Origin of the sequence: Acetobacter pasteurianus (genome assembly GCF_009914215.2) — a bacterium.
Lineage (GTDB): Bacteria > Pseudomonadota > Alphaproteobacteria > Acetobacterales > Acetobacteraceae > Acetobacter > Acetobacter pasteurianus.
Window position 1 is genome coordinate 230,108 of sequence record NZ_CP039846.2, and the last position, 57,671, is coordinate 287,778.

Below are 57,671 nucleotides of genomic sequence, written 5' to 3' on the forward strand. Positions count from 1 at the left end.
ATCCAACTGCAACCCGGTTGGGTCTGTTGATGCATTTGTGCCGACTGCAAGCTGTGCGCCTGCCAGCAATTCATGCCCCAACCCGGCGTTTGGGCCGCTCAGAGGCAACAGAACCCCAATTTTATGGCTGCCAACAGGCTTGGAAACCCCACCGCCAGCAGAGGGAGATTGGTCTGCACAGCCAGCCAAAGCCATGCCCGTTATACCCAACGCAGCCAGACCGGCCTTGCGCCATGTCTGTTTTCCCGCCAGACCTTGGCTGGCAAGTCCAGACAGGAGCGAACATGCACGCGTCATCATCAAGATCGTCCTCCACAAACAACCGGCCTGATGAACACCGCGACCGGACTTCTCCCCTCCATAGCGAAGGAAAGCCGCCAAGTCATGCGCCTTCTTCCCCCGGCCTTACGCTGGTTGCCACACCTATTGGCAATTTGGGGGACTTCAGCCCACGTGGTGCCGAAGCCCTTGCCAGTGCGGATCTGATTCTGTGCGAAGATACGCGCACTACGGCCCGGCTGCTGGCAGAACGCAGTATTTCTGCCCGCACGGAAGCCTTGCATGAGCACAATGAGCGCCAGCGTATTCCCGGCCTGATTGCCCGCCTGCAGGATGGTGCCAATATTGCACTGGTTTCTGATGCAGGTATGCCCCTGTTATCAGACCCCGGCTTTCGCCTTGTACGGGCAGCCATAGAAGCCAACGTGCCGGTTACGGTCGTGCCCGGCCCTAACGCGGCACTTACAGCGCTTGTGCTTTCTGGCCTGCCACCGCATCCGTTCATGTTTATTGGCTTTCCGCCTCCGCGCTCATCAGCCCGTAAGGAAAGCTTTGCCAAGCTGCATGCAGCTGAGCGTGCTGGCCTGAGCGCCACCCTGATCTGGCACGAAGCCCCACACAGGCTGGCTGAAACGCTGGCCGACATGGCGGAAATTTTTGGCCCCACCCGTCCCTGTGCCGTAGCGCGGGAACTGACCAAGAAGTTTGAGGAAGTGCGGCGCGATACCGTAGGTGAACTGGCCGCTTTTTACGCCACCACCCCGCCGCGCGGAGAAATAACCGTATTGCTTGGCCCAGCCGAGCCGGAGCAGACATCTGAAGATGATCTGGATACCACCCTGCGCAGCCTACTGGAAACACATTCCGTTAAAGATGCCGCTGCACTGGCAGCAACGGCAGCGGGCTTGCCAAAGCGCACCGTTTATACGCGCGCTCTGGAGCTGGCCGCCGAAATTAAGGCTGCAAAAAGCTAAAACCTATACAGCGCGAAACTGCGCTGCGGCTTCCCCCGCAGCGTGGCCGCTGGCCCATGCCCAGTGGAAGTTATAGCCACCAAGCCAGCCCGTAACATCCACAGCCTCACCCACCATAAACAGGCCGGGCACAGCTTCTACCTGCATGGTGCGGGAAGAAAGCGCACGTGTATCCACCCCACCACGCGTTACCTCTGCCTTGGCAAAGCCTTCTGTGCCTGTGGGGTAAAGCTGCATGTTCTGCGCACGCTGCGCCAAGGCCTGAATATCTTTATCTGCCCATTCTGCCATAGGGCGATCAGATGCCTTTTGCGCCGCCAAGGCCGCAGCCAAACGCTGGGGCAACCATCGGGCCAAAGCTGCTGGAGCCTTGGCTTTTGAACCAGCTTTTTTCAGCCCCATCAACAATGCTGCCAAATCCTGCCCCGGCAGCATATCCACCTTTACGGCCTGCCCCGACTGCCAATAGGAGGAAATTTGCAACAAGGCCGGGCCAGAAAGCCCCCGATGCGTGAACAGCAAGGCCTCATCAAACGCTGTTTTGCCACAGCTTACACGCACGGGCAGAGAAACACCTGCCAGTGTTTTCAACCAGCCATCCTGAGGCTGATCAAACACCAGCGGAACAAGCGCGGGTTCTGGTTTGATAACGGGCACATCAAACTGCCGGGCCACATCATACGCGAAGCTGCTGGCCCCCAATTTGGGAATAGAAAGCCCACCTGAGGCCAAAATAACGGCCTTTGGCTGAAACTCACCAGCAGAGCTATCTACCCGGAAAGCATCACCAGAGCGGCTGACATGGCGAATGCGTGTGTCTGTAAGAATACGCACACCCGCTGCTGCACATTCCGCCAGCAGCATGGACACAATATCCCGCGCTGAATGATCGCAAAAAAGCTGGCCCAGCTTTTTCTCGTGCCACGCAATGGAATGTTTGGCCAACAGCGCCAGAAAATCTTCTGGCTTATAGCGGCTGAGTGCTGATTTTACGAAATGCCGGTTGGCAGACAAAAACCGATCTGCCCGCATTTCCGTATTGGTGAAATTACAGCGCCCACCACCGGAAATAAGGATTTTGCGCCCCACCTCTGGCCCATGTTCCACCACAACAACGCTGCACCCGCGTTGGCCTGCCGTTATGGCGGCCATAAGCCCTGCGGCACCGCCGCCAATAACCAGCACATCTGGCGCGTGCCACGCCGTTTGGTGTTTCAAAAGATCAGAAATCCAGGTTGGTGTAATATTCAGGCGGCGTTATGCCAGAAACCCGATCGGCCAGAAGCGGACGGAAACAGGGGCGAGACTTCATGCGTGCGTACCAATCGCGCACAGCAGGCACCTTGCTCCAGTCAATATCGCCAATAAAATCCAGGCAGGACAGATGCCCGGCTGCCGTAAAATCTGCCAGAGACAGAAAATTACCAGCAAGCCAGTTCCGGTTTTCTGCCAGATCGTTCACGTATTTCATAAGCGGGCGCATGGCGGCATAGGCCTCACGCAGCGCGGTGCCATCGGGGTTACCGCGGCCGCTCAGGCGCTTCATCACCCGTTCATCAATAAACCGGCCAGAAACTTCGCGCGCAAACAGCGTATCAAACCACGCCATCACACGGCGCACTTCCACACGTTCTGCCAGCGTACGCCCCAGCAACGGCGTATCGGAATATGCTTCTTCCAGATATTCGCAGATCACATACGAATCCGGCACAATCAGCCCGTTATCTTCCACCAGAACCGGCACATCACCTGCTGGGTTCATGGCCAGAAATTCGGGCCGGTGTTCCCATGCCCGTTCAATAATGGCCTCAAACGGCAGGCGCTTTTCCGCCAGTACAAGCCGAACAGTACGGCTGGCAGGAGAGAGGGGAAAATGAAAGAGGGTACGCATACCCGATGATTTATGCCATTGCCTGCCCCAACGCCAGAGGGAAAACAGCATGAAAGCACATCAAATTCCCACCATCCCCTTGCCTTCATGCATCCAATGCGTAACAGACACTTCCCAACTGCACTGTAACGCCATTATCCTGTGCATCTGTTATTCCTGATCTTTATTTCGAGAGCGGCTGTTCTTGTCCGGCACACATCCCCCACTCCCCCGTATCCGTATGTCCGGGCGCTCTTTTCTGGCGCTCACCCTCACGCCGGAAGCCCCGCTGGAAGATTGGCTGGTGGCGCTGGATCATCAGATCACGCGGTCTGTTGGCTTTTTTGCTGGCAAGCCCGTCATTCTTGATCTGAGCATGATGCAGGCCGATACACCTAACCTTGCCTTTCTGCTGCCAGCGCTTAAAGAACGCGGCATACGCGTGCTGGGCATAGAAAACGGTGATCGCTCATGGCCAGCCGTGGCTGATTGGGAATGGCCAGAAAGCCCGGTAGGTGGCCGTTCCTCCGGCCCCATTACCGCGCCGGAAGAAGAACCCGAAGGCCCGCCAGACCCCACAACCCTGCTGATAGAAGACCCCGTGCGCTCCGGCCAGCACATTGTCTGGCCAGATGGCGATGTGGTTATTCTGGGGGCTGTGGCCTCTGGAGCAGAAGTTTCTGCCGGCGGGTCCATTCATGTTTATGGTGCCCTGCGGGGGCGAGCCATTGCAGGCATTGGCGGGCACGGCAATGCCCGGATTTATACCCGCAATCTGGCAGCCGAGCTTGTTGCCATAGATGGATTCTATGCCACGGCGGAAGAAATGGACCCCGCCTGCACAGAAAAGCCCGCGCAGGTTCTGCTTTCGGGGGAAGCCCTTTTGTTCCGTCCGCTGCCCTAAAAAACGTAAAGAAAAAGAAAACTAACGCCAAATGGATATTGGCAGTTTTCTTTTTAGATGCAGCTTGTCATGTTATCGCCATACAAGGTCATCATGGCTTCAATCCTGATGATCCCGCAGAGATATAAAAAGGAATACTGATGGCAAAGGTTCTGGTCGTCACGTCAGGCAAAGGTGGTGTGGGTAAAACCACAACGTCCGCAGCCTTGGGAGCCGCACTGGCCAAAACCGGCCAGAAAGTTGTGCTGGTAGATTTTGACGTCGGGCTGCGTAACCTTGATCTGGTTATGGGGGCGGAACGCCGCGTGGTGTTTGACCTGATTAACGTTATTCAGGGCGACGCCAATCTGGCACAGGCGCTTATCAAGGATAAGCGGATTGATACCCTCTCTCTTCTGCCAGCCTCCCAGACGCGTGACAAAGATGCCCTGACAACAGAGGGCGTTGCCAAGGTTATTGAAGAACTCCGCAAAAAGTTTGACTGGGTGATCTGTGATAGCCCCGCTGGTATTGAACGCGGCGCACAAATGGCCATGCACCATGCAGATATGGCTGTTATTGTCACCAACCCGGAAGTCTCCTCTGTACGAGACAGTGACCGCATGATTGGCATGCTGGACAGCACAACGGAAAAAGCCAAAAGCGGCAAGAAAATTGAGAAACACCTGCTGCTGACACGTTATGACCCCCAGCGCGCCGCACGCGGTGACATGCTGGCAACGGATGACGTGCTTGAAATTCTTTCCATTCCACTGCTTGGCATTATTCCAGAAAGCCCGGATGTTCTGAAAGCATCTAACGTGGGTGCCCCTGTTACCATTGCTGAACCGGAAAGCGCCCCGGCCCGCGCCTATGCAGAAGCAGCGCGCCGCCTGTTGGGTGAAAAAGTGGAAGTTACCATTCCAACTGAACGCAAAGGCCTGTTTGACTGGCTGTTCAAACGGAGAGTCTCATGACCTTCCTCTCCAACCTCTTTAAGCGCCGCTCCTCCGCTCCCGTTGCGCGGGACCGGTTGCAGATTTTGCTGGCGCATGAACGCATCAGTATGGGTGACGGCAAGGATGACTTGCTGGCTCAGCTGCACCGCGAGATCATGGAAGTTATCAAGCGGCACGTTGCTGTTGATCAGGACAAGGTTCAGATCAAGCTAGACCGTGGGGCGCATTGTTCCATGCTGGAAATTGATGTGGAAGTACCGGGTCTGTCTGACAAAGCAGACAAGGCCAAAAATGCTGCATCAGACAAACCTTCGGCTGGCAGCAAAACCAAACCGGCCTGATGGCCTGATCTTCGTGTTAGGGCTGCTTGCCCACACATAAATATACAAGCCTGCCCCATCTTAACGGCGTGGCAGGCTTGTATATTTTTATTTCAATTTCAAATTGTTACGGGCTGTTCTTCTGGCAGTAGAGGTTCCAGCCACTCTCTGGCTTGCAGAAAATCACGCTGCAAGGCATCTGTTGCGGCGTCTACATCGCGCTTTTCAAACGCGGCAAGAATTTGCAAATGCGGGTGGTTGGGATCTGCTGGACTAAGTGTAGGCAAGCTATTAGCTGCCGCATAAATTGGCCCCATACGCGCCCATAGCCCACGGATAATCCCTACCGTAAACAACAGGCGGGAAAAACCAGCCGCCGTACTGTGAAAAATGGCATTGGCCACAGCCGTGGCGTGTGGATCTGCATTTTCATAGGCTACAATGAAATCCAGATGCTTTTCTCGCAGCACTGCAATTTGTTCGGGAGTAATATGCGCAGCCAGATCTCGGGTGATGCGGCCTTCCAGATCTCCCCGCACGCCATGAATTTCCAAAAACAGCGTACGCGTGGTGGTGGGTACACGGGCCGTATTGCGTTCATCCAGTTCCAGCGCCTGTTCTGAAACCAGGCGCAACAACGCCTCACGCACCGGGGTTGGGCTCAACCCCAAGGAAGCTGCAAGCGGGCGTAAAACCAGGCGCTCACCACCTTGATAATGGCAGTAAATCAGCCTGTCACGTATCTGCTGGTAAGCGTAGGCAGCAAGGGCTCCCCGCGCCTCGCCCCGCCCTTCGGGTCGCAGGTTGGTCCACGCCTGTGGTGTTTGTGTGGTTATCATTATGCGTGTGTCATCTGCCTGTTAAGAAACTGTCTGTAAGGGCCATCCTGCTGTTCAAGCTGTGCAGGAGAACCATCCTCGATAATCCTGCCTTCCTGCATCACAACGATTCTGTCAAAATTTTGTAAGGTGGAAAGACGGTGCGCTACAGCAATAACCGTGCGTCCAACCATCAACCTATCCAGTGCCTGCTGTACGTGTTGTTCACTTTCCGTGTCCAACGCACTGGTGGCTTCATCCAAAATAAGAATGGGGGCATTGCGTAAAAAGGCACGTGCAATAGCAATACGTTGGCGCTGCCCACCAGACAGCTTTACGCCCCTGTCCCCCACAATGGTATCAAACCCTTCAGACAGTTCCTCAATAAATGCAGCACATCCGGCTGCCGCTGCGGCGGCACGCACCTCTGCATCCGTAACATCTGGCCTACCGTAGCGGATGTTTTCCATCACAGAGCGATGCAATAGGGAAACATCCTGCGGGACAATGGAAAGGCAGGCCTGCAGCGCATCTTCTGTAAGATCACGGATATCCTGCCCGTCTATCAGCACACTGCCAGACTGCACAAAACGCATGCGCTGCAACAGGGCCAGCACCGTGCTTTTGCCAGATCCCGAACGCCCCACCAGCCCCACACGGGTGCCTGCCTGAATATGCAGGTTGAAATGGTCCAGCACCGCAGCACCACCCGGATACGCAAACACCACGTCCCGAAACTGCACATCGCCCAGCACAGGGCCTTTCATCGGCACGGCGTTTTCGGCATCTGGCATATCATGTGGCACCAGCAGCGAGGAAAGAACTTCGGAAAGCCGGGCATTATGCTGGATGGTTTCCACCATAGACAAAGCCAGATCCCGCGTGCCGTGCAGAATGGCAAAGCCCAGCGTGATAATCATAACCACCTGCCCCACGGTTGCCTGCTGCCATTGCCACAGCAACACAGCCCAGATGAGCAAACCCGTGGTGAGCACAGCTGTTAACAACGCATGGATCATGCGCAGCTTTTCCATATAGCGCAGAGATTTCAGGCGTTCGCCCATTTCCCGTTGAGTCAGGGCATTAAACCGTTCACGCTCACGGTTGCGCATACCAAAGGCCCGCACCAGCGCGATGTTGCCCATTACATCCAGTGTTTCACCTTCCAGCCCGGCGGCTGCGGCTGCGTAATCTCCATGCAGCTTGCGGCCCCTTACAGCCAGACGGAACATGAGAAAACACAGACCAATGGCCAAAACCACCGTCACGCTGCCCATAATGGTGCTGACAGACAACATCAGCGCAACAGAAAGCAGAACATTCAAGCTAGGGGGCAGCACGCTCCATGCCAGCAGGTTTTCTATGGTGAAGCTGACATTGCCAGCAGTGGCGATACGCGCAGCAAGAGATGTGGGCATGCGGTCTGCAAAATAAGCCGGAGAATGGCCTGTTAGAAAACGGAACAGATCCTGCCGGATATCCCCCGTAACCGCCACAAAAGTGCGGGCAGCAAACCACCCGGCAATACGCCAGGAGATATTGTCTGCCACAATCAGGCCGATCAACACCCCAACAGCAGACCATACGGCCATAACATCTCCCGTAGGGGATGTGCCTGTCATAAGGTCCACCAAGCGGCGGATCCCGTTGGACGAAAGCACAATGCAGCCAATGGCCAGCCCTACGGAGCCAAACACCAACGCATGCCCTACAGGCCGGTGCCGCATGTAACGCAGCAGAAAGGCTACGGGCCGCCCGGCATAGTGCGGCAACTCCTCATCCGGCACAGTTATGACGGGCTGAGCAGAAACAGCTTGCTGCTGAGTGCCTTGAGGCAAAGCCTGACTGTGTTTTTCTTTTTCCGCCGACACCGTGTTTGCTTTCGTTACTGATTTGGCAGAACAACACGCCCTGCCCGGCTAAGTTTGAATTCAGGACACCAAAATGTGCTGTGCAGCGCGAACACGGCGGCATAATGGCAAAGCATGATGCAAGGTACTGCAATTACGGAAGAATTCCTGCACCCTTTTGCGCCACCACTCGAAAACAGAGACAGGAGGTGATGTAAATTATTGTTATAACAATAAAAATTCCGTGATGATGGGAACTTTTGTAAGTGCACTTTTCTTCACTTTTTGTGCTGTGTGTATAGCATTTTATAGCCAAAACTGCTTACGTCATTTTTAATTCATACTGTTTCCCGCTCTGCTTCCAACGCAGAGAATCAACTTATAATTCCTTGATATTAAAAATTATTATTTATTCCATTCCGTTATGAACCCAATACGTTTTCCCGTTCACGCAGCAGCGCATGGTCGGGAAATTTCTACCAATGCATTCTGTTTTGCTGCATCCTTTCCCCTTAGCTCACACATCTGCTGCCTTTTTACGCCGTATTGACGGCAGGAAGTCTGATCCACAGTAAGAGAGAGCAGGTTTTTAGGGGAGCAAGTTTTATGGCATCGGGAAAAAAGGCGCTGGTTGCCACGGTTATGGCCGCATCGGTTGCTGGTTCGCCTGCCATGCTGCCAAAAGCTGCTCTGGCCGATGATTACAGCGATCTGCTGGACGTGCTGCGCGCCAAAGGCAGCCTGACCAAGCATGAATACGATACACTCCTTGCCAAGCACGTGCGCCACTCCGCCCCGGCACAAACCGAGCGAGCATCTTCCGGCGGGAGAGGTGGTTCAGGCTCTGGCCGCACGGCAGCGGCAGGCACACGGCACCGTATGGTAGCCCATGCCGGACACGGTGCGGGCGGTGATGAATACGAACCCGGCATTAAGTTTGACCCCGGCGCAGAAGATTCCGGCATGCGGGCCGAAAGTGCTGCAGAACGCGCAGAAGCCAGTGCACGCTCCGCTGAAGAAGCTGCCAAATCCCTTAAAGGCAATGATGTGGTGCGCGTGGCAAAATACGTGCCCGGCAAAGGCCTTACCTTTATGGCAGGCCCCATCAACATCAACCTTTCCGGCTTTGTGAACGGGTTTTACACCTATAACAGTCCCGCTGGCGGGCAAGCCGTGGCGGGTGGTGTTTCTACCGGTTCCAGCGGGTTTGATTCTTCCGCCGTGCGTAACGGCCTGCTGCCTGCCGGCTTTGTGCTCAAGCTGAGCACCGTGCAGCGCGGCATGGATATTTCTGCTGTTCTGGGCATGTATCCGGGCATTGATAACGCCAAGAACGGGGCCTTTAACGCCAACACAGGCGGCAGCCCCGTTGGGCTTGGCACTGCTGGTATCGACCTTCGTCAGGTTTACGTCACATTTGGCAACAAGAATATCGGCACGTTCAAAGTCGGGCGTGATCTGGCACTGTTTGGCTCCGACGCCATCCTGAATGATGCAACACTGCTGAGCGTAGGTGCCTCTGGCAACAACGCTGCTCCGGGCAACACATCTCTGGGCCGTATTGGTGTCGGCTATGTGTATGCAGACTGGATTCCGCAGATTTCCTATGCCTCACCTACAATCCACGGCTTTCAGGGCACCGTTGGTATTTTCCAGCCGCTGGATGAGTTCAATTTTGCCGGGGGCGATCTGTCTGCCTCATCCGAGCATCACTCCTCCCCCATGGTGCAGGGCAAGGTTACGTATGATTTCAAGGTTGGCGAGGTGCAGACACGCATCTGGGCCAGCTTCCTGATCCAGCATCAGCAGGGCCTGCAAAGCACGTTGCTGAATACAGACAGCCGCAAAGGCGCCATGGCCGAAGCGGGCGATATCGGCACCAAGGTTACCTATGGGCCGCTTGAAGGTGTGGCCTACTACTATCGCGGCAGCGGGCTGGGCACCACCGGGCTGTTCTTTGATGGCGTTGGGCAAAATGGCCGCAAACGCGCATCCGAAGGGTATTACGTGCAGGGCGCCTACCACGTGACCAAAAGGCTTAAGCTAGTGGGCAGTTACGGCGTGAGTAACCTGTACCAGGCGCCGGGCGAAAACAGCCCTACCCTTGTGCGGCGCAACCAATCTGAAGTTGGCGCTGTCTTTTACAAGCTGACAGACTGGCTGAATCTGGTGGGCGAATACACGCATACATCGTCTGCCGCCCACGGCCCTTACAAGGAAAGCGACAACACGGCTGCTGGTGGTGTGATTCTTCTATTCTAGAAATTCTGCGGAAACCGAAAAAAGAAAACGCAGAATTTTGAGAGTTTGCGCCAATAAAACTGTCACTTTTCAAGAAAAACCGCGCCGGAGCAACATGCCTCCACCTGCTTTATGCATGATAAGGCTGTTGCCTCCCGCACAGGTGAAGTAGATAACAGACGTATGACCGTCCGTTCACTTCAGTCTTGGCTGAAATCGCGTTTCCTCACGCTGGACAGGTATGTGTTCCACCAGCTTCTGGTGGCACTGCTGGCAACCACCGGGGGGTTGGCCGCGCTCATCTGGCTCATGCAGTCTTTGCGCTTTGTCTCTCTGGTTGTGGACAGAGGGCTTTCGCTGCGCGTGTTCATTGAACTCACCAGCCTGCTCATCCCCTCCTTTGTAGCAGTGGTGCTGCCTATTACCACTTTTGTGGTGAGCCTGTTTGTCTATCAGCGGCTGGCGGGAGACCGTGAACTTACGGTTATGCAGGCAGCGGGCCTTTCACAGTTCGCACTGGCAAGGGCGGGGCTTGGCTGCGCGCTTATGGCCACCATTATGGGCTTTTTGCTGAATTTGTGGATTGTGCCCACATCCTACCATGCCTTCCGGCAATACGAATTTGATATCCGCAACAAGATGGCTGCCTTCATGCTGCAAGAAGGTGTGTTCACCAAGGTTTCGGATGCCATGACGGTCTATATCCGTTCCCGCAGCCACGATGGCACGCTGCACGGCATTATGGTGGAAGATGATCGGCAACCGGGTAATCAGGCCACAATTCTGGCCAATCATGGGTCCATGATGATCGTGAATGATACCCCACGCGTGATCCTGTACGATGGTTCCAGACAGGTGATCGACCATAAGACAGGCCGCCTGAACATGCTGGTTTTCAAGCAGGATTCCATGGATTTGTCTTCCGCACATCAGGAAGACGCCCGCTTTCGGGATGCTGCTGAAATGTCTTTGGGGGAACTGCTGCACCCAGATCCGCAGCAGGTTTCTGAACGCGATACCGGCAAGTTCAAGGTAGAAGGCTGGCGCCGCCTGACATCCCCCCTTACCTGCTTTTCCTTTGCCATGGTGGGGCTGGTTGCCGTGCTGCGCGGGGCTTTTTCCCGCTACGGCAATATCAAGCGGCCTCTTGCCGCGGTGCTGACAGTTGTGGGGCTATTGGCCATCAACCTGTTGCTGCAAAATCTGGCCAGCCGAAACATGGCCCTTATCCCGCTTATTCCGCTTGTGGCATTACTGCCGGGGCTGATATGCGCAGGCATACTGTTCATTCCGGAAATGCTGGCAGACCGCGCCTCTGCCCGCCTGACACAAAACTGAAGGGGCTTCCGGCCTGATGATTGTTGCCGTTACCCTCTCCCGCTATATCGCGCGGCAGTTTGTGTTTTCCGTTGTGGCAATGATTGCCTCCCTTACCGGTATTGTCTGCCTGTTTGACTTTATTGACCTGTTGCGCCGCGTGGCCACCAAGCCTGATGTTTCCACCAATGTGGTGACAGAAATTGCAGCGCTGCATGTGCCTTATTTTGCCACGGAAATTCTACCTTTTGGCATGCTGCTGGGCGGGATTGTGTGCTTCTGGCGCCTGACCCGTTCTTCCGAACTGATTGTGGCACGTGCGGCTGGTATTTCTGCATGGCAGTTTCTGACCGCCCCGGTGGCCTGCGCCATGCTGATTGGCGCTGTTTTCACCACCCTGATTTCCCCAGTATCTTCATCCATGTACCGCCGGGCAGAAGAACTGGATCAGCAATATCTGCGTACCGGCGGTGGGCCGCTTAGCCTCTCCAGCGGCTCCTTATGGCTGCGGCAATCAGATAGCCAGTATGATCCGCACGGCGTGGCCATGCTGCATGCGCGTGGCGTGCAGCTTAAGGATGGGTTGCTCCGTATCCGTAATGTGAGCGTGTTCCGTCTTGATCATCAGGACAAGCTGATGATGCGAATCGAAGCCCCTGAGGGCTATCTGGGAACATTGAAATGGATTTTAAGTGATGCCTCGGTCGTGCGGCCAAATGATTTGCTGCACCACGTTGGCCAGATTGATCTGCCCACAGATTTAACGGTTAACCGTGTGCAGGAAAGTTTTTCCTCCCCCGAAACGCTTTCTGTCTGGGCGCTGCCGGGCTTTATTTCCCTGCTTGATCGCTCTGGTTTCTCATCCATTCGGCATCGTATTCATTTTCAATCCCTGCTGGCATTGCCTATGCTGGCAGGCACAATGGCACTGGTTGCGGCGGGTTTTTCCATGCGTCCATCACGGCGCGGAGGCGTTGCCCGCATGATCGGGTCTGGCGTTGCGGCTGGTTTTCTGCTTTTCACCGTATCCAAGGTTGCAGAGCAGTTCGGTAATTCGGGGGCACTTCCTCCAATGCTGGCTGCATGGGCGCCTACGCTGGCTGGGTTGTGTCTGGCTGTTTCGTTGCTGCTTCATTTGGAGGATGGCTGATTGACCGTGGCCCGCCGGCCTTTCCGCAGCCCTTTGCTGCGCCGTCGTTCCACCCTCAGTGCGGCCACCGCATTGGGGAGCATGGCCGCGTGCCTTCTTTTCAGCCTGCCCAAACATGCGCACGCGCAGTTCCGCCCGCAGGTGATGCATCTTGATACCGGCCGCCCGACATCTCCCGATGAACCGGCAACCTTTCAGGCCGACAAGGTTGACTATAACGATGTTGAGCACACCGTTACCTGGACTGGCAATGTCCAGGTCTGGCAGGGCGACCATGTGCTGCGAGCAGACCGCATTGTATATGACCGCGATACCGGCGTTATGGCCGCGCGCGGAAATGTAGCCACCATCCAGCCAGATGGCTCCGTGCTGTACACCCATTATGCCGAGCTTTCGGGTGGCATGAAGGATGGCATCATGATGCACGTGAATGCCACCATGCAGGACAACGCCAAACTGGCAGCCAATGGCCTGCGCCGCACTGCGGGCAAGATTAACGTAATGAGCCGCGCCGTTTATACGGCCTGCGAAATTTGCGAAAAAGATAAAACCCGCGCGCCCTTCTGGCAGTTCCGCGCCTATGACGCCACGCAGGATCTGGAGCACCAGAAGATCGACTTCCGTGATGCCTATCTGGATATCTTGGGCATTCCGGTAATCTACCTGCCCTATTTCTCCATGACGGATCCTTCAGCCAAGCGGCACAGCGGGTTCCTTATGCCCGGCATTACGCCGCATGACCGTTACTTGGGCACGTATTTCACCATCCCGTATTACTGGGTGATTGATGATCAGTCTGACCTGACCGTGCAGGGCCTGTTCTCCACCAAAACAGGGCCGCAGATCAGCGCGCAGTATCGCAACTTCTTTAACTTCGGCAAAATCAACATTCAGGGTGGTCTGGCTTACGATACGCACCGCAGTAACAGCTACACCAACGGCTTTGGTGATGATGTGGGCCGCGGTGGCAACCATGGTGTACAGGGCTATCTGTTTGCGCGCGGCCAGTTCTCCATAGACAAGCACTGGCGTGCTGGCGCCAACATCAATCTGGCCACCTCTGCTGACTATATGCGCGATTACCGTGTGCAGGGTTATGGGTCTGATACCCTGAACTCCAACGCCTATATTGAAGGCTTTGGCACAGGTTCTTACTCTCGCATTGATGGGCAGTACTATCAGGGCTTGAACAAAGGTGTCATTCACAACACCGATCTGCCGTGGGCGCTACCGCGTTATACGTATAGCTTTGTTGGCCAGCCAGATGCGTTGGGCGGCCGCACCAGCGTAAACACCACCGATTTTTACGTATATCGTGAAAACGGGTCTGCCGATCAACGCGGTGAATTGCAGCTTAATTGGGATAGGCTGTGGCGTTCCCGCCAAGGGCAGCAATTCCTGCTGACATTGCGGCTTGATTCCATGGTCTACCGCGCCCGCAAGCTGTACCAGCAGCCCAACTACTACAAAACAGCCCGTACTGTTGTAAGTGGGCAGGTTCTGCCAACCATTGCGTTGAAAACCAACTGGCCGTTTGTCCGCAGTTTTGAACATGGCCGTGGCACGCAGCTGATAGAACCCATTGTGCAGGCCATTTACGCCCCCAATACGGGTATGGGATCTAATGACCTGATCCCGAACGAAGACAGTATGGCCTATGAATTTACGGATTCAACGCTGTTCTCGCTCAACCGCTATCAGGGCACAGACAGGCTGGATGGCGGCCTGCGCGGCAACATTGGGGTGCATGCCAACTGGACATGGGATGGCCACGAAGTTGACCTTCTGGCCGGTGAAAGCTTCCAGGAACATATCGAGCATGACCGCCTGCCCTATTCTGGGCTAGACCATCATGCCTCGGATATTGTGGCGCGCGCCCGTGTTTCGCCCAACGAGTATTTTGACTTCAATGCCCGCATGCGGCTTGACCCCTACACCGGCAAGTTCAACTTTGGTGATGCCCTGTTCAGCGCCGGGGTGCCGCATTTCCGTATCCGTGGCGGGTATGTGTATGAGCCGGTGACACCCTATTACTACTTCGCCACCAACTATCGTTCCTATAACCCCAACCAGCTGTACACTGTACGCACAAACGAAATCAGCGGCGGCTTCTCTTCCGATTGGGATAACTGGCATCTTTCCGGCTTTGCACGCCGCAGCCTCTCCCGCCGTGAATTTGTCTCTCTGGGTGGGGATATCGGATATACGAATGACTGCTTCGGCCTCGATTTCATGTATCTCAAGCAGTACACCACCATTGGTGGGCAGCAGCGTAACTCCACCTTCCTGTTCACCCTTAGCCTGAAAACGCTTGGGTCTTTCGGCCTTAAGTAAGAACTGCTTCAAAAATGCCTCGCGCTCCGGTATCAGGGAACAGAGTTCCCGATCTGGCAGAAAGCTGAAAGACTGTTCCGTATGCGCCTGCGTTCCCTTGCACTGGCCTGTTGTTCCCTTGCCGCGCTTACTGTTCCCGCCATTGCTGGCGCACCGTATGCGCAGGCAGCAACACGGCACACCTCCAGCGCGGCAACGCAGCAAACAGCAACACCTGCCCAGCCAGAACCGGATGACATGATTCTGGCTGTTATCAACAGTATTCCGCTGACCAAGCGCGATGTTGATAACCGCGGCAAACTGTTTGCCCTTTCTACCGGCCTGCCCCTCACGCCTGATCTGATGGCACGGCTACGGCCCCAGATTATCCGCCAGCTTATTGATGAACGCCTGCGCACGCAGGAAATTCTCAGCCGCCATATCAACGTGCCGCCAGAACAGATTGCAGGCGCCATTACCAATATTGAGCGGCGCAACGGCATGCCCGAAGGCACATTGCGTGAGCATCTGGCGCAAGATGGCGTATCTCTCACCACGTTGATTGATCAGATCCGGGTGCAGATTGGCTGGATTCAGGTGCTGCGGCAGGAACTGGGCGCGCGCTCTCGCGTATCTGCGCAGGATATTGCCCAGCGTCAGGCTGCGCTCAAGCGTGAAGAAGGCCGTACGGAATACGAACTGGCCGAAATTTTTGTAAAAGTGGAAGATCCCCGGCACGATCAGGAAGAGCTGGATTTCACCAACACCGTTATTCAGGAACTGCGTAAGGGTGCGCCCTTCCCCATTGTGGCGGCTCAGTTTTCTCAAAGTCAGACAGCGCTGGATGGTGGGTCCATGGGCTGGGTGCAGGAAGATGAGCTTGACCCCGCAGTGGTTCAGGTGGTGCGGCAGATGCCTGTGGGCGTTGGAGCTATTTCCAACCCCATCAAGGTGCCGGGCGGGTATGTTATCATCACCCTTAATGGCAAGCGTGTTATCGGGCACGAAATGGGCCACCTGATTACCATTCGGCAGGTGTTCCTTTCCTTTGATACACCGCTAGACCCGCAGCACATTACGCCGCAGCAGGAATCTACGCTGCAAAAGGCCATGCAGGTTATCCAGAACACCCATAGCTGCACGGAAATGGAGGCCCTTAACAAGGCCGAAGGTGAAAAGCGCCCCACAGATCCGGGTGAAATGCCGCTGGAACGCCTGAACCCTCAAATGCAGTCTCTGCTGGCTGATCTGCCCGAAGGCAAGGTATCGCGCCCTCTGGTCTCGCGCGATGGGATCGATCTGCTGATGGTGTGCACCAAAAAGGAAAAGAACTTTTCCAACCGTTCACCCAGCGAAATTGCAGACCAGTTGATGAATGAACGTGTGGAACAGGCTGCCCGCCAGTTGGATAGTGACCTGCACCGCCGCGCTATTATTGACAAGCACATCAAGCTGAAGGGGGTATAAGGCCCTGTCTGCCCCACTGGAGAGCCTGCGCGATGTTATCCATCGGCACGGGTTGGATGCACGCAAAGCCCTTGGCCAGCACTTTCTGCTTGATCCGGGTGTAACAGAACGTATTGCAACACTGGCAGGCAACCTGAAAGGCCGCCACGTTGTAGAAGTTGGCCCCGGCCCCGGCGGGCTGACACGCGCTTTGCTGAACGGTCCGGCAGAATCCGTAACGGCGGTGGAACTTGATAGCCGCGCAGTGCTGGTTATTCAGGAACTGGCAGGCTTTTACCCCAACCGCCTCAAGGTGGTGGAAGCCGATGCGCTCAAGTGCGACCTTACAGAGTTATGCCCTGCACCACGGCAGATTATTGCTAATCTGCCCTACAATGTGGCCACCCCTTTGCTTATTGGCTGGCTGCGGCAAGGTAACGCGTGGGAACGGCTAACACTCATGTTCCAGTTGGAAGTGGCAGAGCGCATTTGCGCCGCCCCTAACAGCGAACATTACGGGCGCTTGGCTGTACTGGCCCAATGGTGTGCAGATTGTGCGATTGTTATGAAGCTGCCGCCGGGTGCGTTTTCACCCCCTCCAGCGGTATGGTCTGCCGTTGCCAGCATTACGCCTCATGCCCAGCAGCCTGAGCCTGCGCTTTTTAAAGCAATGGAGCGGGTAACGGCAGCAGCCTTTGGGCAGCGGCGCAAAATGCTGCGCGGGGCCTTAAAAGGCCTGAACGGTGATAAGCTTTTGGCCGCAGCAGACATAGATGGCACGCGCCGCGCGGAAACTCTGGATGTTGCAGAGTTTGACCGCTTGGCACGCGCGCATTTTGCCCTATCTGCTCAATAAAAGGCTTATTCTTTTTCTGCTGCGGCAATGTAATCCCGCGTAAACGGTACAGCAGAAATAGAGCGTGAAAGCTGGAGCTGGAAGTTCATGTGCCCTTGCACACGGAAAGCCAGTTCAGCAGCGTTAAGGTAAAATTCAAACATCCGCGCAAAGCGTTCATCATACAGCGCAACAGCTTCTGCACGCTTGGCCTCAAACCGCTCACGCCAGATGGCAATGGTTTTTGCATAATGCAGGCGCAGGATTTCACAATCCGTCACCCACAAACCTGTAGGCTCAACTGCGGCAAAAACCTCGCTGAGTGCTGGAGAATACCCACCGGGGAAGATATATTTGTTCACCCACGGGTTTGTTGTGCCCGGCCCATCACTGCGGCCAATAGAATGCACAAGGGCCACACCATCTTCCACAAGTGCGTTTTTGATAACATCAAAGAATTGGCGATAATGCCCAACACCCACATGCTCAAACATGCCAACGGAGACAATACGGTCAAACCGCCTGTGCAGGTTGCGGTAATCCAGCAGTTCAAACCGTACGCGCCCTTCCAGCCCTTCATCCTTGGCGCGTTGGCGTGCAAAAGCCAATTGTTCCTGAGAAAGGGTGATGCCGGTAACAATCGCACCGTAATCCTTGGCCAGCGTAAGGGCCATACCGCCCCAGCCGCACCCAATATCCAGCACTTCCAAACCCGGCCGATCTAGTAACAGTTTGGCTGCAATATGGTGCTTTTTGGCCTCTTGCGCCTCATCCAACGTTTCTGTGCCGTGCCGGAAATAAGCGCAGGAATATTGCCAGTCTTTATCTAAAAACAAAGAATACAGGCGGTTATCCAAATCATAATGATGCGCCACATTCTGCTGCGCACGCTTGATAGGATTAAACTGAATCCACCCACGGCGCACATACCGTAGGGCCGATGCCAGACGTTCTGCCACATGGCCACCGGGGCGCATGGCATTAAGCATTAACACATCCAGCAGATTGTAAAGTGTGCAATCCAGCGGATCGAGGTGAGAGTCCATATAGGCTTCACCAAAACCAAGCCCCGGATTTATCACCATTGCCCGCACGGCAGCCTGATTATGCAGGACCACGCCTGCTGAAGGGCCGGGATTGTGCCCTTTATAAAGGCTTGTGCTTCCATCCGGCCAGCGCACCTGCAACTGACCATCTGCGATAAAGTGTTGCAGAATGCGATCAAGAACTTGCTTCATGCCGCGTCTCCTTCAGAAAATTGATTGCAGCATACGCGCAAAAAAAAAGCCCGGAAAAGAATTTTCCGGGCTTCTTCCGCATGAAAATGCAAACGGCAAATTAAGCGTTAGCTTCTGCCGGTGCAGCTTCTGCTTCAGCAATTTCTGCTGGGTCGGTAATGAGTTCGCCTTCAACAACGGCGTCATCACCAGCAATTTCAGCTTCTTCTTCAGGAGAAGCAGCTTCACCACGTGCCTGACGTTCTGCTTCTTCCTCAGAACGTGCCACGTTGATGATAACCGGCACAACCACTTCTGGGTGCAGCGCAATTTTCACTTCATACAGCCCCAGAGACTTAATGGGGTGTGCAAGGAAAACCTGCTGACGGGAAATGGTGAAGCCTGCTTCCGTAACAGCCTGCGCAACATCGCGCGTGCTGACGGAACCATACAGGCTGCCGCTATCGCCAGCCTGACGGATCAGGATGACAGCCAGACCTTCCATCCGTTCGGACAGACGTTCAGCTTCTTCACGACGCTTGATGTTCTGTGCTTCCAGCTGAGCGCGTTCACGCTCAAAACGGGCACGGTTATCATCGTTTGCACGGATAGCCTTGCCCTGTGGCAGCAGATAGTTACGGGCAAAACCCGGACGTACCTTCACCACATCGCCCATCTGACCCAGATGTTCGACGCGCTGAAGCAGGATTACTTCTGTAGCAGCCATTGATCGCTCCCTCAGCTTACAACGTAGGGAAGCAGAGCCAGGAAGCGGGCACGCTTGATAGCCTGTGCCAGTTCACGCTGCTTCTTTGCGGAAACCGCCGTGATGCGGCTCGGCACGATCTTGCCACGTTCGGACAGGAAGCGGCTGAGCAGACGCACGTCTTTATAATCGATCTTCGGCGCGTTGGGGCCGGAGAACGGGCAAGACTTGCGACGACGGTAGAACGGACGACGCGCACCCACAGCCGGGCGACGGGCGGCGGGGTTTACTTCCATTGTATCAGACATTCTGGATTACTCCGCTGCTGCGTTGTCAGCTGGCTGTTCGGCGTTGCTGCGGTCTTCACCACCGCTGCGACGGCCACGGCCACTTTCAAAACGACCACCGGCCTGCTTGGGACCACGGAAGCCGCCACGGTCACCACGGTCATCACCCTTGCGGGACAGAACCGGAGACGGAGTTTCGTCGATTTCTTCAACGCGCAGGGTCATCAGACGCAGAACGTCTTCGTTCAGAGCGAGCTGGCGTTCAATTTCTTTCACCAGTTCGGAACGTGCTTCCAGACCCAGAAGGGCATAGTGGCCCTTGCGGTTCTTTTTGATACGATAGGCAAGGCTGCGCAGGCCCCAGTACTCGCGCTTGCGCACGGCACCGCCATCGGCTTCGATCTGGGCGGCAATACCATCAAGAATGGCATCCACCTGCTGCTGGGAAATATCATTCCGCGCAATCAGCACGGTTTCATAAAGTGGCATGTTGACTCCCTTCGGATACAATCAACCCACCCGTGCCGAACCGTTCCGGCCTACGGTGCTACAGAGTTTTAAAATCTGAAGCTGCGGGTATAGCCGGGCCAATGCCATGAACCCGGCAGGGAAAGAGCAGTCTCAATCATATTTACGCGGCAAAAGCAAGAGAGATTCACACACGCAAATGCTGAGGAACGGGAATGCCAAGCCGATCTGGCACATCCCATATCTCTTGCACGCGGCGCATAACCTTGAAGCCAGCCTGCTGATACAGCGCCAAAGCCCGTGGGTGATCTGCCGTGCAGGTGTTCACGCGCACAGAGTGCGGGCCACCCTGCCATGCCAAACGCAACACATTATCCAGAAAAGCGCGCCCAACCCCTTGGCCAATCGCTTCAGGAAAAAGACCGAAATAAGAAAGGTTTACAGATTGCGGGTCTGCCAGATCCAGCTCAAAAAAACCGCGGATCTGCTGTTTTTGCCGCAACAGGCCAATGTTTACAGGCGCTGTTTCCAGAAAACGCGCCAAGGTGGCATCTGATGCCGCCTGCCGCATCCACCAGCAATAGTCTCGCCCCACCCGATCCTGCAAAAGCCGATACCCAGCCACATCAGGCCGAAGATGCTCCTGCACATGCCATCCTTCTGGCAAAGCCAGAGGTGCGTATCGGGGCGGAGAAAACATGCGCATGAAGGTAACAACCACCTTCATGCGCGTTGTGGATTCGGCGTTAAAGTTTAGATCAGTTATCATCCAGGAAGGAACGCAGCTTACGGCTACGGCTTGGATGTTTGAGCTTACGCAGAGCCTTGGCTTCAATCTGGCGGATACGTTCACGCGTTACGTTAAACTGCTGACCAACTTCTTCCAGCGTGTGATCGGTGTTCATGCCAATACCAAAGCGCATACGCAGCACGCGTTCTTCACGCGGGGTAAGAGAGGCCAGAACGCGGGTTGTGGCTTCACGCAGGTTGGTCTGGATAGCGGCATCCAGCGGGATAATAGCTGTTTTATCCTCGATGAAATCACCCAGATGGCTATCTTCCTCATCCCCGATCGGGGTTTCGAGGGAGATGGGCTCCTTGGCAATTTTCAGCACCTTGCGCACTTTTTCCAGCGGCATACCCAGCTTTTCAGCCAGCTCTTCCGGCGCGGGTTCACGCCCGATTTCATGCAGCATCTGGCGAGAGGTGCGCACCAGCTTATTGATCGTTTCGATCATATGCACCGGAATACGGATTGTACGGGCCTGATCCGCAATGGAGCGCGTAATCGCCTGCCTGATCCACCACGTTGCATAGGTGGAGAACTTGTAGCCACGGCGGTATTCAAACTTATCCACCGCCTTCATCAGGCCGATATTGCCTTCCTGAATCAGATCAAGGAATTGAAGGCCGCGATTGGTGTATTTTTTGGCAATGGAAATAACCAAGCGCAGGTTGGCTTCAATCATTTCCTTTTTAGCACGCGCAGAATCACGCTCACCGCGCGCAACCGTTGCATACACACGGCGGAATTCACCAATTGGCAAACCCGTTTCCTGCGCCAACTGTGCAACCTGATCACGCAGACCAACCACCGTATTGGCGTGCTTGGCCACAAAGTTCTTCCACGAACGACCAGACAGGCCGGAAACCATGTCCATCCAGCCCGGATCAAGCTCACGGCCACGGTATTTCAGCAAGAAATCTTCACGCGAGACACGGCAGCTTTCTGCCAGACGCAGCATACGCCCTTCCAGCATGTTCAGCTTCTGGAACATCTGCTTGAGCTGGGCCACCAGATCTTCAATCCGGTTATTGTGCAGGTGAACCTGCTCTACCTTGCCCACCAGCTTTTCACGCAGGGCAACGTAGCTTTCTTCAAAATTGCCATCAACATCTTCACCAGATGTCAGGGCTTCAATCCGCTGCACCTGCAACTTGCGCAGTTCGGCATAAAGCGGTTCGATCTCATCAAAATGCGCAAGAATTTCCGGCTTGAGCTTTTCTTCCAGCGCAGAAAGAGAAAGGCCACTGCCTTCGCTTTCAATATCGCCTTCGCCCTCGGCTTCTGGCTCTTCGGCTTCTTCCGCTTCAGAATCGGATTCGGCTTCGTTAAACGTGCCGTCTCCGCCTTCTTCCAGCGGGTTGCCACCACTTTGCATGGCTTCCAGATCCACAATGTCACGCAGCAGCATTTCATTGTTACGGATCATCTCATGCCAAGAGATGATGGCGCGGAATGTCAGCGGGCTTTCACACAAGCCGCCAATCATTTCATCACGGCCAGCCTCAATCCGCTTGGCAATGGCAATTTCGCCCTCACGAGAGAGCAGTTCCACCGTGCCCATTTCACGCAGATACATACGCACGGGGTCATCCGTACGGCCTACGCTTTCGGCATTTACATTACCGGTTGGGCTTTCGGCTTCCGCTTCGGTTTCAGCCTCGGCTTCTTCCTCTGCGTCATCGCTTTCAGCAGCGGCTTTCTTGGGTTCAGTTTCCTCGTTGTCGTTATCTTCGTTCTCGACAACCTGAATACCCATTTCAGACAGCACGGCCATAATGTCTTCAATCTGCTCAGAAGACATTTTGTCCTGCGGGAGAACGGCATTTAGTTCATCAAACGTGATGCACCCGCGCTCACGCCCTTTGGCAATCAGTTTTTTGACTGCAGAAGACCGCGTATCAAGCAGGGTGGTATCACCATCCTGTTCCTGCGCTGCGTTGGTTGATGCCGTTTTTGTCGCCATGCCAGACCTGCTCCTCCCCGCCCGCATCCGAACAGAATGCAGAACGACCAGTTTACTATGTACTGCTCTCTTTTCAGGGCGGGCAGGACGTGGGATATCCTGCGCGTGAAGTCAAGGGGAACACGCCCTGAACACATTTGTTGTCTTATAGCTCGGTGTCGTCCACACCGCCGCGTTTCAGGCGTTCCATTGCCTCTAGCCGCGCCTGTAACCGTTGCCATTCAGCGGAATCTCCGCCTTTTTCAACAAAACGCGCAATCTCACGATTTACTTCCTGAATAAATTGCGGCCCGTAGAGCAAACCATAAAAATGCCACCACTGTGTTCTTGCCGCAACAGTGTGCGCAGGGTCTTCTGCATCACTTTCCGACATCGCAGAGTAGCTTTCACGCATGACAGCGCGAATGGTTTCCTCCGCCCCTTCCGCCTGTAACCATGCATATAGTGCCGCAGCATTGTCTGGCAACTCACCCTCGGCAGAAAGGTCCAGCAAAAGAGCGCGCACCTCGGCAAATTCTTCGGGTAAATCCAGCCGGCACAGAGCTTCCTCCACCTCCGGCACCAACACAGGATGAAACAGCAGCAACTCCAGCATCAGGCGCTGGCGCTCCCGTGTTTGGTCCATATTGACAGGCACAGCACCGGGCACCGAGGCAGGTGCATTGCTTTTGCGCCCCTGCGGCCCATTCCATTTACCGCCACCGCCACGCCGGAAAGTTGTAAAAAACCGATCCAGCAATGTGGAGCGATATTCAGACGCCAGCATTTTATCCGGAATAAGGGCGGCAACTTCCGTCAGCCTGCGCCGCAGGGCTGCGCGTTCTTCTGGCCCCGGATTGTTAATGCCAGCGCTCAGCAGATCAAACAGCACTTCGGATAAAGGCTGCGCTGCGGCAAACATCTCTGCAACAGCCTGCCGCCCGCGCGTGCGCACCAGACTGTCCGGGTCTTCCCCATCTGGCAACAGGCAAATGCGCAGGGAGTAATCCTGCTTGAGCAGTGGCAAGCCCGTTTCTGCCGCCTTAACTGCCGCCCTGCGTCCGGCTGCATCCCCATCAAAACACAGGATAGGTGCACGATCGACCTGCCAGAGCGCCTCTAGCTGCTCAGGCGTGAGCGCCGTGCCCAGCGGGGCCACTGCCCCCGTAAAACCGGCCTGATGCAGGGCAATAACATCCATATACCCTTCCACCACCACCAGATCCGGCGCCGACACACCTTTGGGGCGCGGCGCACGCACAGCCGCACGGGCACGGTCCAACCCGAACAAAAGCCGCCGCTTGGAAAAGACAGGGGTTTCCGGCCCATTGAGGTATTTGGGCTGCCCATCCCCCAGAATACGCCCACCAAAGGAAACCAGCCGCCCTTTGCGATCCCGGATGGGAAAAGTAACGCGCCCCCAGAATAACTCACCCTTGGGGTGCCCGTGCTCATCCACCCGCATCAGGCCAGCTTCGGCCATCATCTCGGGCGTAATGCCTTTGGGTGCGAGAGCAGAAACCAGTTCTCCCCGCCTCTCACTCGCCCAACCCAAGCCAAAGGTTTCCAGCGTTTCCCGCGTGAGGCCGCGCCCCAACAGGTAATCCAACCCGGCGCGCCCTTCCGGTTTGTATAAAGCGTGAGACCAGATTTCCTGCGTAGCAGCCAGCACATCTTCCAGCGAACGCACATGCGCCACTTCTTCCTGCGTACGGCGCGTATCCTTTGGCACTTCCATGCCCGCGCTGGAGGCTAATTCCTCTACAGCTTCGGGGAAATTCTTGCCTTCCATCTGCATGACAAAGGAGATGACATCTCCATGCACACCGCAGCCAAAGCAGTGGAAGTGATCATCATAAACATAAAAGGAAGGTGTTTTTTCACCGTGGAAGGGGCAGCACCCTTTCCAGTTCCGCCCGGAGCGGGCCAGCTTGACCCTGCGCCCCACAACGGACGCAATGGGCGTGCGGGCCCGCAATTCATCCAGAAAAGCTGAATCAATCGCCATTGACTGTCCGTTTCATCAAGCGGCCCGACCAAGTGGCACAAAGCCACCTCAGATCGGGCCGATACTTATTTCTGCAATATGACGTTAAAAAACGCTTAGCCCAGACGTGCTTTGACAGCAGCACTGGCTTTACCCATATCCAGCGCCACGCCGAACTTGTTTTTAAGTTCCGCCATCACCTTGCCCATATCCTTCAGGCTTTCGGCTTTTACGGTAGCAACGGCTTCATCCACCGCGGCCTTCAGGGAAGCTTCATCCATTTCTGGCGGCAGATAGCCACGGATAACGTCAATTTCCGCCTCTTCCTTTTCTGCCAGTTCGGGGCGACCGCCATCACGGTACATGCCAGCAGATTCCGTGCGAGACTTTACCATTCCGCGCAATGCGGCAATGGCTTCGTTTTCATTCAGACCTTCCTGCCCTTTGGCACGGCCTGCAATTTCCACATCCTTCAGCTTGGCCGTAATCATCCGGATTGTGGCCACGCGGGCGCTTTCACCTGCTTTCATGGCTGTTTTCAGGTCTGCCATCAGGCGTTCACGTAATGTCATTTCCATATGCTCCGCTCTTTCTGTGCTGCAATCGGGCGCACCATATCACCCAGACTCACAAAAAACATCAGGCAGGAAATTAAAGTGCCACTCCGCCCTGCGCGGCACGTATGCAACACTGCGGGAAAAAACTTCCCACCCACTTACACCACCGCATCTTGCGTGTGGGAAATTTCTTCCCACCTAGGAAATCGAGTGCTAGAAGACGGCTTCGGGAGGCACAAGCACGCACATGCCCTTGTCCATAGATACCATTATCGCCCGGATTGGCGGCCCAGACGCCACAGCCAAGCTGACAGGCGTTGGCACAGAAGCCATCCGCAAATGGCGGCAGGCGCAGGCTATTCCGCCCCGCCATTGGCCAGTTATTGCGCAGGCCACAGGCCTTTCCCTGGAAGACCTCCAGCCCATTCCGACAGACCGACCCTCCCCCCATGCGGGAGACAGCAAGACAGGATCATCCATGCCCGACGCCCGCCCCGATGGCGCCACCGCCGCGCTTGTTCTCGCAGATGGAACCGTATTGTGGGGGAAAGGCTTTGGCGCTTTTACCTCCAAACCCTCCATTGGCGAAATCTGCTTTTCAACCGGCATGACCGGGTATCAGGAAACACTGACTGATCCATCTTTTGCCGGGCAGATCATTACCTTCACCTTCCCCCATATCGGCAATGTGGGCGCAAATGCTGAAGATGATGAAGCTGCAAAAGTGTTTGCCCGCGGCCTTGTGGTGAAGGAAGACCCCACAGCACCGGCCAACTGGCGCGCAACAGAAAGCCTTGATGCGTGGCTGAAGGAACGCGGTGTTTCCGGCATTGCTGGTGTGGATACCCGTTCCCTCACTCTGAAAATCCGGGACAAGGGTGCGCAAACAGCCGCGCTGGTTTTCCCGCAGGATGGCAAGTTTGATCTGGATGCCGTTTTGGCAGAAGCCAAAGCATGGCCCGGCCTTGAAGGCATGGATCTTGCCAAGGAAGTCACCTGCGCTGTTCCATATGCGTGGACAGAAAGCGTGTGGGAATGGCCCAAAGGCAGCAAGGAAGCCCCCGCAAACCGCCGCAAGGTTGTGGCTGTGGATTACGGCGCAAAACGTAACATCCTGCGCTGCCTTGTGGCCGCTGGATGTGACGTAACCGTTGTGCCCGCCACCACCACGGGTGAAGAAATTCTGGCCCTTAAGCCGGAAGGTGTGTTCCTTTCCAACGGCCCGGGTGATCCGGCAGCAACAGCTACATATGCTGTGCCCGCCATTAAAGCTGTGCTGGATGCCGGTGTGCCACTGTTTGGCATCTGCCTTGGCCATCAGCTTCTGGCCCGTGCGCTGGGTGCGAAAACCTACAAGATGGAACGCGGCCACCGCGGGGCCAACCAGCCGGTGCAGGATCTGGCCACCAAACGGGTGGAAATTACCAGCCAGAACCACGGTTTTGCCGTGGATGCCGACACCCTGCCCGCCGATGCTCACGTCACGCATGTCAGCCTGTTTGATGGATCAAACGAAGGCCTGGCATCAGACAAGTATCCGGCGTTTTCCGTGCAGTATCACCCCGAAGCCAGCCCCGGCCCGTCTGACAGCTTCTATCTGTTCAAACGCTTTGTCACCCTGATCGACCTTAACAGCGCCAAGAAATAACGGGAACGAACGTATCATGCCCAAACGGACAGACATCCGCTCCATCCTCATCATCGGCGCTGGCCCTATTGTTATCGGGCAGGCGTGCGAGTTCGATTACTCTGGCGCACAGGCCTGTAAGGCCCTGCGGGAAGAAGGCTACCGGGTTATTCTGGTAAACTCCAACCCGGCCACCATTATGACAGATCCCGGCCTTGCGGATGCCACTTATGTGGAACCCATTACGCCGGAAGTGGTGGAACGCATTATCCTTAAGGAAAAGCCAGATGCCGTGCTGCCCACCATGGGTGGCCAGACAGCGCTGAACACCGCTATGGCGCTGCATGCTTCGGGCTTTTTAACCAAGCACAACGTGGAACTGATTGGTGCAGACGCCGAGGTGATTGACCGGGCGGAAGACCGCCAGAAGTTCCGCGAAACCATGGATGCCATTGGCATTGAAAGCCCGCGCAGCTTTATTGCCCACACGCTGGCAGAAGCGCACGATGCGCTCAAGCAGATTGGCTTTCCGTCCATTATCCGCCCATCCTTCACCATGGGTGGTTCCGGCGGTGGCATTGCCTATAACCGTGAAGAGTTCGACCAGATCGTGCTTTCCGGGCTGGATGCCTCCCCCACCACGGAAGTGCTGGTGGAAGAATCCGTGCTGGGCTGGAAAGAGTATGAAATGGAAGTTGTGCGCGATAAGGCGGACAACTGCATTATCATCTGCTCTATTGAAAACATTGACCCAATGGGTGTGCATACGGGTGATTCCATCACCGTTGCCCCGGCGCTCACGCTGACTGACAAAGAATATCAGCGCATGCGTGATGCCTCCATTGCCTGCCTGCGGGCCATTGGCGTGGAAACGGGTGGTTCCAACGTGCAGTTTGGGATCAACCCCAAAGATGGCCGCATGGTGGTGATTGAAATGAATCCCCGTGTGTCTCGCTCCTCTGCGCTAGCATCCAAAGCAACGGGCTTCCCCATTGCCAAAGTGGCGGCCAAGCTGGCCGTTGGCTACACGCTGGATGAGCTGAAAAACGACATCACGCGCACCACCCCGGCCTCCTTCGAACCCACCATTGACTATGTGGTGGTGAAGATCCCGCGCTTTACGTTTGAAAAGTTCCCCGGCGCGCCAGCCCTGCTCTCCACCTCCATGAAATCGGTTGGGGAAGCCATGGCCATTGGCCGCTCCTTCCCTGAAGCCTTGCAGAAAGGTCTGCGCTCCATGGAAACCGGCCTGCACGGGCTGGACCCAGTGGAACAGCCCGGTGATGGTGGAGAAGATGCCTTCCGCGCGGCTCTTTCCCAACCCAAGCCAGAACGTATCCTTATGGCTGCGCAGGCGCTGCGTGCGGGCCTTTCCGTGGATGATATTCACGAAGCCTGCAAGTTTGAGCCTTGGTTCCTGCGTGAAATGGAAAAAATCATTCACGCAGAACGGGAAGTGGAAAACCACGGCCTGCCGAAGGATGCCCAGAGCCTGCGCCGCCTGAAAGCCCTTGGTTTCTCAGACGTGCAGCTTTCCCGCCTGTCTGGCACGCAGCCTGAAGAAGTGGCCAAACTGCGGGCAGAAGCTGGCGTTACGCCGGTTTACAAGCGCATTGATACCTGTGCGGGTGAGTTCGCATCCTCCACCCCGTATATGTATTCCACTTACGAAGGGCGGTTTGCGCCGCCAACCTGTGAATCCAACCCGACAGACCGGGAAAAGATTGTTATTCTAGGTGGTGGCCCCAACCGTATCGGGCAGGGTATTGAGTTCGATTACTGCTGTGTTCATGCCGCTTACGCCCTGCGTGAAGCCGGTTATGAAACCATCATGGTCAACTGTAACCCGGAAACGGTTTCTACCGACTATGACACCTCCGACCGTCTGTATTTTGAACCACTGACGGCTGAAGACGTGATCTCCCTTATCCGTTGCGAACAGCAGAAAGGCACGGTTAAGGGCTGCATTGTGCAGTATGGCGGACAGACACCTCTTAAACTTTCCCGCGCTCTGGAAGCCGCAGGTATTCCGCTGCTGGGCACCCCGGCAGATGCCATTGACCGGGCGGAAGACCGTGAACGCTTCCAGACCATGCTGCACAAGCTGGGCCTGCGTCAGCCAGAAAACGGTATTGCCCGTACGCCGGAAGAAGCCGAAGCCGTGGCCGAAAAAGTTGGCTATCCGGTTGTGGTGCGCCCTTCCTACGTGCTAGGTGGCCGCGCCATGGAAATTGTGTACGACCGTAACGGCCTGCAGCGCTACATGCGCGATGTGCTGACAATGGCCGGGCACGATATTTCCTCTGGCCCGATCCTGCTCGATCGTTACCTGAACGAAGCCATTGAAGCTGACGTGGACTGCATTGCAGACGGCACGGATGTGTATGTGGCCGGCGTGATGGAACACATTGAAGAAGCAGGCATCCACTCTGGCGATAGTGCTTGCGCCCTGCCGCCCTATACCCTTTCCCCCGCGATTGTAACTGAGCTGAAAGCCCAGACAGAGGCCATGGCGCGGGAACTGGGCATTGTGGGCCTGATGAACGTGCAGTACGCCATCAAGGATCAGGAAATCTTTGTTCTTGAGGTGAACCCACGCGCATCCCGCACCGTGCCGTTTGTGGCCAAGGCAACGGGTGTGCCGGTAGCCAAGATTGGTGCGCGCGTTATGGCTGGCGCCAAACTTTCCGGCTTCAATCTGGATGACCGAGCCGTGGTGCCGCATGTTGCGGTGAAGGAAGCTGTATTCCCCTTCAACCGCTTTGCGGAAGTAGACACTATTCTGGGGCCAGAAATGCGCTCCACGGGTGAAGTCATGGGGCTGGATACATCTTTCGAGCGTGCCTTTGCCAAATCCCAGCTTGGGGCTGGCGTTAAGTTGCCAACCTCCGGCACGGTGTTCCTTTCCGTGCGTGAAAGTGACAAGCCCCAATTGCCGCCGCTGGGCCGCCTGCTGGCTTCTATGGGCTTCCGTATCATGGCCACCCGTGGCACAGCCAAAAAGCTGCGCGATTCCGGTATTGAGGTCAACCTTGTGAACAAGGTGCTGGAAGGCCGCCCACATTGTGTGGATGCCATTCGCTCTGGCGAAGTGCAGATGGTTATCAACACGGCACAGGGTGCGCAGTCTGTGGCGGACAGTTTTGATATCCGCCGCTCCGCCCTTGTGCTGGGCATTCCGCACTACACCACCATGGCCGGCGCGCGGGCTGCAATTCATGCAATTGCGGCAATGCGTGAAGGACCGCTTGATGTTGCGCCACTTCAGTCATACTTTAGTGGAACATTCTAAGCTAAAGGCGCGGGCATAACCTGCCCGCGCCTCCTTAGCCATGTTCGGGTGGCAGCCTGCTTTTGCAGGTTATGCCTTGCCCGTGTAACTGTTTAACTTTTGCGCCGGAACCCGCTGGTTCCGGCTGCTTTTTTAAGTCTGGGGATGCGTCTTGCAGAAAACTCCAATGACGGGCAAGGGCCTGCTGCAGCTAGAAGATGAGCTGCGCAAGCTGAAATCAGAAGAACGTCCGGCAGTTATCCGCGCCATTGCGGAAGCCCGTAGCCACGGCGATCTTTCTGAAAATGCGGAATATCACGCAGCACGGGAACGACAGTCCTTTATTGAAGGCCGTATTCTGGAGCTGGAAGAGCTTATTTCCACCGCAGAAGTTATTGAGCCCACTTCCCTTTCCGGCAAGCAAGTCAAGTTCGGGGCCACTGTGTGCCTGGTGGACGAAGATACGGACAAGGAAATTACGTACCAGATTGTTGGCCTGCACGAAGCAGACATCAAACAGCATAAAATTTCCATTTCCTCCCCACTTGCCAAGGCGCTGATTGGCAAGGAAGAAGGCGATACCGTTTCTGTGCCCGCACCGGGCGGAGATCGGACTTACGAAATCCTTTCCGTCAAATTCATCTAATATGATCACGTTTGAGGATGTCACAGCCGCGGCAGATCGTATCCGTGGCAATGTGATCCGCACGCCCACCATTGCTTCCCACGCGCTTTCCAAGGCAACCGGGGCCGATATTACCCTTAAGCTTGAAAATCTTCAGGCTGTCGGGTCGTTCAAGGAACGTGGTGCCGCCAACAAGCTGGCACTGCTTTCCCCCGAAGAACGCAGCCGTGGTGTCATTGCCGTATCCGCTGGCAACCATGCGCAGGGTGTGGCCCGCCATGCCAGCCTGCTGGGTATTGATGCCGTTATTGTCATGCCCAAGTTTACGCCGGCAGGCAAAGTGGTGCGTACCCGCAACTGGGGGGCCCGTGTTATTCTGGAAGGCGAAAGCTTTGCAGAAGCCCTGATGTTTGCAGAAGACCTGCAAGCGCGTGAAGGCCGCACCTTTATCCACCCGTATGATGACCCCGCAATTATGGCGGGCCAAGGCACCTGTGCGCTGGAGCTTTTTCAGGACGCTGGGCCGTTGGATGCGCTGGTGGTGCCTATTGGTGGTGGGGGCCTTCTTTCTGGCTGTGCCGTGGCGGCCCGCGCCATGCGCCCGGATATCAAGCTGATTGGTGTGCAGGTGGAAAAGTATGATTCCCTGTGTGCCTTCCCCGGCCCAGCCACGCGCCCCAATGGTGGCGCCACCATTGCGGAAGGTATTGCCGTTCTGCAAATTGGACGCCAGACGGATGAAGTTATCCGCAAGCTGGTTGATCAGGTTCTGGTTGTTTCTGAATCCGCTATTGAAAACGCCATTACCCTGCTGGCTGAAGGTGCCAAGCAGGTCAGTGAAGGCGCAGGCGCTGCCGGGCTTGCTGCCCTGCTAACCTACCCGGATATGTTCCGCGGTAAAAAGGTTGCCCTGCCTGTTTCTGGCGGAAACATTGATAGCCGTATTCTGGCCAACACTCTGCTGCGCGCCATGCTGCGTGATGGCCGCATTTTGCGCCTGATTATGGAAATTCCAGACCGCCCCGGTGTTCTGGCCGACATTTCCAAAAGCATTGGGGAAGCTGGCGGCAATATTATCGAAGTTTCGCACCAGCGCCTGTTCGCAGCACCTTCCGTGCAGGCAGCACAGTTGGAAGTGATGATAGAAGCGCGAGACCCAGAACACGCTGCCCTTATCACGCAGGAACTTGGTAAATCCTACATTGTGCGCCGCGCCTGAAAACTTTTAGGTGTTGAGGCTTTTACAAGGGCAGCTCCAGTATTGGGGCTGCCCTTTGTGTTTGGGCATACGGGCACCTGCTGCACTTGCCCTCTTTGTCTTCATGCAATTTGGTGGCATTATTCACGCATAAACAAAAAACATAAAAAGGCTTAACCTATGACCTCCACATCGCACCCACAGAAAAGACCAGTTATGCTTGTCATCCTTGATGGGTTTGGATGGCGAGAGGATCAATCAGACAACGCGGTGAAGATTGCCCGCACCCCCAACTTTGATAAGCTGTGGCAAAACAGCCCGCACAGCTTTGTGCGCACCAGTGGTGAAGATGTTGGCCTGCCTGAAGGCCAAATGGGTAATTCCGAAGTTGGGCACCTGAATATTGGTGCAGGCCGTGTGGTGATGCAGGAACTACCCCGCATTTTCACCGCCATTCGGGATGGCAGCCTTGCCCGTAACCCGGTGATGGAAAACTTTATTGTCACGCTGAAAAAAACCGGCGGCACCTGCCACCTGATGGGCCTTGTTTCTCCCGGTGGTGTACATTCTCATCAGGATCATGCTGCGGCTCTTGCCCATATTATTGCCCAAGCCGGTGTGCCAGTGGCGTTCCACCTGTTTACAGATGGGCGCGATACCGCCCCACGCTCCGCGCAGGAGTTTTTGAAAAAACTCCGCGCTGATCTACCTTCTTCCGTAAAGCTCGCCACCATTTCCGGCCGCTATTACGCCATGGACCGCGACAAACGGTGGGACCGGGTAGAAAAAGCCTACAACGTCATTGTCAGCGCAGAAGGCCCGCAAGCTGCCACGCCGGAAGATGTGGTAAACGCCGCTTATCAGGCAGATATTTCGGATGAGTTCATCATCCCCACCGTGCTGGAAGGCTACACCGGCATGAAGGATGGAGATGGCATTCTCTCCTTCAACTTCCGCGCAGACCGTATCCGCCAGTTGATGGATGCCCTGCTGGAGCCTGATTTTGATGGCTTTGCGCGTGGCAAGGTTGTGCAGTTTGCCGCCGCTGTGGCCATGACACATTACAGCGATACACTTTCCAAACGCATGTCCATTCTGTTCCCGCCAGAGGAACTGACAAACCTGTTGGGAGAAGTTGTCTCCCGCGCAGGCCTCAAGCAGATCCGCATGGCGGAAACAGAAAAATATCCGCACGTCACCTACTTCATGAACGGTGGGCGCGAAATGCTGTTTGAAGGGGAAGATCGTATTCTGGTGCCATCCCCCAAAGTGGCCACGTATGATCTTCAGCCGGAAATGTCTGCCCCGGAACTGACGGACAAAGCCGTAGCCGCCATTAAAAGTGGTGAATACGACTTGCTTGTTCTCAACTTTGCCAATCCGGACATGGTCGGCCATACGGGTAAACTGGATGCCGCCGTAAAGGCGGTGGAAGCTGTGGATACCGGTTTGGGCCGTATTGCGCAGGCCATAGCAGAAGAACATGGCGCGCTATTGGTAACAGCCGATCATGGCAACTGTGAAACCATGAAAGACCCAAAAACGGGCGGGCCACATACATCGCACACACTTAACCTTGTGCCCTTTATTGCCTATGGTTCGGGTGCATCCGCCCTGCGCGATGGTGGCAGACTGGCAGATATTGCCCCCACGCTGCTGGCTCTTCTCAACCTGCCAAAACCTGCGGAAATGACGGGTTCTTCCCTGCTTGAACGCTGAATGAAACGTATCCGGCCTTTTTCTTCCCCTGTCTGCCCTTCTTCCCACTGGGGAAAACTGGCCGGATATACGGCGCTTCTGGTTGCAGCCCCTGCTTTGCTGGCGGGCTACCCGGCAATGCCCTTACAGGCTGCAACCACACATCATAAAAAAGCAGCTACGGCACATCATTCCACACAAACTGCGGCCAAAACATCTGCGCGGGAAAGTAAAGCCCACAGTACACATACGCGCAAAAGCAAAACGGCTGCAGAACCTTCCGTCATGTCTGATCGTTCCGTGCGGGAAGCGCAGGCTGCCGTCAATGCAGCCCATGCACAGCATGAGGCCATGGAGCAGGAAAAAGCCCGCCAAGCCGCAGCAGTTGCGCAATCTCGTAGCCAGAATGAGGCGGCTCAGGCTGCAGCGGCAGAAGCCAAAAACCGTGCGCTTTCACTTTCTGCTGCAACGGTAAGTGCCACATCGCAACTTCAAAGCACAGAACAGCAGATTGCTGATCTGCAAGACCAGATTTCGAATGTCAAAAAAGAGCAGGCATCCCTTCAGGCCGCCCTGGTGCAAGATGCCCATGCGCTTGCCCCTATTCTGCCTTTGGCGGAACGTCTTTCCCTTTATCCATCAGATACCTTGCTGGCTGCCCCCATGCCGCAGGGTGATGCCATTACCGGCTTTTTGGTTTTGCGCGGGCTTTCCCGGCAGATGGAGCAGGAAGCCGAAGGCATGCGCGCCCGTCAGGCTCGGCTGGCTGCATTAAATACCACGCTCACAAACAAGCTGGCTGAATTAAACCAGCTTGAGCAAACCCAAAGCCACCAGCGCGATACCGTGCGCCAACAAGCTGCCCTTGCGCGGGAAGCACAAAAACAGGCGTCTGCCACTGCCATCAGCACCACGCATCAGCTACAGGCCGCAACACAACGCGCGGCCAGTTTGCAGGATGCCGTTTCCAAACTGGATGCCCTTCAGGCACAGGCCGAATCTGCCCTGCAAAAGGAAATAGCTGCCGCAGAACGCGCGCATGAGGCCGCGCGGGCAGAAGCCGCACGCCGTAAAATGGCCGCTATGGTAAAAACACAGGGGCCTGGGCTGGCCGAACATCCTTCTGCCGGATCTGGCCTGCGGCCCGTTGCGGGCACGCTTATTTCCACTTGGGGGTCTGCCACCGAATCTGGCCCTGCTACGGGTATGACATATCGCACACCCCCCGGCGCCAGTGTGCGCGCCCCCTGTGCTGGCACTGTGGATTTTGCAGCCCCGTTCCGCACCTATGGGCAAATGCTTATTTTAAATTGCGGCCGCCATTACCGCTTTATCATGGCGGGCCTGAGCGGACTGGCCGTAGATATGGGCCAGAGTTTGACAAAGGGCGCACCTATAGGACAGATGGGCAGTTCCGGAGGCTCTGGCACGCTGTTCATTCAGTTGCGCCATGGGCAGAAAACCATCAATCCCGCGCCGTTTCTGTAATGGCAGAAAACACGCTGGCACTTTGCCAAGCCGGAGTACAAAGGTTACTCTGCCCAACCAACGCCAGAACATCTGGTTATGCGCGTAAAACCTTGGCCACACCCCTATTGTGCTGGCTGAAAAGACAGGAAGAACACGCAAGGGCCACATACAGCCCTGCGACAGGAGAGACGATCGCATGAAGTTCCGCACAGGTCTGATGTTCGGCGCCACTGCCTTAACCGGCCTTGCCCTGGCTTTTCATCCGGGCCATTTTTCTGGCTCTGCCCTTGTAGCTTCCCCCGCGCAGGCTGCCACTGCGCCAGATGCCACACCCACCACAAACCATGCTGAAACATACCGGCTGCTCACACTGTTTGGCACGGTTATGGACATGATCCGCCAACAGTATGTGGAACCTGTTTCAGACCGTGATCTGATTACGAATGCGCTGAATGGCATGTTGAGCGGGCTGGACCCGCACAGCTCCTACATGACGCAAAAACAGTATGATGACATGATGGTACAGATGAAGGGCGAGTTCGGCGGCCTTGGTCTGGAGCTTCAGCAGCAGGATGGGCATATCCGCGTTGTGTCCCCCATTGATGGCACACCGGGTTTTCGGGCTGGCATCAAGCCGGGTGATTACATTATTGCCGTAGATGGCCACCCAATTGACGGCACACCGCTGGATGAAGCCGTGAAGAAAATGCGCGGCAAGGCCAACACCAAAATTACCCTGACACTGGTGCGCGAAAAAACACCCAAACCGATTGTGGTGACGCTAACGCGTGAAGTGATTCACATCGATGTAGTGAAATCCGCGCTGTATGACCGGGTGGGTTACATCCGCGTGGCACAGTTTAACGAAACCACGGAAAAAGAACTGCTGAAGGCTTATAATAGCCTCAAGCAGCAAGCTGGTGGCAAGCTGGCCGGGCTGGTGCTGGATCTGCGGAATGATCCGGGTGGTCTGTTAGATCAGGCTGTGGATGTCTCTTCCAACTTCATCCGCTCAGGCGAAATTGTTTCCACCCGCTCGCGCAACCCCAAAGACAGCCAGCGTTGGGATGCCCACGGCACCGACATTACAGATGGCCTGCCTCTGGTAGTGCTCATTAACGGTGGCTCCGCTTCTGCTTCCGAAATTGTTTCCGGCGCATTGCAGGATCATCACCGGGCAGTGCTGGTTGGCACGCGTTCCTTCGGTAAGGGTTCTGTGCAGTCCATTATCCCCATTCCGGGTAATGGTGCTGTGCGGCTGACCACCGCACGTTACTATACCCCTTCTGGCCGCTCCATTCAGGCGTTGGGCATCACACCCGATATTGTGGTGAAGGAAACGCGCGAAGACCCAGCTTTCAGCCTGCGCGAAGCTGATCTGGAACATATTCTGAAAAATCAGGGTGGCAACCAGACCAAGGCGCAGCCACGCACGGATCTGCCTGCCATTGCCAAGGATATTCCAAACGAACCGCCAGCAAACTGGCCGGAGTTTGAATACGACAAGCCCGCAACAGACTTCCAGCTTCAGGAAGGCCTGCGTATTGTGCGCTTTATGGCTGGCCTGCCTTCTCCAGATCCGGCTGCATCTCTGCCGCCTGCCAAGCAACCCGCCAAAACGGATAGTGCAACGCACCACTAAGGGCGCGAAAGGGAAAGGCCATGCACACTCCATCGCTCTGGCAGCAACTGCCCTCTAACGGGCGCGCCTTTATCCGCTTCTGGGGCGGGTGCGCCACAGCCGCTGTGGCTCTGGCCATAGGGTTGCAGGTTATGGGGCCGCCCGGCCTTTCCATTGAGGGGCAGGATATTGATGTTTCGGCTGATTCTGCTGCCAAACAATCCTCCCCCGCACAGCGCACCACCATTCCGGGGCCGCAGGCTGATCTGCTGGAAAGCAAGAATGGGCCAGGGGGCTTTCCCCTCCCCAAAGTGGGTGCGCATGATCGCACACCCAAAAAGGTTTATGCCGCCCCTGCGGTGGACGTACCGCCCGGCACCCCCATGGTGGCTTTGCTGATTGATGGCATAGACCAGACAGATGACCTGACAACCGAAGCCATAAACTCCCTACCCGGCCCGGTTTCTCTGGGTATTTCACCCTACGCCGCCAACCCTGAAGAACTGATGAACGCAGCACGCCAGCACCGGCATGAAACGCTGCTTTCTCTCCCCATTCAGGATAACGCCACCAAGAACACAGATGCCGGCCCCAAAGCACTTGGGCTGCTGCTTTCACCCCAGCAGAACATGGATAATCTGAACTGGGCACTTTCTCATCTGGCGGGGTATGTGGGTGTTACCAACGCCTTTGCCGGGCAGAACGGTGGCAGCTTCCCGCAATCTGAAAGCTTTAAATCTCTGGTAAAGGCCATAGACCAGCGTGGCCTGCTTTATCTGGATGCTACACCTGGCACGCAAACCGAAGGTGCTAGCAGCACTGCTACCGCTGATGTGGTGGTGAACACGGATACGGATATTGTAAACATTGATATCCAGTTGCTGAAACTCCAGCAATTGGCACGGCAGAACGGGCGCGCCATTGGCATTTTGGGGCCATTGCGGCCTGTAGCCATGGCCTGCCTGCGCGCATGGTTGCCGCACCTCAAAGATATGGGCATTGCATTGGTGCCTGTCAGCCAGATTGTTCTGCCGCCGGATATGTCTGCTTACGGCCCAGCCGCCGCAGATGGCAGCATGCATGTGAACCTCTCCAACCCACGTGTGCAGCAGCAAGGCCAGCCGCAACAATGACAGATGTAAGCTCTCCGTCCCTTCCGTATCGCCCTAATGTTGGGGCCATGATCTTTCATGCTGATGGACGCATTTTTATTGCCCGGCGCACGGATATGCCCGGCGCTGGCGGCCCATTAAGCGAAGGCACATGGCAATGCCCCCAAGGCGGCATTGATGCCGGAGAAGACCCAAAAAAAGCCGTACTGCGCGAAGTGGCAGAAGAAATTGGCACAGACAAAGTGCGTATTCTGGCCGAACATCCAGAATGGATTACGTATGATCTGCCCCAGCACCTCATAGGCCGTGCATTGGGTGGGAAGTATCGGGGCCAGACACAAAAATGGTTTGCCCTGGCTTTTGAGGGCACAGATGCCGATATCCGGCTGGATGCCCAAACCCCTGCGGAATTTGACGCATGGCAATGGATAGACCTTGCCACCCTACCGCAGCAGAATGTCGGGTTTAAAAAACCGATTTACGAACGCTTGGTGCAGGATTTTGCGCAGTTTGTAAAACCTCGCGCATAAACATAACGCACAATAAAAAAGCTCCCTGACCAACCATAGTCAGGGAGCTTTTTTGTTGGCTTTTTGCCGTGCTTTTTAGTGTGCGCCCGTCGTTTTGCCGCTGCCTGTAATGGCAGAAAACAAAAAGCAGAACGGCACGCACAGAAACGAGCCGATACCCAAGATCATAAACACTTCATTGTAAGACAGCATGGCCACCTGCCGGGTAAATTCCTGAAACAGGGTGTGCTGGGCAATGGCCTGTGCCGCACCAGGGGCGTATCCGTGGGCTGTGGCAACACCTTTGGCCTGTGCCAGATAATCATTATACGGCTGATGATACGGCGTCATCCACTGCACCATGTAGGACTGATGCGCCTGCCGTCGCTCTGTAAGCAATGCCGTAGCACCGGAAATAGCCAAAGAGCCCAACACGTTACGTGCCATACTGAATAGCGCCGAGGCATCTGCATTCAGTCTTTCGGGAATGGTGGAATACGCAATGGTAGAAAGCGGCACAAACAGAAAGGCCAAGCAGGCTGTCTGGCTCATGCGGAACAGCATGAGGTGATGGAAGTCCAGCAACGGCAGCAAATGGGCGGACCAGAACAGAGCTATGCCCATAAGCCCAAAACCCAGTGCAATCACATTGCGCACGGGCATGAGCGTCATCAGCTTCCCCACAATCGGGATAAGGAAGATAACGGCAATCCCCCCCGGAGAAAGCAGCAAACCGGAAATTGTGGCCGTGTAACCCATAACCTGCTGGGCAAACTGCGGAACAATAATGGCGGATGCATAAAGCAGCGCGCCCATTGCCCCCATAAGTGCCGTGCCTACCGCAAAGTTGCGGTCCTTGAACACGCGCAAATCCACCGCCGGGTTTTTGGCATGCAGCAGCCACAAAATAGCGCCACCAATGCCCAAAAACGCCAGAACACCCATAATGCGAATGAAGGTGGAACCAAACCAGTCTGCATCCTCACCACGGTCCACCATCACTTCAAGACTGGCAAAACCAATGGTTATCAGGCTGATGCCTATGGCATCCACCGGGGCTTTCTGCTTGCGCGCCCACGGTGGGTCCTCCACCAGCGCCATCACACCCACAGTTGTAAGAAACCCGAATGGCACGTTGATGAAGAAAATCCAGCGCCATGAGAAGTTATCGGTAATCCACCCACCCAGCGTTGGGCCAATAACCGGCCCCACAACGGCAGCAATGGCGGTAAGGCCAAATGCTGCGGCACGCTTTTCGGGCGGGAAGCTATCCAGAATAATGGACTGCTGGTTGGGCTGAAGCCCTCCGCCAAAAAAGCCCTGCATCAGACGGAAAATAACCAGTTCAGCAAGGCTGGTAGCCGTACCGCACAAAAACGACGATACGGTGAACATGACAATACAGATAAGAAAGTAGTTCTTGCGGCCAAAAACCTTACCCAGCCAACCAGAAATTGTCAGCACAATCCCGTTGGCGACCAGATAGGCCGTGAGTGTCCACGTGGCATCATCATACGTGCTGGACAAGCTCCCTGCGATATGCGGCAGGGAGACGTTCACGATGGTTGTATCCAGAATTTCCATGAACGCCGCCATGGTAACTACAAAGGCGACAGTCCACGGATTATGCTTTGGCTTCCACCCGCCGGGGGCTACTTCGGCCTGTGTGCTCATTGCGCAGCCGGGGCCGGAGTTGCGGGTTCAGCCCCATCACGCGGCGCTGCATCAGAATGGCCTTGTGTATCCACATGCACTGTTGGCACCACGGACATGCCAAGTGCCAGCGGCTGGTTGGGATCCAGACCATCATCAATCAGGATTTTAACCGGCACACGCTGCACGATTTTTACGTAGTTGCCTGTTGCGTTTTCTGGCGGGAAGGCACTGAACTGCGCGCCCGTGCCTTTTTGCAGTGAATCAATATGCCCATGCACCTTGAGGGATGGATAGGCATCTACCTTGATATCCACCTTCTGGCCGGGCTTCATGCGGGTAATCTGGGTTTCCTTATAGTTGGCCACCACCCACACTTCCGGCTCTACAATGGACAGTATATTCTGCCCCTGCTGCACGTAATTGCCTTGCTCCAGATTACGCTGGGAAATCCAGCCATCATGCGGGGCACGAATTTCTGTCCATTCCAGATTCAGGTTTGCGGTTTCCAGCCGGGCCTGTGCAGTTTTAACCGCTGCTTCTTCCTGACTGATCTGAATGGCGGCATTCTGGATGTTAGGCTGCACGGGCATGGCCATCTGCACGGCACCCTGTGCGGCTATCACACGAGCCTTGGCGGCATCCAACGCAGCACGAGCGGAATCTATATCCTGCTGCGAAGTTGCTGCACGTTCCACCACATGCTGGCGGCGGAAATCTGTTTGCGCCTTAAATTCCTGCGCTTTGGCAGCTTCTAGCTGACCTTTTGCCTGCAACAGCTTACCGGGGAACTCCAGCATGGCCACCATGTGCATCATGTCACTGGCGTTCTTGGAGGCCTGCGCACTTTCAACCTGTGCGGCGGCCTGATCTCGCGCGGCTTTCCAGTCTCGCGGGTCTATGCGGGCCAAAAGCTGGCCTTTGCGTACAAACTGGTTATCGTTCACCAGCAGTTCTGTCACATACCCGCTTACATGTGGCGCAATGGTAATGGCGCGCCCGGCAGTAAAGGCATCATCGGTTTCAACTTCATTACGAGTCATAAACCAGTACACACCGGCACCCACAGCCAGTACGGCAATAACCCCAGTGAGAATAATCTTGCGGCGGGGATTCTCTTTTTTCTTTTCTTCTGGCTTGGCTGGTGCGCCGGTATTTGCGGAAGACTGGTCGTTGTGGTCGTCTGTCATACTGTTCCCTGCCATCTCAAACGCACGGCGCATACCCTGCTTTTTCGGTCACTCTTTCTCTGACCGAACTGGTCGGTCAGAGTTGTGGCATGTTCACAAGCAGGCATCAAGTCGCACATGGCATTCAGCGCATGTGCAAGCTGGGTTTTTAATGTTTTGCTGTAAAAAAGACGCAGTTTGCTACGTCTGATCTGCTGCGCTGGCCTTAGCGTTCCAGCCCCTGCGTTCTGACCAGACGCGCATACAGGCCATTTTGCGCCATAAGTTCATCATGGTTTCCGCATTCCACAGCATGGCCTTCCTGCATCACCACCACCAGATCAGCCGAACGCACGGTGGAAAGACGGTGCGCCACAACAAGCGTGGTGCGCCCCTTGCGCAAGGTTGCCAAGGCATCCTGCACTGCGGCTTCGTTCTCACTATCCAGCGCACTTGTGGCTTCATCCAGCAGCAGAAGGCGCGGGTTGCGCAGCAGCGCGCGCGCCAAGGCCACACGCTGCCTTTGGCCGCCAGAAAGCCGCTGCCCACCCGGCCCCACTATGGTTTCATAGCCTGCAGGTAGGGCCAGAATAAACTTTTCAGCCGCCGCGGCCTTGGCTGCTGCTTGCACTTCTTCTTCCGTGGCAGTGGGGCGGCCTATCAGAATGTTATCGCGCACAGAAAGATCAAACAGCAACGGATCCTGGCTGACATAAGCAATGGCATCTCGCAGGCTGGCCAGCGTGAGATCACGCAGTTCTTGCCCATCCAGCAAAATACGGCCTGATGTCACATCGTGCAGGCGCGGCACGAGGGAAAGTGCGGTGGACTTACCTGCACCAGATGGCCCCACCAAAGCTACGGTAAAGCCCGGCTTGGCCTCAAAATTCAGGCCAGAAAGGCCAACGCGCCCATCTGGGTAAACAAAACCTACATTCTCAAAAACCAGATCACCCTGTCCGGCACAAAGGGGCACCGCGTTCGGACAATCTGCCACAGCGGGTTTTTCATCAATAATTTCAAAAATACGCACAAGCCCGGCTAGACCTTCCTGCAAAGCAGCGTTCAAGGCCCCCAATGCACGCAGTGGGCGTGCTGCCAGCAACAATGCCGCTACAAAGCCGGAAAAATCCCCCAATGTGGCGCCACCCATAGCAGCACGCCACCCTGCAAAACCCAGTACGGCAGCCACGGCCGAGCCACCCAGTGCTTCCAACAAGGGATCAACACGCGCACGGCCCCGCGTAATGCGCAACATAGCCTGATGCAGATGATCGAAGGAAATAGCTGCGCGTTCTTCCTCACGCTGTTCGAGCCGATACACGCGCACGGTACGGGCCTGACTGAAACTTTCTGTGAGAAAAGCAGCGGTTTCTCCAATCCGCTCCTGCATCCCACCAGATGCGCGGCGCACGCGCTTGCCCAGTTTTTGGATAGGCACTGCAGCAATGGGATAAAGCAGACCGGCTATCAGGCTGAGTTCCCAATCCATATAGAACATGGAGGCAATCAGCCCCACCACGGTAACAACATCACCCAGCGAGTTCACAGCCCGGATCATGGCTTCACGGATGGAAACGGCATCCGTGGTAAAACGTGCGGCCAGTTTGGCTGGGGCTTCACGCTCTACATCGGTAATATCCGCCTGCATCAGATGTGCGAACATCTCGCTTTGCAAACCGCGAATAACCTTGAGCACCAACCCCTGAGACGCCAGCGTTTGCGCGTATTGGGAAATGGATTTGGCAACCGTAATCAGCACCACCAGCAGCGGCACCTGGTACAGAATGCGGGAATCGTGGCTGGAAAACATATCCAGCGCGCGCTGGATAACCAGCGGATACAATGCCGTAAGCCCGGCGGTTAACACCGTAAGCAGCACAACAGCCGTAAGATTGCCGGGATAACGGCGCACCTGCCCCCGCCATAACCTCCTCAGAAGCACGCGGGTATCATCCGGCAACAAATCGCGGGATGAACGGGACGAACGGGTAGAGGAAGCAGATGCTTGTGACGTCATGCGCTCTTCTCTAACAGCCTCCCACCCTTTCACGTAAGAGGCTGACGCATGGTTTTATTATGGCAACGCTTTAGCCAGCCCTAACGCATGGGCCAAACAGGTCTGTTTATCCGCAGTGCACCCGCCCTGTTGCCACCAGTTGCGCACATCTTTCAGCACCTGCCCAACATGCGGCCCCGGCTGGCAGCCTGCATCCAGCATGTCTCGCCCAGCTAGTGGAAACACGGGTATTTCAAGTCGCGCCAAACGCTGACGCAGTTCTGTGCCCAAAACATCAGCATGCCGCGCCTGATACAGCCAACTGCGTGCAGTCAAAATATCCGGCGGTGTATCTGCCAATAAGTGGCGTAATTGCGCATCAGACATATCGGGCAAAGGCACGGGGTCAGCCTGCATGGCTTTCAGACGCGCGGCTTCAGCACGGGAAAATTTAAGGCGGCGCGCCAGATCCGCACTTTTGTCTGGCACCAAAGCTGCCAACCGCAACAGGGCATCTGCTGGCGGATTAAACGCCATTAACTGCACAAACAAAGGCACATGCGCACCTTCTGGCAGCAAAACAGGCAGGATACCGGCCTGCTGCATCAGATACACAACGTCCAGCACCTTCGGCCCAGCCAGAATACGCTTGAGTTCAGACCATATACGCTCAACAGACAAGCCATTCAGCAATTCTGCCTGTGTAGTAATGGCGTGCATGGCCTGTGCATCTGCCTGCCCACGCCCATAGCGCCCCCAGAAGCGAAAAAACCGCAGAATACGCAGGGCATCTTCCTGTATCCGCAGCGTGGCATCGCCTACAAAGCGCACACTTCCATCTGCCAGATCATGCTGGCCGCCAAAATAATCATGCACAGTACCCGTGCTGTCACAGGACATGGCATTGATTGTAAAATCACGGCGCGCGGCGTCTTCCTGCCAGTTGTCTGTCCAGCACACCACAGCGTGGCGTCCGTCTGTTTCCACATCTCGCCGCAGGGTGGTAATTTCATAGGGCGCGGAATCGATCACCGCCGTAACCGTGCCATGCGCCAGCCCTGTGGGCACCACTGTCATACCCTGCGCCTTCAGGCGCTGCATCACCTCCTCGGGCGGTTGGGGCACTGCCAGATCAATGTCCGCAATGGAGCGTCCCACCATCAGATCACGCACCGCACCGCCGACAAGACGTGCATCGGGCAGCACGGCCCATATCTGCTCCAGCGCGTGCAGACGCGTGGGTTCCAAGCGGTCCAATAATTTACGGGTCATACGTCGCAGTCTGTGCCGGATGTTTGTCTGGCAAGCGGGAAAAAGCAGCCACAACTCCAAACCCCCATGCAGGGGATACCCTGGCACATGCCCGGCTCCGCCAAAGCCGCCAGCTCGTACCACACTGGGCGAGATAAACGCGCCTCTAGCGGAAAATGCCTGTTATCGCCTTCCCGCAGCCGGATATAGGGGGGGCAACTCTCCGGACAGGCCTCTGGCGGCATGTTCCAATCTGTCCGAATCGGGTGTTCCGGCCCGGCTACCACCACTTCATCCATATTGGTGCGAAAACACAGCCGCTGCATTTTGCCACAGCCCGTCCAATCCAGCTCTACCGCCAGAAAAGGTACGTCTTCCACCTCGATATACCCGGTCTCAAACGGGGAGCGCAGCAGGTATGCCCCTTTTTCATCCCGCGTGAGCATGGAGCCAAACATGCACAGCATGGCCTTACGCTTTATGGGTGTGCCCCGATAAAGCCACACGCCATCGCGCCGCACCAGAAAAGGCAGATATCCCAAGTCATGCCTTTTTCTTTCCGGGCTTTCCTGATGCCCCGAACAGGCAAGACTGTCGCCACTCACTGCGTGTTCGCCTTTCACTGGCCTATCATCCTGTAATACGTGTCCATACCGTCATCCTGATGATATAGGGATGATACCCCGCTTGATGTAAGCCCCGTATGTGCTTCACACTGGAACCATGACCGCATCAGACGCATCGCAGCCCGCGCAACAGCCCTCCTCTCCTCCCGAAGTGCGGGAGGCAGACCGTATCTGCGAACGGCTGCAAGCCGTGCAGCAGGAAACCTCTCGCATTGTTTTTGGCCAAAAACAGGTTATCCGCCAAACACTTGCCACCATTCTGGCAGGTGGGCATGCGCTTTTGGTGGGCGCGCCCGGTTTGGGCAAAACATTGCTGGTCACAACTTTGGGAACAGTGCTGGGGCTTGATTCGCGCCGCGTGCAGTTCACGCCAGACCTTATGCCCTCCGACATTACGGGCAGTGAAATTCTGGATGAAGATGCATCAGGCCATCGCAGCTTTCGCTTTGTGCCTGGCCCTGTGTTCTGCCAACTGTTAATGGCGGATGAAATCAACCGTGCCAGCCCACGCACGCAGTCTGCCCTGTTGCAAGCCATGCAGGAACACCGCGTAAGCGTGGCCGGAACGGAATACCCCCTGCCGCGCCCCTTCTATGTTCTAGCCACCCAGAACCCCATGGAGCAGGAAGGCACCTACCCGCTGCCAGAAGCACAGCTTGACCGCTTTATGCTGCAAATTCCGCTCTCCTTCCCCGATGAAGCAGCGGAACGGCAGATGCTGCTGGCCACCACTGGCGCACAAACAGAGCAACCCCAAACCCTTATGGATGCCACAAGCCTACTGGAAGCACAGGCACTGGTGCGCCGCATTCCGGTGGGTGAAAAAGTGCTGGATGCCATTCTCGATCTGGTGCGCAACGCGCGGCCAGAAACCACGCAGGATGCCACCTTGCGTGAACAAATTGCATGGGGCCCCGGCCCGCGTGCTGCGCAAACGCTTATGCTGGCCACACGTGCGCGCGCTTTGCTGGATGGCAGACTTTCCCCCAGCCTTGATGATGTTGCCGCACTGGCACAGCCTGTTCTGGCCCACCGTATGGCGCTGACTTTTGCCGCCCGTGCTGAAGGTGTGCAGATTCAGGATGTGATCTCTCGCCTTCTGCAACAGTTGGGTTAAAGCCATTGCGCGGCCCATCTTTTCTTACCGCCGCATTCCGCCGCAATAAGGCTGGCACCACTCGGGCTCCGCATTTTGCCACGCTGGCGGATGAGTCTATTGCCATTGGGCAACCTTCCGCCCTTACCCAACAGGCGCAGGCTTTGGCAGCGCGCATGCCCGATCTGATTGTGCAGGCCAACCGCACAGCCGCCACGCTGGCGGCCGGGCAGCACCCGCAACATCGTGCAGGATGGGGTGATACCTTCTGGCAATATCGTCCGGCCCAACCGGGGGAACCTGCCGCGCACATAGACTGGCGACAATCTGCCCGCAGCACCCACGCCTATGTGCGCGAAACAGAAGCCGAAAGTGCGCAAACCATTCTGCTCTGGTGTGATCTTTCCGGCTCCATGAACTGGCAATCCCGCACCAACATTCCCACCAAGTTGGAAAGCGCCATTCTGCTCACGCTGGCAATGGCCGCAGCCCTTGCCCGTGGGGGAGAACGTATTCGCCTGCTTTCATCATCCGGCATGGTGCACTTACCTGCTGGTGGCAGCCTGCTGGAACGTCTGGCATTGGCCTTGGTGTTTCAGGCATCTACACCGCAAAAAAACGCCCTGCCCGCAGCTGCCGCATTGCCGCGCCACGCACATTTGCTGCTGACCAGTGATCTGCTGTGCGAAACAGAAACCCTGCGTGGGCTGCTCCATCAATGCGCGGCCCGTGGTGTGCGCACGCATGTGCTGCATATTGCAGACCCGGCAGAACTTTCACTCCCCTATGAAGGGCGTATTGAATTTACGGGGCTGGAAGGCGAACACCCCATAGAACTGCCGCATGTGCAAACATTGCGTGCAGATTACACCCATCTGGCATCAGCACGCAGCGGCCAGATTGAACACATGGCCGTAAGCCTTGGGCATGATTATCTTTGCCACGTTACCGATACCCCAGCCACACCCACCTTGCTGGCCCTGCATAACCTGATGGGCCGCCGAGTATGATATTTCTGGCTCCTCTTGCCCTGCTGGGGCTTCTTACGCTGCCGTTGGTGTGGTGGCTTGTGCGGGCAACACCGCCGCGCCCACGCCAACAGGTATTTCCGCCCGTAAAGCTGCTGGCCAGCCTGAAACCACGCCAGACCGAAGCCGCACGCTCTCCGCTCTGGTTGCTGCTGTTGCGCCTTTTAGCTGTTACCTTGTTGGTGCTTGGCCTCGCCCGGCCTGTGCTGCCGGGGCATAATGCCGCCCAGCAAGGTTCTGGCCCGGTACTGCTTGTTATAGATAACGGCATGTTCAGCGCCGCAGACTGGAACGAGCGGCTCGCTGCTGCACAAAACCTTCTGGATGATGCCGAACGCGCCAAACGCCCTGTGCTGTTGCTGACAACCGCACCAGAAGCAGAAACAGCGGTTGCAGAAAACCTCGCTCCCCTACCCGTTGCGCAAGTACGGCAGCATCTGAACGCACTGCGCCCAGAACCTTGGCAAGTGGATCGATCAGCTTCCGCTCACACACTTGAACATCTGACATCACAGACATTTGGCAGCGTTTTGTATCTGGCAGATGGCATTGCCACCCCCGGCGATGATGCCTTTAGGCAGGCCCTGCAAAGTTTAGGCCATGTGCGCGAAGTGCGTTTTCCGCACCAAAATGCTGTGGCTTTGGCGCCAATGGCCGATAAAGGCAGTAACGTCATGGCGCGCTTGGTGGCAATGCCGATGGCGGCTCCACGAGCCTTTAATGCTATTGCGCATACTCAAGATGGCGGAACGCTGGCCGTTGTGCCCGTAACCCTGCCAGCACAATCCGCCTATGCCGATATTTCTGTGAACCTGCCAGCAGCCGTGCGCAACCGTATAGACACGCTCACACTTGCAGGCACAGCCAGTGCAGCCACCACGGTGCTGATGGATGAAAGCAGCCGCCTGCACCCGGTCGGCCTTCTGGCTTCTGGTGGTGCGGATACACCTTTGGTGGGGTCTTTGTTCTATCTGCGCCGCGCCCTTGCGCCTTCTGCCGAATTGCATGAAGGCACGCCAACAGCTCTTTTAAGCCGCCCACTTTCTGTTTTAATCGCACCTGATGGCACGCTGGCAGACCCGGAAACACGGGAAAAAGTGCGCGAATGGGTAAAAAATGGCGGCACGCTTATCCGCTTTGCTGGCCCAGCCCTTGCCGGTGCCCAGCATGATGAGGCTACCGAAACCACCGAGAGCGAAAACACCCAGCCACCTACGCAAGATCTGCTGCCCGTTACTTTGCTGGATGGCGCACGCCAGCTTGGCGGCTCCATGACATGGGGCACACCACAAAAACTTGCCCAGTTTGATGCAACCTCCCCATTTGCCGGTTTGGTACCCCCCAATGATGTTACGGTCTCCCGGCAGGTTCTGGCCCGTCCCTCCGCTACGCTCACCGAGCATACATGGGCACGGCTGGCAGATGGCACACCACTGGTTACGCACGCTGCTCTGGGCAAAGGGGAGATTGTGCTGTTCCACGTTAGCAGCACTACGGATTGGTCCAACCTGCCGCTTTCGGGGTTGTTTGTCTCCATGCTGCAAAGGCTGACTGACCACGCAAATGGCGTGACCGTACCTGCGGATGATGCCATATTGCAACCAGCTTTGACACTAGATGGCGCAGGCGTTGCTGGCCCTCCGCCACCATATGCACGCGGCCTGAAAGCCTCCGACCTTGCCACCACGGATGTATCCCCCGCGCACCCACCGGGCCTGTATGGCCCCGGCTCTGGCCGCCGCGCCTTGAATGCCGCAGATCACGTTACCGCGTTGCATCCTGAAAGTGCCGTGGGGGTTATTACAGACCCCGCAGGCCAACAGCCGGATGTGCCTCTTGGGCGCTTCTGCCTGTTGGCTGCTCTTGTTCTATTGTTGCTCGATGGTGCTTTGGCGTTGCTGATGCGTAAGGGATTTTTGGCACCCAAACACATCAATGTGGCAACCTTGGTTATGGGGGGCATGCTGCTTGGTATGGCTGCTCCTGCTTATGCTGCAGATACACAGCCCGCAGTTCTAACGCCGCAAGCTACCCTCTCCGTACCCGGAGCGGCACTTGAAACACGTCTGGCCTACGTTTTAACAGGGCATGCAGATGTAGATGAGGCCTCCCGCCAAGGGCTTCAGGGGTTGGCGGATTTCACCAATGCCCGCACATCTGCCGTGCTGGGCCACCCTGATGGCGTGCACCCGGAAACGGATGATCTGGCTTACTATCCATTGCTATACTGGCCCATTACGCCAGATGCCCATGCCTCCCCCGCCATGATAGCCGCGCTTAACCGCTTTATGGCGCATGGTGGTATCTTGCTGATTGATACCCAAGGGCAGGACACACCAGATAGTGCCACAGATGACGCCAGTTTTGCTGGTGATGCCCCGGGCACACTCGCAGCCCTGCGCCGTGCTACAACAGGGCTGACAGTGCCACCACTTGTGACCATGAATGACCACCACCTGCTGGCGCATACCTTTTACCTGCTGCATGATTTTCCGGGCCGTTATGCGGGCCAGCCCATTTGGGTGGCGCGTGAAGGCGATGCCGGGAATGATGAAGTTAGCCCCATTATTATCGGCTCGGCAGATTGGGCGCATGCGTGGGCGGTTGATGCATCTGGCAACACGCCCTTTGCTGTTATTCCCGGTGGGGCGGAACAGCGTTTGCTGGCCTACCGCTTTGGGCTGAATATTGTCATTTACGCGCTTACCGGCAGCTATAAGGCGGACCAGGTACACGTGCCCATGCTGCTGAAACGGCTGGAAGACCGGCCATGATGAACAGTTTGATGCAATCCATCGGTTTTGCGCCACTGCTGCCTTTATGGCTGTTGGCTCTACTTAGTGTTGCGGGCGTGCTGCTTTGTGCATGGAGCCTGTATAACGGCGCGCGCGGGGCCTTGTTGCGTCTGGCGGCACTTGCCTCACTTCTGTTCTGGTTGGCGGGCCCGCAGCATCTACGCGAAAGCTGGCATAGCCTGCCCCAAACTGCCCTTATGCTGGTAGATCAATCCCCTTCCATGTCCATCGGGCAGCGGGCGGCTATTGCCCGGCAGGCGGCGGATGCATTGGCGCATATGCAGGTGGATGGATTGAATATCCGCACCATTACAGTGCGCCAGAACGGGCATGACGGCACACGCCTGTTTGAAGCATTAGATCAGGCTGCCGCAGATATCCCACCCGATCAACTTGCTGGGGCCATGATGGTCACAGACGGTCAGGTTGCTGATGTTCCCGCCAACCTGCCTGATCGCCTGCGCCCACGCACCGCTACGGGGGAACAAACCACCCTGCCCCTACATGTGTTGCTAACTGCCAAAGGTGAGGAAACAGACCGCAAGCTCCAGATACTGGAAGCACCGCCCTACGCTATTGCCGGACAACCGGCACATTTGCGCGTATTGGCTGAAGATTCCGGCCCCGGCACGCATGCCGGCACACAAGCTGAACTGACCCTGCGCGTGAACGGGGAAGAGCCAGTGGTTATGCCCGTTGTTACAGGCACGCCACAGGATATCAGTATTCCGGTTGCTCGGCCGGGACAGATGCTCATTAGCCTTTCGGTTTCTCCTTTAGCGGGAGAAGTCTCACAGCTGAATAATCAGAGCATCACCCATATTATGGGCATTCGGGACAGGCTACGGGTGCTGCTGATTTCCGGCACACCCAACCAAGGGGAACGTGTCTGGCGCCGGTTGCTGAAGGCCGACCCAGCGGTGGATCTGATTCACTTCACCATTCTGCGTCCACCAGAAAAAGATGATGGCACGCCGCTCTCTGATCTGGCTCTGATTGCTTTTCCCGTAAAGGAACTGTTTCAGGACAAGATCAACCAGTTTGATCTGATTATTCTGGATGGTTTTGAAAACCGCAGCATTCTGCCCCACAGCTATCTGGAAAACATTGCCAATTTTGTGCGCCGTGGTGGCGGACTGTTGCTGACTGCGGGACCGGAATTTGTAGGCCCCGGATCACTTCAGGAAACACCTGTGGGCGATGTGCTACCCGCACATGTGCCACCAGAAACGGGCATGGTGGAACACCAGTTCCGGCCCCGGTTGACGGCTCAGGGTCGCCAACACCCTGTAACGGCGGCTCTTTCCGGCGCGCCAGATGCAAATGTGCCGGATAGCACAACAACCGTTGCCGGTGCATGGGGCCCATGGTACCGCGCCTTAAAGCCAGACAGCACACATGGTGAAGTGCTGATGAGCGGGCCAGATGCCGCCCCCCTGCTGGTGTTGGACCGGGTGGATCAGGGCCGTGTGGCCCTCCTGCTTTCTGACCAGATCTGGCTTTGGTCTCGCGGTGAAGGTGGCGGCGGACCCCAGGCGGAATTGCTGCGCCGGATTTCCCACTGGCTCATGAAAGAGCCTGAGCTGGAAGAAGAACAACTGTCCGCCAGCATTACAGACAACGTGCTAACCGTAACACGCCACAGTATCAGCACCGAAGCCACGCCGCCGGATGTGACCGTTACGGCACCTTCAGGCGCACATACAACGCTACACCTACATGCAGCCCCACAGGATGGTAGCCAGACGGCAACCTTGCCTGCAAATGAAATGGGTATCTGGCAGGTAACGGATGGCACACACACTGCCTACGCAGCCCCGGTGCAAAGCGATATCCGTGAAATAACGGATTTACGAGCCACGGCTACCAAGCTGGCTCCTATGGCGCAACAATCGGGCGGAGGGGTGTTCTGGCTGGGCGCACCGGGGCATCTGGCCATACCAACCATTCGGATGGCAGAATCTACCACCCTGCACGGTGCAGATTGGTTGGCTTTTCCGAAGCGTGGCGCACATATTGTTACGGGCAAAAGTGCAGAACCCTTATTGCCAACATGGAGCATGCTGCTGGTATCCCTCGCCTTCCTTTTTGCTGGGTGGTGGCGTGAAGGCCGGAATTGATAACAGCAGGGAAAGCGTGGGGTGTGCGGTCTCTCCACTTTCACACCATTATGCGGTGTGATAGCATGACGCATACGTGTAATGATGGACAGACAATGACCCGTTTCTGCCGCCTTGCTTCTTCTGCCATGCTTATGGGCAGTTTTGCCTGCTTTGCCACCACTCCTGTCTGGGCGCAGGCACAAGGGGGCGATGAAGCTGCCGCAGCGGAAGACGCCAAAAAGGCGGAAGACGCACAGGCTGCCAAACGGGCAGCCCCGCCCACCAATATTCCCGGTGCATCAGGCTTGGATGAAGATGACGGGGATAAATCCAACAAGGATGTGGAGCCCACAGCCGCTCTGTTTGATGCCATCAACCGTGGCAGTATTTCTGCCGCAAAAGATGCCATTAACCGTGGTGCAGATCTGAACGGGCATAATATTCTGGGTCAGACACCGCTGGATATGTCTATTGACCTCAACCGGAACCCCATTACCTTCCTGCTGCTCTCCCTCCGCACCCCGGCAGATAACCCGCGTTCTTACGGTGGCAGCATGGATGACGGGGGCGCAGAACCTGTTGTTTCTGGCGGCATAAACACTGCCCGTTATGAGCAGGAAGAACAGAAGCGTATTCAAGAACGGCGCTATGATAGCACAGGCGGCACCGCACAGCCTTCTGTTGGCTTTCTGGGGTTTGGTGGCAGCTAAAAAGCTGCCTTTTCCCATCTGTTTTTAAAGTATTTTCTTAATTGTCAGAAAAAAAGCGCAGTTAGGCCTGCGCTGTTTTCTGGAGTGTTTCCTGCCGCAGCACATCAAGCTGCAACAGCTCCCCCGCCCGTTCAAAATGCCAGAATGTCCAACCATTGCAGGAAGGGGCATTTGTAAGCTGCGCACCCAGTTTGTGGATAGAGCCGCGCTTGGTGCCGTTTACCAGCGTGCCATCAGGTGAGACTGTAGCATGCACACGGCGTTTTTTGTCACACACCACTGTGCCAGCAGCAATGACACCCTGCTCTACCAAGGAACCAAAAGGAATACGCGGGGCTTCGCGCTTATCCTGCGTGGTCTGCACAGCATCGGCTTCCAGCGGCGTTTCAGCAGCCACACGCGCCATGGCAGCTTCTACATAATCCGGGTGGCGTTCAATACCAATGAAGTGCCGCCGCAGACGGCGCGCCATGGCAGCCGTGGTGCCTGTGCCGGAGAATGGGTCCAGAATAACATCGTTTACTGTGGTGGAGGCCAGCAGCACACGGTGCAGCAGACTTTCCGGCTTTTGGGTGGGATGCAGTTTCAGGCCGTGCTCATTCCGCAGGCGTTCATTGCCTGTGCACAAGGGCAGATACCAGTCTGAGCGCATCTGCACATCATCATTCAGTGCCTTCATGGCCTGATAGTTGAAGCGGTAGCGGCTATCCTGCCCACGGGCGGCCCAGATGAGGGTTTCATGCGCGTTGGTAAAGCGCCGCCCACGGAAATTGGGCATGGGGTTGGATTTACGCCACACAATGTCATTCAGAATCCAGAAGCCCAGATCCTGCAAAATGGCGCCAATGCGGTAGATGTTGTGGTAGGAGCCAATCACCCAGATTGTGCCATCCTTGTGCAGCACGCGGCGGGCTTCTGCCAACCATGCACGGGTAAAGCGGTCGTATTCTTCCAGATCGGAGAATTTGTCCCAATCATCATCCACGCCATCCACCAGCGTATCATCCGGGCGACGCAGCTCTCCACGCAACTGGAGGTTGTATGGCGGATCTGCAAACACGCAATCCACAGAGCCAGAAGGCAGGGACCGCATGGTTTCCACACATTCACCACGGAGGATCTGATCAAGAGGGAGTTCCATGGATGCTGATTTTGCGCCGCTCATACCTGCTTCTCCGCCGAATAATGTTCTTCTAGCTGCCGGCGCACTGTGCCGAACGTCTTTCTGTGGTGCGGTGTAATGCCCACGCTGATCAGCGCCTTGCGATGAACAGCCGTGCCGTAGCCCGCGTTTTTCTCCCAGCCGTAATCAGGCCAGCGCGCATCCAGCCGGGCCATGGCGCGATCACGCACCACCTTGGCCACAATAGATGCCGCGGCAATAGACAGGCTCACCCTGTCTCCACCCACAATGGCCTGTGCATCGCAACCAAAATCCGGCAGCTTGTTACCATCCACCAGCACGTGGTCTGGCAGGCGCGGCAGGCGGCCGACCGCCCTCTGCATGGCCAGATGGGCTGCATGGTGGATGTTCAGCTTATCGATTTCCGCAGTGGACGCCGCCCCAATGCCGATTTCAATACCCGGCACCTGTGGCAGGCGTTCTGCTATGGCTTCGCGCACAGCTGGTTTTAATTTTTTGGAATCATCAATAACGGCGGCAAGATCAGCAGGTACACCAGCGCCAAACACCACTGCGGCAGCAACCACGGGGCCTGCCAGCGGGCCACGGCCCACTTCATCCACCCCAGCCACTCGGCCACCCAGCTGCTGCTCCCGCGTAAAGTCCGGCATTGCCCCTCTTTCCATCCATTTGATGCGACTCGGCTAAATTAACCGAGTCGCATCAACTGCGACTCCGCAGGGAAGGAGAAGCATTTTTTTACCTAGGAGCGCAAGAGTCCCGGTAAACTAATTTTTCAAGAACGCTTGCGGCGGGGAAAGATCAGCCAGCCCAGAACAAGGCCGATAGCGGATACAATACCCAATGAAAGCAGGGGTTTATCACGCACAAAGGTGGCTGCTTTTTCCAGCACGCCTTCACCTTCTTCATACAGGTCTGCAAAATCCTGCTGCATGTGGCCAGCAAACTGATCGAACTTGCCTTCGGCCTGCATGCCAATGTTGCCTGTCAGACCGCCCACGGCATCTTTAACATGGCCTTTGGCATCTGTTGCTGCGCCTTCAACCTTGCTTTCAACATTTTTGATTTTATCTTCAGCCATGACTTTTTCCTTAAACTTTGAGTGCAATCCTGCCCGCCTGCTTGCCGTAACAAAACAGTGCCTGCAGGATCATAGGTTGCATCAGACCGCAAAAACACGTTTCTGACTAGGCATGCCACGCCCGACCAAAGCGCAGTTCACCGCCCTGATCGTTGCCTCCATGATGTTTATGGAACAGCTTGATGGCACCATTCTGGCAACAGCTCTGCCTTCTATCGCTAACAGTTTACACGTTGATACAGTTGCAACCTCTGTTGCACTCACATCGTATATTATTGGTCTGGCCATTTTCATACCGGCTTCCGGCGCGTTAGCAGACAGGCTGGGCAGCCGCTCCGTGCTGATGGTTGCCATCTGCATTTTTGTCACCAGTTCCCTGCTGTGTGCGCAGGCAAACTCCCTGCCCTTTCTGGCCTGCATGCGCACGCTACAGGGTATTGGCGGTGCCCTTATGGTGCCCATAGGGCGGCTGGTGATTATCCGCAGCACACCGCGTGATCAGCTTGTGCGCACCATGACATGGATGATGCTGCCCGCCACACTTGGCCCTTTGCTTGGCCCGGTGGTGGGCGGGTTTATCACCACATGGTTTTCATGGCGGTGGAATTTTTACCTCAACATTCCCATCGGGCTGATTGGGCTAGGGCTTACGTGGCGCTTCATTCCCCAAATTTATGAACCCTCACCACCACCGTTTGATTTGAAAGGCATGGTGTTGGCCGGTGGCGGGTTGGCTTTGCTTTCTGTTTTTGCAGAACTGTTCAGCCACGCAGAAGGCTCGGTCACCCTACGCCTGATTATGTTGGGAGCAGGCAGCCTTCTGATGGCCATTTACTGCTTCCATGCCTTTCGTGTTCCCGCGCCGTTGCTGGACTTCCGGCTGATGCGTATTTCCACCTTCCGGATTTCTGTTTTTGCGGGTGCAGCCTCACGCGTGGCCGTGGGGTCTCTCCCTTTTCTTATGCCGTCTTTCCTGCAAATCGGCATGGGGCTGAATGCCGAGCAAAGCGGGCTGGTAACATTTACTGCCCCCATTGGTGCGTTAATAACGCGCCCCTTTGTGCCAGCCATTCTCAAGCGCTGGGGCTTCCGCAGAGTGCTCATGTTTAACGGTGTTTCAGCGGCTGTTGTTTTTACGCTGGTGGCCAGCTTTCGGCTGCCACATGCGCTGTGGCTTTTCTCGCTTATTCTGGCATGTGCCGGGGCTGCACAAGCAATCCAGTTTTCTGCCTACAACACCATTGCCTATGCGGATGTGCCGGCAAGCAATATGAGTGCGGCAACCAGCCTGTATTCCACCATGCAGCAGATCATGCTTTCGGCTGGTATATGTATTGCTGCGGGCACGCTTACGGTGCTGGGGCAAATATATGGCCACACAACACCCACTTTGGGTGATTTTTCCGCCGGTTTTTTGGCAACCGGGGCTGTATCTCTGCTGGCAGTGCCTTTTGCGGCACGCCTTGCGCCTTCTGCCGGAGCCTCCATGAGCGGCAACAGGCGCTAAAAAAACGTAACAAGCCCTTCCCATATCCATGTGGTACGTTTTACGGTGAAAGCAGGATTTTCTGCTTTCCGGCACATATCAATTTCTTCAGGTGGATTATAAAACCTTATTCTGGCCTTTATTTTCCTGTCTGAACCAACATTCCTTATTTTTCAGGTAATACGCAGCGCGCCACATGGATGAACATCAGCCAGCCTCTCCCGCTTCTCCGTCTTCACCATCTCCGCGCCCTCCCCGTAAAAAACGGATGTTACTTGCAGGCATAGCTCTGGCAGGCGCATGCGTATTGGCCTTTGCCTTTTTGCGCCCGCATGGAGACACCAGCAGCGGAACGCATAAAAAAGGCAAACACCATACTGCGGATGCCTCGCAAGCGCAGCCGGTGGCCGTGCAAACAGTGCATAGTGGTTCCATGCCTGTGGTGTTTACTGAACTGGGCACGGTAGTCCCCATTACCAACGTGACCGTGCAGACCCGCGTGGAAGGCTACCTGATGAACGTGCTGTTTACGGAAGGACAGCACGTGCACAAAGGTGATTTGCTAGCGCTGATAGACACCCGCCCCTATGAGGTGCTGTTGGCCCAGTATGAAGGCCAGCTTGCAGCAGATAAGGCCCAGCTTGCACAGGCCCGTGTTGATAGCGCGCGTTACCAGCGCCTGATCCGGCAGGACAGTATTGATGCCAAAACCGCCAAGGATCAGCAATTTGTTGTGCAGCAGTTGGAAGGCACGGTAAAATCCGATCAGGCACTGGTAGATAACCAGAAACTCCAGATTACCTACTGCCATATTATTGCGCCTGTAGATGGCCGCATTGGCATCCGCGCCGTGGATAAAGGCAATTACGTAACCGCGGGCCAATCTGGCGGGCTGGCTATTCTTACGCAAATGCAGCCTATTTCCGTTATCTTCACCCTGCCGCAGGATCAGCTACCAGAAGTGGCGGAGGAACTGCGCACCCAGAAGTCTCTTTCCGTAGAGGCATGGAACAGTTCCAACACGCAAAAAATTGCTGATGGCACCGTCAGCACGCTGGATAGTGAGATAGATACCTCCACCGGCACCGTGCGCCTGCGTGCCATCTTCCCCAATACGGACGAGCACCTGTTCCCCAACCAGTTTGTAAATGCCCGTTTGTTGGTCAAAACACTTAACAACGTGCTGCTGCTGCC

47 protein-coding genes (2 of these 47 running past the window's edge) are annotated in these 57,671 nt (G+C 56.0%); 26 read left to right on the top strand and 21 right to left on the bottom strand.

All coding sequences use genetic code 11. The features are described 5' to 3' along the window. Positions 1–297, bottom strand: the 5' portion of a protein-coding gene (locus tag FCN51_RS14280; protein ID WP_124305929.1) for a penicillin-binding protein activator. It extends 1,092 nt beyond the left edge of the window; 297 of the gene's 1,389 nt are visible here — the first part of the coding sequence; it begins with the start codon at positions 295–297; the stop codon falls past the left edge of the window. Here FCN51_RS14280 and rsmI point away from each other — a divergent pair. Then, entirely contained in the window at positions 285–1,253 is a 969-nt protein-coding gene (gene rsmI / locus FCN51_RS14285; RefSeq protein ID WP_160256236.1) for a 16S rRNA (cytidine(1402)-2'-O)-methyltransferase, read from the top strand. The genes FCN51_RS14280 and rsmI overlap by 13 nt on opposite strands. A gap of 3 nt (positions 1,254–1,256) precedes the next feature. Here rsmI and FCN51_RS14290 read toward each other — a convergent pair whose 3' ends face one another. Both FCN51_RS14290 and FCN51_RS14295 read right to left on the bottom strand, forming a co-directional pair. Then, positions 1,257–2,471, bottom strand: a complete 1,215-nt coding sequence (locus FCN51_RS14290) for a BaiN/RdsA family NAD(P)/FAD-dependent oxidoreductase (RefSeq protein WP_160256237.1) — start codon at positions 2,469–2,471, stop codon at positions 1,257–1,259. Between the two features lie 4 nt (positions 2,472–2,475). Beyond that, positions 2,476–3,144, bottom strand: a complete 669-nt coding sequence (locus FCN51_RS14295; RefSeq protein ID WP_003628165.1) for a glutathione S-transferase family protein — start codon at positions 3,142–3,144, stop codon at positions 2,476–2,478. A gap of 184 nt (positions 3,145–3,328) precedes the next feature. Between FCN51_RS14295 and minC the strand changes: the two genes are divergently transcribed. The 3 genes from minC (at position 3,329) to minE (ending at position 5,306) form a co-directional block, all read left to right on the top strand. After that, the gene (gene minC, locus FCN51_RS14330; RefSeq protein ID WP_124305900.1) at positions 3,329–4,027 is read left to right on the top strand and encodes a septum site-determining protein MinC; all 699 of its coding nucleotides are present in this window, start codon (positions 3,329–3,331) and stop codon (positions 4,025–4,027) included. Between the two features lie 140 nt (positions 4,028–4,167). Continuing rightward, positions 4,168–4,983, top strand: coding sequence for a septum site-determining protein MinD (gene minD, locus FCN51_RS14335; protein WP_003622855.1), 816 nt, complete (start codon positions 4,168–4,170; stop codon positions 4,981–4,983). Beyond that, complete coding sequence (minE, locus tag FCN51_RS14360) at positions 4,980–5,306, top strand: cell division topological specificity factor MinE (RefSeq protein ID WP_160256238.1); 327 nt, start codon at positions 4,980–4,982, stop codon at positions 5,304–5,306. The genes minD and minE overlap by 4 nt, the downstream gene beginning before the upstream one ends. Before the next feature lie 98 nt (positions 5,307–5,404). On the opposite strand, the gene FCN51_RS14395 is transcribed toward minE, so the two are convergent. Together FCN51_RS14395 and FCN51_RS14400 are read right to left on the bottom strand one after the other, a co-directional pair. Further along, a complete protein-coding gene (locus FCN51_RS14395; protein WP_160256239.1) occupies positions 5,405–6,124 on the bottom strand; it encodes a GntR family transcriptional regulator in 720 nt (239 codons plus the stop codon). Continuing rightward, positions 6,124–7,974, bottom strand: coding sequence for an ABC transporter ATP-binding protein (locus tag FCN51_RS14400; protein ID WP_160256240.1), 1,851 nt, complete (start codon positions 7,972–7,974; stop codon positions 6,124–6,126). The genes FCN51_RS14395 and FCN51_RS14400 overlap by 1 nt, the downstream gene beginning before the upstream one ends. Before the next feature lie 585 nt (positions 7,975–8,559). Here FCN51_RS14400 and FCN51_RS14405 point away from each other — a divergent pair. From FCN51_RS14405 to rsmA, 6 genes are all read left to right on the top strand, one after another. Further along, positions 8,560–10,215, top strand: a complete 1,656-nt coding sequence (locus FCN51_RS14405) for a hypothetical protein (RefSeq protein ID WP_003622850.1) — start codon at positions 8,560–8,562, stop codon at positions 10,213–10,215. A gap of 111 nt (positions 10,216–10,326) precedes the next feature. Next, positions 10,327–11,532 (top strand): LPS export ABC transporter permease LptF, encoded by a 1,206-nt coding sequence (gene lptF / locus FCN51_RS14410; protein ID WP_003622849.1) that lies wholly within the window; start codon positions 10,327–10,329, stop codon positions 11,530–11,532. A gap of 16 nt (positions 11,533–11,548) precedes the next feature. Then, entirely contained in the window at positions 11,549–12,661 is a 1,113-nt protein-coding gene (gene lptG / locus FCN51_RS14415; RefSeq protein WP_003622848.1) for an LPS export ABC transporter permease LptG, read from the top strand. 6 nt (positions 12,662–12,667) lie between these two features. Then, complete coding sequence (locus FCN51_RS14430) at positions 12,668–14,995, top strand: LPS-assembly protein LptD (RefSeq protein ID WP_003622847.1); 2,328 nt, start codon at positions 12,668–12,670, stop codon at positions 14,993–14,995. A gap of 81 nt (positions 14,996–15,076) precedes the next feature. After that, the gene (locus FCN51_RS14435) at positions 15,077–16,441 is read left to right on the top strand and encodes a peptidylprolyl isomerase (RefSeq protein ID WP_003622844.1); all 1,365 of its coding nucleotides are present in this window, start codon (positions 15,077–15,079) and stop codon (positions 16,439–16,441) included. 52 nt (positions 16,442–16,493) lie between these two features. Then, positions 16,494–17,276: a 16S rRNA (adenine(1518)-N(6)/adenine(1519)-N(6))-dimethyltransferase RsmA gene (gene rsmA, locus FCN51_RS14550; protein WP_003622842.1), complete on the top strand. Its 783-nt coding sequence runs from the start codon at positions 16,494–16,496 to the stop codon at positions 17,274–17,276. Between the two features lie 5 nt (positions 17,277–17,281). Here the strand turns inward: rsmA and FCN51_RS14555 are convergent, their stop codons facing one another. From FCN51_RS14555 to FCN51_RS14615, 8 genes are all read right to left on the bottom strand, one after another. Beyond that, complete coding sequence (locus FCN51_RS14555) at positions 17,282–18,493, bottom strand: SAM-dependent methyltransferase (RefSeq protein ID WP_012812789.1); 1,212 nt, start codon at positions 18,491–18,493, stop codon at positions 17,282–17,284. A gap of 100 nt (positions 18,494–18,593) precedes the next feature. Then, on the bottom strand, positions 18,594–19,199 hold the full coding sequence (rplI, locus tag FCN51_RS14585; RefSeq protein WP_003622838.1) for a 50S ribosomal protein L9: 606 nt from the start codon (positions 19,197–19,199) through the stop codon (positions 18,594–18,596). An 11-nt stretch (positions 19,200–19,210) separates the two neighbouring features. Beyond that, complete coding sequence (gene rpsR / locus FCN51_RS14590; protein WP_003622836.1) at positions 19,211–19,486, bottom strand: 30S ribosomal protein S18; 276 nt, start codon at positions 19,484–19,486, stop codon at positions 19,211–19,213. A 6-nt stretch (positions 19,487–19,492) separates the two neighbouring features. After that, positions 19,493–19,954 carry a 30S ribosomal protein S6 gene (gene rpsF, locus FCN51_RS14595; RefSeq protein WP_003622834.1) on the bottom strand — a complete coding sequence of 154 codons (462 nt, stop codon included), beginning with the start codon at positions 19,952–19,954 and terminating at the stop codon, positions 19,493–19,495. 166 nt (positions 19,955–20,120) lie between these two features. Then, positions 20,121–20,702 carry a GNAT family N-acetyltransferase gene (locus tag FCN51_RS14600; protein WP_160256241.1) on the bottom strand — a complete coding sequence of 194 codons (582 nt, stop codon included), beginning with the start codon at positions 20,700–20,702 and terminating at the stop codon, positions 20,121–20,123. After that, on the bottom strand, positions 20,692–22,683 hold the full coding sequence (gene rpoD / locus FCN51_RS14605; protein ID WP_003628177.1) for an RNA polymerase sigma factor RpoD: 1,992 nt from the start codon (positions 22,681–22,683) through the stop codon (positions 20,692–20,694). The genes FCN51_RS14600 and rpoD overlap by 11 nt, the downstream gene beginning before the upstream one ends. A gap of 145 nt (positions 22,684–22,828) precedes the next feature. Next, complete coding sequence (gene dnaG, locus FCN51_RS14610) at positions 22,829–24,670, bottom strand: DNA primase (protein ID WP_160256242.1); 1,842 nt, start codon at positions 24,668–24,670, stop codon at positions 22,829–22,831. A gap of 95 nt (positions 24,671–24,765) precedes the next feature. Next, positions 24,766–25,221 carry a GatB/YqeY domain-containing protein gene (locus tag FCN51_RS14615; protein WP_064776183.1) on the bottom strand — a complete coding sequence of 152 codons (456 nt, stop codon included), beginning with the start codon at positions 25,219–25,221 and terminating at the stop codon, positions 24,766–24,768. Between the two features lie 232 nt (positions 25,222–25,453). Here FCN51_RS14615 and carA point away from each other — a divergent pair, with 232 nt between their 5' ends. The 9 genes from carA to FCN51_RS14680 all read left to right on the top strand — a co-directional run bounded on the left by carA (position 25,454) and on the right by FCN51_RS14680 (position 38,358). Next, entirely contained in the window at positions 25,454–26,854 is a 1,401-nt protein-coding gene (gene carA, locus FCN51_RS14640) for a glutamine-hydrolyzing carbamoyl-phosphate synthase small subunit (protein ID WP_160256243.1), read from the top strand. Positions 26,855–26,870: 16 nt separating this feature from the next. After that, complete coding sequence (gene carB, locus FCN51_RS14645) at positions 26,871–30,125, top strand: carbamoyl-phosphate synthase large subunit (protein ID WP_160256244.1); 3,255 nt, start codon at positions 26,871–26,873, stop codon at positions 30,123–30,125. A gap of 151 nt (positions 30,126–30,276) precedes the next feature. After that, positions 30,277–30,750, top strand: coding sequence for a transcription elongation factor GreA (gene greA, locus FCN51_RS14650; protein WP_012812785.1), 474 nt, complete (start codon positions 30,277–30,279; stop codon positions 30,748–30,750). A gap of 1 nt (position 30,751) precedes the next feature. Continuing rightward, positions 30,752–31,948, top strand: a complete 1,197-nt coding sequence (locus FCN51_RS14655; RefSeq protein WP_160256245.1) for a threonine ammonia-lyase — start codon at positions 30,752–30,754, stop codon at positions 31,946–31,948. A 159-nt stretch (positions 31,949–32,107) separates the two neighbouring features. Further along, positions 32,108–33,646, top strand: a complete 1,539-nt coding sequence (gene gpmI, locus FCN51_RS14660) for a 2,3-bisphosphoglycerate-independent phosphoglycerate mutase (RefSeq protein ID WP_160256246.1) — start codon at positions 32,108–32,110, stop codon at positions 33,644–33,646. After that, the gene (locus FCN51_RS14665) at positions 33,647–35,113 is read left to right on the top strand and encodes a murein hydrolase activator EnvC family protein (protein WP_160256247.1); all 1,467 of its coding nucleotides are present in this window, start codon (positions 33,647–33,649) and stop codon (positions 35,111–35,113) included. Positions 35,114–35,291: 178 nt separating this feature from the next. After that, positions 35,292–36,737: a S41 family peptidase gene (locus FCN51_RS14670; RefSeq protein ID WP_003622806.1), complete on the top strand. Its 1,446-nt coding sequence runs from the start codon at positions 35,292–35,294 to the stop codon at positions 36,735–36,737. Between the two features lie 20 nt (positions 36,738–36,757). Then, the gene (locus tag FCN51_RS14675) at positions 36,758–37,849 is read left to right on the top strand and encodes a divergent polysaccharide deacetylase family protein (protein WP_003628196.1); all 1,092 of its coding nucleotides are present in this window, start codon (positions 36,758–36,760) and stop codon (positions 37,847–37,849) included. Next, positions 37,846–38,358, top strand: a complete 513-nt coding sequence (locus tag FCN51_RS14680) for an RNA pyrophosphohydrolase (protein ID WP_160256248.1) — start codon at positions 37,846–37,848, stop codon at positions 38,356–38,358. Before FCN51_RS14675 ends, FCN51_RS14680 begins: the two co-directional genes overlap by 4 nt. A 75-nt stretch (positions 38,359–38,433) precedes the next feature. Here the strand turns inward: FCN51_RS14680 and FCN51_RS14685 are convergent, their stop codons facing one another. From FCN51_RS14685 to FCN51_RS14705, 5 genes are all read right to left on the bottom strand, one after another. Then, the gene (locus tag FCN51_RS14685) at positions 38,434–40,011 is read right to left on the bottom strand and encodes a DHA2 family efflux MFS transporter permease subunit (RefSeq protein ID WP_124295275.1); all 1,578 of its coding nucleotides are present in this window, start codon (positions 40,009–40,011) and stop codon (positions 38,434–38,436) included. Beyond that, the gene (locus FCN51_RS14690; protein ID WP_003622799.1) at positions 40,008–41,213 is read right to left on the bottom strand and encodes an HlyD family secretion protein; all 1,206 of its coding nucleotides are present in this window, start codon (positions 41,211–41,213) and stop codon (positions 40,008–40,010) included. The genes FCN51_RS14685 and FCN51_RS14690 overlap by 4 nt, the downstream gene beginning before the upstream one ends. Positions 41,214–41,385: 172 nt before the next feature. Beyond that, entirely contained in the window at positions 41,386–43,179 is a 1,794-nt protein-coding gene (locus FCN51_RS14695; protein WP_160256249.1) for an ABC transporter ATP-binding protein, read from the bottom strand. A gap of 57 nt (positions 43,180–43,236) precedes the next feature. Next, positions 43,237–44,430 (bottom strand): CCA tRNA nucleotidyltransferase, encoded by a 1,194-nt coding sequence (locus tag FCN51_RS14700; RefSeq protein WP_160256250.1) that lies wholly within the window; start codon positions 44,428–44,430, stop codon positions 43,237–43,239. Then, positions 44,427–45,032 (bottom strand): DUF1285 domain-containing protein, encoded by a 606-nt coding sequence (locus FCN51_RS14705; RefSeq protein ID WP_003622791.1) that lies wholly within the window; start codon positions 45,030–45,032, stop codon positions 44,427–44,429. Before FCN51_RS14705 ends, FCN51_RS14700 begins: the two co-directional genes overlap by 4 nt. Positions 45,033–45,114: 82 nt before the next feature. Between FCN51_RS14705 and FCN51_RS14710 the strand changes: the two genes are divergently transcribed. The 5 genes from FCN51_RS14710 to FCN51_RS14730 are packed head-to-tail and all read left to right on the top strand — an operon-like array spanning position 45,115 to position 52,766. Then, entirely contained in the window at positions 45,115–46,152 is a 1,038-nt protein-coding gene (locus tag FCN51_RS14710) for an AAA family ATPase (protein WP_160256251.1), read from the top strand. 5 nt (positions 46,153–46,157) lie between these two features. Next, the gene (locus FCN51_RS14715; protein WP_160256252.1) at positions 46,158–47,141 is read left to right on the top strand and encodes a DUF58 domain-containing protein; all 984 of its coding nucleotides are present in this window, start codon (positions 46,158–46,160) and stop codon (positions 47,139–47,141) included. Beyond that, positions 47,138–49,933 (top strand): DUF4159 domain-containing protein, encoded by a 2,796-nt coding sequence (locus tag FCN51_RS14720; protein ID WP_160256253.1) that lies wholly within the window; start codon positions 47,138–47,140, stop codon positions 49,931–49,933. Before FCN51_RS14715 ends, FCN51_RS14720 begins: the two co-directional genes overlap by 4 nt. Then, positions 49,930–52,074 (top strand): VWA domain-containing protein, encoded by a 2,145-nt coding sequence (locus tag FCN51_RS14725; RefSeq protein ID WP_160256254.1) that lies wholly within the window; start codon positions 49,930–49,932, stop codon positions 52,072–52,074. The genes FCN51_RS14720 and FCN51_RS14725 overlap by 4 nt, the downstream gene beginning before the upstream one ends. Positions 52,075–52,097: 23 nt before the next feature. Then, entirely contained in the window at positions 52,098–52,766 is a 669-nt protein-coding gene (locus FCN51_RS14730) for an ankyrin repeat domain-containing protein (RefSeq protein WP_012812775.1), read from the top strand. A 61-nt stretch (positions 52,767–52,827) separates the two neighbouring features. Here FCN51_RS14730 and FCN51_RS14735 read toward each other — a convergent pair whose 3' ends face one another. From FCN51_RS14735 to FCN51_RS14745, 3 genes are all read right to left on the bottom strand, one after another. Further along, positions 52,828–53,931, bottom strand: coding sequence for a site-specific DNA-methyltransferase (locus tag FCN51_RS14735; RefSeq protein WP_003622780.1), 1,104 nt, complete (start codon positions 53,929–53,931; stop codon positions 52,828–52,830). Next, entirely contained in the window at positions 53,928–54,575 is a 648-nt protein-coding gene (locus tag FCN51_RS14740; RefSeq protein WP_012812774.1) for a ribonuclease HII, read from the bottom strand. The genes FCN51_RS14735 and FCN51_RS14740 overlap by 4 nt, the downstream gene beginning before the upstream one ends. 110 nt (positions 54,576–54,685) lie before the next feature. After that, positions 54,686–54,991, bottom strand: a complete 306-nt coding sequence (locus tag FCN51_RS14745) for a CsbD family protein (RefSeq protein ID WP_003628207.1) — start codon at positions 54,989–54,991, stop codon at positions 54,686–54,688. A gap of 112 nt (positions 54,992–55,103) precedes the next feature. On the opposite strand from FCN51_RS14745, the gene FCN51_RS14750 reads away from it, so the two are divergent. Next, positions 55,104–56,498 carry an MFS transporter gene (locus FCN51_RS14750; protein ID WP_160256255.1) on the top strand — a complete coding sequence of 465 codons (1,395 nt, stop codon included), beginning with the start codon at positions 55,104–55,106 and terminating at the stop codon, positions 56,496–56,498. A gap of 175 nt (positions 56,499–56,673) precedes the next feature. Then, on the top strand, positions 56,674–57,671 hold the 5' portion of the coding sequence (locus FCN51_RS14755; protein ID WP_003622774.1) for an efflux RND transporter periplasmic adaptor subunit. Its footprint extends 238 nt past the window's final position; only the first 998 of its 1,236 coding nucleotides appear in the window; the start codon lies at positions 56,674–56,676; the stop codon falls past the right edge of the window.

Excerpts from the sequence above, each read along its gene's own strand:
- rsmI (WP_160256236.1), top strand. The coding sequence starts at position 285 with ATGCACGCGTCATCATCAAGATCGTCCTCCACAAACAACCGGCCTGAT.
- FCN51_RS14295 (WP_003628165.1), bottom strand. The coding sequence starts at position 3,144 with ATGCGTACCCTCTTTCATTTTCCCCTCTCTCCTGCCAGCCGTACTGTT.
- minD (WP_003622855.1), top strand. The coding sequence starts at position 4,168 with ATGGCAAAGGTTCTGGTCGTCACGTCAGGCAAAGGTGGTGTGGGTAAA.
- minE (WP_160256238.1), top strand. The coding sequence starts at position 4,980 with ATGACCTTCCTCTCCAACCTCTTTAAGCGCCGCTCCTCCGCTCCCGTT.
- FCN51_RS14395 (WP_160256239.1), bottom strand. The coding sequence starts at position 6,124 with ATGATAACCACACAAACACCACAGGCGTGGACCAACCTGCGACCCGAA.
- FCN51_RS14405 (WP_003622850.1), top strand. The coding sequence starts at position 8,560 with ATGGCATCGGGAAAAAAGGCGCTGGTTGCCACGGTTATGGCCGCATCG.
- lptF (WP_003622849.1), top strand. The coding sequence starts at position 10,327 with ATGCATGATAAGGCTGTTGCCTCCCGCACAGGTGAAGTAGATAACAGA.
- lptG (WP_003622848.1), top strand. The coding sequence starts at position 11,549 with ATGATTGTTGCCGTTACCCTCTCCCGCTATATCGCGCGGCAGTTTGTG.
- FCN51_RS14435 (WP_003622844.1), top strand. The coding sequence starts at position 15,077 with ATGCGCCTGCGTTCCCTTGCACTGGCCTGTTGTTCCCTTGCCGCGCTT.
- FCN51_RS14555 (WP_012812789.1), bottom strand. The coding sequence starts at position 18,493 with ATGAAGCAAGTTCTTGATCGCATTCTGCAACACTTTATCGCAGATGGT.
- rplI (WP_003622838.1), bottom strand. The coding sequence starts at position 19,199 with ATGGCTGCTACAGAAGTAATCCTGCTTCAGCGCGTCGAACATCTGGGT.
- rpsR (WP_003622836.1), bottom strand. The coding sequence starts at position 19,486 with ATGTCTGATACAATGGAAGTAAACCCCGCCGCCCGTCGCCCGGCTGTG.
- rpsF (WP_003622834.1), bottom strand. The coding sequence starts at position 19,954 with ATGCCACTTTATGAAACCGTGCTGATTGCGCGGAATGATATTTCCCAG.
- FCN51_RS14600 (WP_160256241.1), bottom strand. The coding sequence starts at position 20,702 with ATGATAACTGATCTAAACTTTAACGCCGAATCCACAACGCGCATGAAG.
- rpoD (WP_003628177.1), bottom strand. The coding sequence starts at position 22,683 with ATGGCGACAAAAACGGCATCAACCAACGCAGCGCAGGAACAGGATGGT.
- dnaG (WP_160256242.1), bottom strand. The coding sequence starts at position 24,670 with ATGGCGATTGATTCAGCTTTTCTGGATGAATTGCGGGCCCGCACGCCC.
- FCN51_RS14615 (WP_064776183.1), bottom strand. The coding sequence starts at position 25,221 with ATGACATTACGTGAACGCCTGATGGCAGACCTGAAAACAGCCATGAAA.
- carA (WP_160256243.1), top strand. The coding sequence starts at position 25,454 with ATGCCCTTGTCCATAGATACCATTATCGCCCGGATTGGCGGCCCAGAC.
- carB (WP_160256244.1), top strand. The coding sequence starts at position 26,871 with ATGCCCAAACGGACAGACATCCGCTCCATCCTCATCATCGGCGCTGGC.
- FCN51_RS14655 (WP_160256245.1), top strand. The coding sequence starts at position 30,752 with ATGATCACGTTTGAGGATGTCACAGCCGCGGCAGATCGTATCCGTGGC.
- gpmI (WP_160256246.1), top strand. The coding sequence starts at position 32,108 with ATGACCTCCACATCGCACCCACAGAAAAGACCAGTTATGCTTGTCATC.
- FCN51_RS14665 (WP_160256247.1), top strand. The coding sequence starts at position 33,647 with ATGAAACGTATCCGGCCTTTTTCTTCCCCTGTCTGCCCTTCTTCCCAC.
- FCN51_RS14670 (WP_003622806.1), top strand. The coding sequence starts at position 35,292 with ATGAAGTTCCGCACAGGTCTGATGTTCGGCGCCACTGCCTTAACCGGC.
- FCN51_RS14675 (WP_003628196.1), top strand. The coding sequence starts at position 36,758 with ATGCACACTCCATCGCTCTGGCAGCAACTGCCCTCTAACGGGCGCGCC.
- FCN51_RS14680 (WP_160256248.1), top strand. The coding sequence starts at position 37,846 with ATGACAGATGTAAGCTCTCCGTCCCTTCCGTATCGCCCTAATGTTGGG.
- FCN51_RS14685 (WP_124295275.1), bottom strand. The coding sequence starts at position 40,011 with ATGAGCACACAGGCCGAAGTAGCCCCCGGCGGGTGGAAGCCAAAGCAT.
- FCN51_RS14690 (WP_003622799.1), bottom strand. The coding sequence starts at position 41,213 with ATGCGCCGTGCGTTTGAGATGGCAGGGAACAGTATGACAGACGACCAC.
- FCN51_RS14695 (WP_160256249.1), bottom strand. The coding sequence starts at position 43,179 with ATGACGTCACAAGCATCTGCTTCCTCTACCCGTTCGTCCCGTTCATCC.
- FCN51_RS14700 (WP_160256250.1), bottom strand. The coding sequence starts at position 44,430 with ATGACCCGTAAATTATTGGACCGCTTGGAACCCACGCGTCTGCACGCG.
- FCN51_RS14720 (WP_160256253.1), top strand. The coding sequence starts at position 47,138 with ATGATATTTCTGGCTCCTCTTGCCCTGCTGGGGCTTCTTACGCTGCCG.
- FCN51_RS14725 (WP_160256254.1), top strand. The coding sequence starts at position 49,930 with ATGATGAACAGTTTGATGCAATCCATCGGTTTTGCGCCACTGCTGCCT.
- FCN51_RS14735 (WP_003622780.1), bottom strand. The coding sequence starts at position 53,931 with ATGAGCGGCGCAAAATCAGCATCCATGGAACTCCCTCTTGATCAGATC.
- FCN51_RS14740 (WP_012812774.1), bottom strand. The coding sequence starts at position 54,575 with ATGGAAAGAGGGGCAATGCCGGACTTTACGCGGGAGCAGCAGCTGGGT.
- FCN51_RS14745 (WP_003628207.1), bottom strand. The coding sequence starts at position 54,991 with ATGGCTGAAGATAAAATCAAAAATGTTGAAAGCAAGGTTGAAGGCGCA.
- FCN51_RS14750 (WP_160256255.1), top strand. The coding sequence starts at position 55,104 with ATGCCACGCCCGACCAAAGCGCAGTTCACCGCCCTGATCGTTGCCTCC.